This is a genomic window from Noviherbaspirillum sp., from assembly GCF_036846085.1.
GTDB lineage: Bacteria > Pseudomonadota > Gammaproteobacteria > Burkholderiales > Burkholderiaceae_D > Noviherbaspirillum.
The window spans coordinates 1-57671 of record NZ_DAIUCO010000002.1 but is presented as its reverse complement, the minus strand read 5'-3'; the positions used below and the strand labels follow the sequence as shown (position 1 = coordinate 57671).

Sequence of the window (57671 nt, the reverse complement as noted above, 5' to 3'; positions counted from 1 at the left end):
CCAACCTGAGCGCGCCGGAAGAAACCGTCACTGAAATCAAGAAATATCTTCAGCACAAATGACATTTATGCCGGACCCTGGAAACAATCCGTCGCCTGGCAGCCCGTTTGAAGAAGATATCAACGAACTGTATGAGGAGGCGCCCTGCGGATACCTGTCGACGCTCCCGGATGGAACCATCATCAAGGTCAACACGACCTTCCTCGAATGGACCGGATACAGCCGCGACACCCTGCTGGGAAAGAAACGCTTCCAGGAACTGCTGCCCGTTGCCGGCAGGGTCTTCTACGACACGCACTTCGGGCCGTTGCTGATCATGCAGGGGTTCGTCAAGGAACTGGCATTCGAGCTGCTGTGCGAAGGCGGCAAGCGCATTCCCATTCTTCTCAACTCCAAGCTCAAGCGCGACAGCGCCGGAGCACCCCGTCTCATCAGAACGACGCTGCTGGATGCACGCGGCAGGCGGACCTATGAGGAGGAATTGCGGCTGGCGAAGAAAAAAGCCGAGGATGCGGAGCTCGCGTTCAAGCGCCTGAACGAGATCCTGGAAATACGCATTGCCGAGCGTACGCTCGAACGCGACAGGATCTGGCGCACGTCCCAGGACATATTGGCGGTTGCCTCGGTGCAGGGGTATTTCCTGTCCTGCAATCCCGCTTTCACCAGCATCATGGGCTGGACCGAAGAAGACATGCAGGCAATGCCCTTCACATCGCTCGCGCATCCCGAGCAGTCAATTGAATTGGCGCAGATCATGGAACGGCTGGCGGACGGGCAGCCGATCAGCCGTTACGACATGCGCAGCCGTCACAAGGACGGCACGTACCGATGGCTGTCCTGGACCGCAACGCCGGAGGGCCAGTTGCTGTACCTGGTCGGGCGCGACGTGACGAACGAGCGCATCCAGATAGAGGCACTGCGCCAGACCGAAGAGGCATTGCGGCAGGCCCAGAAGATGGAGGCCATCGGGCAATTGACCGGCGGCATCGCGCACGACTTCAACAATCTGCTGGCGGGCATCATGGGCAACCTCGACCTGATGCGCCTGCGTATCAGCCTGAACCAGACCGCACACCTGGGACAGCACCTGGATGCGGCCATGTCGTCGACCCGGCGCGCCGCCGCACTGACGCATCGCCTTCTTGCTTTCGCCCGGCGCCAGACGCTGGTTCCCAAGCCCGTGGATGTGACCCTGCTGGTGCAATCGATGCAGGAGCTGATCCGGCGCACCGTCGGTCCGAACATCGCCGTGGAGGCCCATGTCGAGCCGGCGCTCTGGTGGACGCTGTGCGACCAGCACCAGCTCGAGAACGCCCTGCTGAACCTGTCGATCAATGCCCGCGACGCCATGCCGGACGGCGGCAAAATCACCATCAGGACGAAGAACATGCCGGCGCGGGAAGCAGAAGCCGTTCTCGGGTCGCATGTGCAGGCGGGGGATTACGTACTGCTGAGCGTGACGGATACCGGCACCGGCATGACGCCCGAGGTGATCGAACACGCATTCGAGCCGTTCTTCACCACCAAGCCCTTCGGCGAAGGCACCGGACTTGGACTATCCATGGTGCACGGCTTCATGAAACAGTCGGACGGCTATGTCACCATCGATTCCCGGATCGGCATGGGAACGACCATCAAGCTCTACCTGCCGCGGCACGCGACCGGCGAGGCAGCCGCTCCCGACATCCTGGCGGAAGCGATTCCCCGTGCAACTGACAAGCAGTTGACCGTCCTGGTGGTCGACGATGAACCCGCGCTCCGCGACCTGCTCACCGACATGCTGGAACATCTTGGGTATGCGCCGCTGGCCGCATCGAACGCACAGGAAGGGATGGCTGCAATCGAGAGCACACCGCAGATCGACCTGCTCGTCACTGATATCGGCCTGCCGGGCGGCATGAATGGCCGCCAGCTTGCCAATGCGGCGCGGCAATTCCGTCCTGATCTCAAGGTATTGTTCATCACCGGGTACGCGGAACAATCCGTCATCGGCAAGGAAGCGCTTCCGCCGAACATGGAAGTACTGGTCAAGCCATTTGCCATGGATGCATTTTTCAACACGGTCAACCGGATGACGGGCGATCTGCATAAATAGCAGTAACGCATTCATCACCATGAAGGCAGGCAGGCGGGCCTTCATTTCGTATCGGCGGGAAAAGAATCGGTATCGCTGTTAAGCTGCCGGTCCGGCTACGCACCTTGCACACACTCTCTTGAATACCCCCACCCCATCCGATTCCGTACAGAACGAACGCCTGATCCTGCTGATCCTTGCCGGCATCCAGTTCACCCACATCCTCGATTTCATGATCATGATGCCGCTCGGCCCGCAGCTGATCCGCGTGCTGGCCATCGACACCAATCAGTTCGGGCTGCTGCTGTCGTCCTATACCTTCACCGCCGCCGCATCGGGGCTGCTGGCCGCCACCTACATCGATCGCTTCGACCGCCGCAAGCTGATGCTGACCCTGTACACGCTGTTCATCATCGCGACGCTCTGCTGCGGCCTGGCACCGAACTTCACTCTGCTGCTGGTGGCGCGGGCGCTCGCCGGTGCATTTGGCGGGATTCTCGGCGCGATGGTGCAGACCATGGTGGCGGACTTGATTCCCTTCGAGCGGCGCGGCCGGGCAATGGGTACGGTGATGGCGGCCTTCGCGCTGTCGACGGTGGCCGGGGTTCCGCTCGGCCTGCTGCTGACCAACCACATGCCGATGCTCGGCTGGCGTGCGCCCTTCTTCTTCATTGTCGCGCTGTCATGCGTCATCCTGATCGTCGCTTACAGGCAGTTGCCGAACCTGACCGCGCATCTCGAACGCCCGCGGCTGGGCAATGTATTCGAGCAGATCTACGCCGTGGCGAAAGAGCCGAACCACCTGAAAGCATTCCTGTTCGTCGGGCTGATGATGATGGCGGGGTTCACCGTCATCCCGTATATCGCCCTCTACATGACGACCAATGTCGGCATGCCGGAAAGCTTTCTCACCGTGGTGTACCTGTGCGGCGGTGCCGCCACCTTTTTCACATCGCGGCTGATCGGCCGGCTGGCGGACAAGTACGGCAAACTGCGAACCTTTCGCTGGGTGGCATGCGCATCCTTCATCCCGGTGCTCGTGACGACGCACCTGGTGCCGGTGCCGTGGTGGGTGGTGCTGATCAATTCGACGGTATTTTTCATCCTCGTGCCGGGTCGCATGGTGCCGGGCATGGCGATGATCACCGGGGCTGCCGCGCCGCAGATACGGGGAACGTTCATGAGCCTGTCGGCATCGGTGCAGATGATGACGTCGGGACTGGCGACGCTGGTGGCGGGACTGATCATCCGGCAAGGCAGCGCCGGACAGGTGCTGCATTTCAACCTGGTAGGGTATCTTGCCGTTGCCTGCGGATTGCTGAGCCTGCTGGTTGCCGGGAAGCTGAAGGTGGCGGCAAGTCCGCCACCCTGAATCCGCCGGCCCTTTTCCCCGCCTTGCTACTTCGCCGGCTTGCGGCGGGTTTTTGCCGCCGGCGGTGCTTCCTCTTCCGGCCTGGCTTTCGGTGCCTCGGCTGCCTTGCCGTTGGCCGAGCCGTTGTTCTTTACGGCGGGCTTGTCGGCGGCCGTGGCGGCATTGTTCACCGCCTGTTTGAACTGGTCCTGCAGCATGTTCCACCATGCGGCCGCATTCACCAGCGGCGCCGTCAGGCTGGCGGCATCGGCCTGGTCTTTCCCGGTGGGCTGGGGTGCGGACGAGGCTTTCTGCGCCGGCTTGGCGCCCGGCGCGGACGCATCGGCGTCGGGTGTCTTGTGCTTGCCGTTCGCCTGGCCGTTCTGGGCGCCCTGCATCGACGCGCTGAGTGCATCGCCCATCGACTGCAGCGTTGCGATGGTGGCGGCCTGCACTTCCAGTGCCTGTATCGTGCCGCGCAACATGTTCATATTCAGTTCCAGCCAGGATTCGACCGCCTTCAGATCGGAAATCTTTTTCCGGATTTCTTCCACCGACAGGGTCGGCATAACCATTCCCGGCATGCTCATGCCCGGAATATTCATGCTTGAAACATTCGCCCCCGGCATGTTCATGCCGGGAATACCCATGCTGCCCCACAGGTTCTTGACGAAATCGAGCGAGTCGGTCATTGCGCCCATTCCAGGGATATTCGGCATGTCTGATTTCGGCATCGCGCTCTCCTCATAAATAATTTGCAGCGTAGCAGATAACCAGGATTAGCAAAATGGTAAAGCCGTCCGGATGAGCGCCAAACACGCAACGATAGCGGCACATCAAGGCTTTTTCCGGTCACGCCGGCAACATCGCGGCGGCATCCATTGCTACACTACCGCCATGGCAACGACGCATTTCTCCGTGGAGCAAGCGCAGGTACGCAGCCGCCGCTCCCGGCGGGCGTTCGTGCTGGTCGTCGCATCCCTGCTGCTGCACCTGATCGTCTTTCGCTGGGCCGATAGCCGCATCGGCCTGCCCGCATTCGATGTCGAGGATGCGCCCGTCATCACCACCCAGTTGCTTGCTCCCCCGGTCGCGCCACCCGCTGCCGCGACGCCACCGGAGCCCGCGCCCAAGCCCCCGGCGAAGCGCCCCAGGCCGCCGCGTCCAGCCGACGCACCCGCGCAGCCGCCTGCTGCAACGGTGTTGACGACCCAGGACGAGTCGCCCGTGACGGCGGCCGCGCCGGAGATCGCTCCGGAGATTGCCGACCAGGCGCAGGCTTCCGTGGACGAGCCGCCGCCTCTCCCCGACATCAAGCTGCCGCTCGAGCAGGAACCACGTTATGTTGTGGCGCCGCTGCCCTCCGCGGAGCTTGAGTACGATGTGGAAGCGCTGGTCAAAGGCATCACGTATTACGGCAGCGGCATGATCAAATGGCATGCGGCCGGCGATGCCTATCAGATTGCCGGAAAGGCCAAGGTGGCATTTTTCACCGTGCTGGACTTCCGCAGCGAAGGGCAACTGGATGCGTTCGGCGTCTCCCCGGTGATCTATGGCGAGAAGCCGCGCAATCGCGCGGAAACCAATACGCATTTCCACCGGGAACGCAATGAAATTACCTTTTCCGCATCGAGCGCATCCTATCCCCGCAAGGGCGGCGAACAGGACCGCGCCAGCGTGATCTGGCAATTGGCCGCCATCGGCCGGGGCGATCCCGAACGATTCGTGCCGGATTCCGAGATTTCGTTATTCGTTGCCGGTACGCGCAATGCGGAGACCTGGAAGATCCGCATACTTGGCATGGAGGAAATCCATACCGGCGTCGGGCTGGTCAAGGCATGGCACGTGACCCGCATTCCCCATCCCGGCTCGTACGAACGCAAGCTCGATATATGGCTGGCGCCGCAGCAGCAATGGTTTCCGGTGAAATTGCGTTATTCCGAGGCAAATGGAGATTATCTCGATATGTCGCTGTCTAACCTGACGCTATCCAACCCATCCGCTATAGATTGATGAACTTCATTTCCCTGCCTCACGGCATTCTTCTGTTAGTCGCAAGCACGCTCATGCACGGTGCGGTGGCACAACCTGACCCGGCGAACTACAAGGTCAGCCTCCCGCCGTCAGCGGAACTCATGTACCACATCAACGCAAAGCAACGCGGCATCACCGTTGACGGCGACGCGACGGTGCGATGGATGCACGAAGGAAAGAAATTCGCTGTTTCGAGCGAGGTCCGTGCAATGGTGGTCGGCAAGATTCTCGAATCCCGCAGCGAGGGGCAGGTTGACAACCATGGCCTGGTTCCGGAGATGTTCACCGAAAAACGCCTCCGGAAAGACAAGATCACCACATCGTTTGACCGCGACGCCGGCCTGATCCGCTTTTCCAAATCACAGGACACCCAGCCGATTGTCGGCGGCGAGCAGGACCGCACGAGCGCCGTCTGGCAACTGGTCGCGATTGCCCGCGCCGCCAACACCAGGATCAAGCCGGGCATTGAATGGCGTTTCGTGGTCGCCGGCCAGAGCGATGCCGAACCATGGACCTTCAAGGTCGTCACACAGGAAAAAATCAGCACCCAGGCTGGCGAGCTGGACACCATCCATATTTCCCGCGCGCCGCGACCGGATTCGCGCGACCAGCAGCTCGATATCTGGCTTGCACCCGCGTTGGAATGGTATCCGGTGCGCCTGCGCTTCTCCGACGACAACGGCGACTTCATCGAGCAAACGCTCAAGAAGGCCAATCGAAGCGCCTCCTGACCCGTCGCGGAGGTACCGCAACGGCAGGCGCTAAAATGCGGAAATTGGCCTTGCCGTCCGGCAGGCCCCATTTCCATTCCGACCATCATGACACTCTCCAACAAGGCCCTGGTCCTGTTCAGCGGCGGCCAGGATTCCGCTACCTGCCTCGCCTGGGCGCTGAACCGCTACGCCAGGGTGGAAACCATCGGCTTCGACTACGGCCAGCGCCACGCGATCGAACTCGCCGTCCGCCCGACGCTTCTGCAGAAGATGCGCATGCTCTCCTCCGACTGGGACAGCCGGCTGGGCGACGACCACCTGATCGATCTTTCGCTGATCGGCAAGATTTCCGACACGGCCCTGACCAGCGATGTCGCCATCGCCATGCAGGAAAACGGTTTGCCCAATACCTTCGTTCCCGGCCGCAACCTTCTGTTCCTCACCGTGGCAGCCACGGTGGCTTACCGGCGCGGGCTGGATGTGCTGGTGGGCGGCATGTGCGAAACCGATTTCTCCGGCTACCCCGATTGCCGCGACGACACGATCAAGGCGTTGCAGGTTGCGCTGAACCTCGGCATGGCAACCAGGCTGAAGCTCGAAACGCCGCTGATGTGGATCGACAAGGCGGCCACCTGGAGGCTTGCGCAAGATCTCGGCGGACAGGCGCTGATTGATCTGATCCGCGCGGAATCACACACCTGTTACCTTGGGGAACGCGGCGCCCTGCATGACTGGGGCTATGGTTGCGGCTCCTGCCCTGCCTGCGAACTGCGCGCACGCGGCTACCGCGAGTTCATCGGCGCACAAGGAAAGTGACGCGCGGGTTTGCACTTTTGCTTATGTCCGTTCATTCACCGAAGAGCAATTGGAAGTGAATCTTTTGATGCCGCGTTAGTCCCACTTCTTAAAGGAATCCGGAATGACGTCGTGCGTGATGAAAAACATTCTGATAGCAATCCTGCTGTTCGTTTTCGCCGCCCAGGGCTGCGTTGTAGCGGTCGGTGCGGGTCCGGTTGAAGTAACGAAGGCGGCATCACTCAACGAGCGGGCCGGAAATCCGGAGCCGCTCGCGGCTGATGTCGCCCAACTCGGGAAGCTCGCCCCAAGTGACACGGACGTGATTCCGTCCATTGAAGAAATGTCGGACTATGTCTCCATCCAGATTGCGGACGAAGGCGGCAAGGATGATGCAGCACCACCATTCGTCATGATTTCGCCGTACATCTCCATTGTTCTGCCCAAGGCCTTTCCCCCTCCACGCGCATAGCGTTGCACATCAGGTTGCTTCGCCTGCAGGCGCACGCCGTGCGCACTGCAGCGCATTTCCATCGCCAAAATGCTCGGACCTGCTTTACGGAGGTCGAGTACGGCAATCGTGATCCTGTGTATTTGGTCCTGTGTATTTAATCCTGTGTATCAGGAGGGAGAATGTCATGTTCAGATCAATATTGATGCCAGTCGATGGCTCAATGCAGTCCTATAAACCCATGCAGGCCGCAATTGACCTTGCAAAACTGACGTCCGGCAGGCTGATCGTCCTGTCAGTCGCCGAACCACGCCTGTTCAATGGCGCGGACGCCGACTCGGTAAAGACCGGCAGGACAGTGGAAGACATGCGCATGCATGATGCCAAAGCCCATGTACAGAAGGTGCTTGATCATGCAGAAGCCATGAACGTCCGATGCGAAGCCGTCGTATCACTGTCCCGGCTTCCGGACGAAGAAATACTTGAAGCGGTCAGAGAGTTCCAATGCGATGTCATCGTCATGGCGACTCGGGGAAAGATGGGTGTACTCGATACGCTGTTCAGCGAAAGCCTGACGCAGGAAGTCATTCGCAAGTCGATGGTTCCGGTGCTGGTGTTTCCATAAGTGCCGGCAATGCCATCTTCAAATGGTGGCGGGCATGCAACATGAAAAGGAAGGCCGGCATCAAGTCCGATGCCGGCCGCTGAACGCTTTCCGCTTCGATCTGTTCTTTCCTATGCCATGCCCGGCACTGCAAGGCGCCATGAACGGTCATCGCACATTTCCGGATTGAGCAAGGACCGGAAAAGGAGGTACGACGAGGATGTCGCAGTGAGTCTGGTCGATCGTATCGCGGGTAACGCTGCCGATGATCATCTCTTCCACGCGGGAACGCCCATGCTTGCCCATGACAATGAGATCCGGCTGCATTTTCTCCGCATAGTCACGCACCACGGCGCTGGGAACGCCAAAAATAATGACACGGGACACAAGCCTGTCGGCGGCATCGAGATCTTCAATGAAGCGATTGAGAGACAGGCGGGCATTTTCGCGCGCCTCTCGACGATAATGGTGAATGACTTCCTGAGTCACGCTCGCATAACGTATTTGCACATCGTACGCATGAAGAAAGGTAATACTGGCTTCCGGTGCAATGCAAAGCGCGACGCGCGCCGCCTGATCGGATTCCTCTGAAAAATCAACCGGCACCAGAATACGGCTATAAGGCAATGAGGGTTCGTTTTTAACGGTAAGCATAGGGCGCTTGCACAACCGGATCAGCCTGTCTGCCGTATTGCCCAGGAAAAGATCCGTGAAGAAGTTGCCGCCATGGGCGCCCAGGACAATCAGGTCAGCCGCCAGCTCTTCCCCTCTGCCGGCAATCTCCCAGGCCGGTTTTCCAAATCTGACTGAAAGGTCGAAATCGACACCGAAATTGTCCGATAACGTAGCCGACCGTTCATGCAATTCCTGCCGGGCGGCATGCGTGATGAGATCTTCCGCTGAAGCGACACTCATGTTGTTGACGAGTGCAAGCGTTTCCGGCTCCCCTGCTTCCTTTACCGTCATCAATTCGGCTTTGCTGCATTGATGCTGCTTGCAAAGCATGGCTGCGCGTTCTTCAGCGAATGCGGCACGCTCGGAAAAATCGGTGGCGATCAGAACGTTCTGAATTGGCGGCATATCATCGCTCCGGTTGGGCGCACACTATCGCGATGACGCTATGCAAAGGAAAGCGGGCGCATCAAATCGACATACCCAAGACCATCACTCGAGAAAAGCCTTTCCTGCGCGACATCAAGGCGCATGAACGATGGCCGTATTTCTGCTGCGGACCAAGTTGATCGTACACCCTTTTCGTATGCGGCAGCCATGGCAGGCAAATGATTCCTCCCGGCCGCTGTTCCGCAATGAGTCCGACTCCGGCCTCACCTCATCACTTGCGAGGAAAGCGAAATATTTCCCGGGCTGATGCATCCATGTCCTGCCGGCCGGCACGCAGATCGCGATACACCGCTGCGCGCATGATCATCATCGTCACAACCGGGGATGTCATGAACACGAATGCCGTAATAATCAACTCGTGGATCACTGGACGGGATTGCAGTACCGAAAAGTAGATCATTGAAGCAATGAGGATGCATCCTGCCCCAAGCGTGATGGTAATCGCAGGGCCGTGAATTCTTTGGTAGAAGGACGGCAGGCGCAGCAATCCAAGTGAACCGATCAGGACAATGGTGCCGCCCAGGATCAGCAGCAACGCGGCCGGGAGTGCGCCCCACATCGGAAGGCTGTCGACATCGTTCATTCTATGACCTCCCCTCGCATCAAGAACTTGGCAATCGCAATCGTCGACACAAAACCAAGTAGCGCAATCAGCATCGCGGCGTCGAAATACGCCTCGCTCCCGAGGCGTATTCCCAGAACCAGCGCCAGCAGCATCGAGCACATCCATACGGTATCGAGCGCAAGCACGCGGTCGTGTGCCGAAGGACCGATTATCAGACGCGCCGTGCAAAACAGCATCGCCAGGAGAACGCACACGAGGGCGTATCCGATCGACAGTTCGAGCAATCTATCCATGTCAGTCTTCGATCCTATTCAAAGATTTCGATCAAGGGCTTCTCATAACGCCCTTTTATCGTATCGATCCACCATTGTTCTTCATGCAGGTCAAAAACGTGCAGCGCCAGCTCATGGCTGTGCGGCAGTATCTCCACCCATACAGTGCCTGGCGTCGAGTTGATCAGGCAGGAAAGCATTGCAAGCCCATAGGGACTACGCATGTCCAGCGGAATCTTGATGAACTGAGAATTCACCCGGTCGGCCTTCCTGAACAGGATGATGCGGCTGACATTGAAACAGGAGCGCACGATCTCCACCAGCGCCATGCCCAGCAGCCGGAACAGGGCAACCGGCTTCGACAATCGCGGGTATCCAAGCGGCTGCAGATTCCGTGTCAGCCACGGTATGGCGACACCCAGGCAGGCACCGAGCAATAGATGTGCAGGTTCGATACTCTGGTTGAGCATCAGCCACACCAACAACAGGATCGCCGACATCCAGGGGTTGGGAAGAAATCGTTTCATCGTCTATCCGCCTCATGGCGTGGATTGGGAACGGTTGGCGCGGACAGCACGCGTTGCATGTATAGCGCCGGTTGATGAATTTCGACCGACGTACGCTTCAAATACGCAAAGATGGGCCCCGCTGCCACTGTCATGGCGACGCACACCAGCAGTAGCAGGCTGACCGGAGCGACTTCGGTCGCCTGCAACCGGGGTGGGATCACGACGCTGGGCACCCAGAAGGCACGGACCCCGAACCGCATCATGGAAATGATGGTGGCCAGCCCTGACACGATGATCAGCGCCAGTAGGATCCAGGTGACCGGGCCGACCGCATGCTCCGCCGACTCCGGATTGAGCAATGCATGGAACAGGCCGAACTTCGCCACAAATCCTGACAGCGGCGGCAAACCGGCAATGATCAGTGCGCAGGCAACAAAGGAAAGACCGAGAAACGCAAGTGCTGCCGGGATGCCGACGCCGACCGGCGGTTCAGGCGCATCTTCGATTGCAAACGCTTCCATTGTCACCGCCAGGACTGCGGCGCCTGGCGCACGGATGCGCTCAATCAGTTCGATCAGCAGGACGTATGCCGCTATCGCCACGGTTGATCCCAGCAGGTAATACAGGCCGGCGGTAATCAACGACGGTTGTCCATAGCCAATCACGGCAAGGAGGGTACCGGAGGAGACGATGGCGCCGTAGCCTGCCAGCCTTCCGGGCGCTTCGCTGGCGAACATGCCGGCCGCGCCAAAGACAATGGTTGCCATGCCGCCATACAGCAGGGCTTCCAGCCCAAAGCCGGCGGCTGCCCCCGCGTCACTGGGAAACACGAGCAGCCATAGCCGGAGGATGACGTACGCTCCGACCTTGGTCATCAATACCAGCATTGCCGCGACCGGGGGCGATGCCGCGGCATAGGTTGACGGAAGCCAGAAGCCCAACGGCCACATCGCGCTTTTGATCAGAAAGGCGATCGCAAGCACGGTCACCGCCAGCTTTACGAGAGCCAGATCCGTCGCGCTCATTGCCGCGATTCGCGATGCAAGATCGGCCATATTCAATGTTCCGCTACCGGCATAAATCAGTGCGACGCCAATGAGGAAGAGGAGTGATGCCACCAGGTTTACCGCGATGTATTGCATTCCGCTTCGCAGCCGGTTTGCATTGTAGCCATGGAGGAGCAGCCCGTAGGAGGCTGCCAGCATGACTTCGAAAAAGACAAAGAGGTTGAACAGGTCATGCGTCAGGAAGGCGCCGTTGAGGCCCATGATCAGGAACTGGAACAGCGGGTGAAAGTGCACCCCCACCCTGCTCCAGCGCAAACTGGAATACAGGAGCGCGGCTGCGGCAAGCAGTGCGGTAAGCAACAACATGATTGCCGCCAACCGATCAGCCAGAAGCGCGATACCAAATGGCGCCTTCCAGTTCGCGGCGAGGTATATGCCCATTCCGTCTTGCCAGTGGCCGCTGTCGGTAAGAATCACGAGCGTGCCCGCCACGGCAATCAGCCCAAGTACGGACAGCATGCTCAGCACATTTTTGAGCTCGTGCCTGGCATGCTTGATGGGAACCTGGAGTGCGCCGCACACCAGCGGGATCAGCACCGGTGCCACGATCAGATGCTCGCTCCATGCAATACTCATTGATCCGGCTCCTCGCCATCGACATGATCGGTTCCGGTCAGTCCTCGCGTGCCGATAATGACAACGAGATAAAGCGCTGTCGTGGCGAACCCGATGACGATTGCCGTGAGCACCAGCGCCTGCGGCAGGGGATCGGCGATCGCGGCAGGGTCAGGGGCACCGATGCCCGATATGATCGGCGGACGATTCACCCACAGGCGTCCCATGATGAAGATAAACAGATTGACCGCATACGACATCAGCATCAGCCCGATAAGCACCTGGAAGCTGCGGGGGCGCAGTATCAACCAGATGCCCGATCCAAACACGACGCCGATGGCAATCGAGATGACGATTTCCATTATGGAATCTCCGTTGTAGGAAGTGAGGCAGCCTTGGGGAGCCCGGCACCGGGAACGCGGCGGCTGCGGACGGACTGGTGAGCCAGTGCAACCAGAATCAGCATGGTTGACCCCACCACGACAATGAAAACTCCGAGATCAAACGCAAATGCACTGGGCACATGTAACTCACCCAGAATCGGCAGATGCACATGGGCGGTATGGCTGGTCAGGAAAGGATAACCGAACATCCATGCCCCCAGTCCGGTGACACATGCGACGAGCAAGCCGTAGGCAATCCACCGGTGTGGTCGTAGCCGGATATGTGCCTCGACCCACATCGTTCCCGCCACCATGTACTGCACGATGATCGCAGTGGCAAAGACAAGACCGGCCACGAATCCGCCTCCCGGCAAGTTATGTCCGCGCATGAAGAAGTACGTCGCGACCATGCCCATGAACGGCAGCAGGAACCGCAGATAGACCGCAGGTATCATCAAGTAGCCCGTGGTCGCATGCATCGACGGCGTCTGGCGGACCGCGGGGTCCAGGTCGTTCAGCTGCTGCACCGGATTTGCGACGCTCTCGGGGGCTGGCCGGAAGCGTCGAAGCAGCGCATACACGGTCAGTGCCACGATGGACAACACGGTGATCTCTCCCATGGTATCGAAACCGCGGAAATCGACCAGGAGCACATTGACCACGTTGGAGCCGCCTCCCTCGGGAAGCGCACGCAGAATGAAGAAATCGCCAATGCTCTTTGGCGCGGGGTGCATCAGCACGATGTAACTGACGGCCGCGAGGCCCAGCCCGCCCGTTGCCGCAATCAGCAAGTCGCGGGAGCGACGCAGCAGCACCGCGCGCGGAATACGCTCGCCCAGGCCGTCCGGCCTGAAGCGCGGCGGCAGCCAGCGCAGGCCGAGCAAGATCAACACCGTGGTAACGGTTTCCACCATCAACTGGGTCAGCGCCAGATCCGGGGCGGATAGCCATAGAAAGGTCATGCTGGTCACAACCCCCGTGCCACCCACGAGGACGAGCGCCGCCAGGCGGTGATACTTGGCTTTCCATGCGGCTGCAAGAGCGCATCCGCAACCAATCAACCACATCGCCCCGAACAACGGCTCGATTTGCGACAACCGCGATGCCGGAAAATCGGGCAGCGGATGAACCAATAGCAAGGGCACAACGATGAATGAAATCATGACCAGCAGCAGTTGCGGCTGCAGCCTGCGCGTGCCGAGATGATTCACCAGCCAGGTTGATGCCGTCGACAGGGTCAGCATGGTCGATTCATAGGCCTGCGCACCTTTCAGGCGATGCAGTACGGGTACCTCGTCCCTAAGGGACAGCGAAAAGAACCGACGCAGGATGACGTAAAACAGTATGCCCCCCATCAGGGCACTAACACTCATGAAGAGCGGCAGGTTAAACCCATGCCATATGCGCAGGTCGTACGTTGGTGTGTTGTTGCCGAGCACCGATTCCGCGGCAATCGCAAGAAACGGCCCGACAGTCATTTCAGGAAACAGCCCGACGGCAACGCACAGAATTACCAGCAGCTCGATGGGAAAACGCATCCAGCGTGGAGGCTCATGCGGCACCTTCGGAAGCTTGTTCGACAGTTCTCCAAAGAATACGCTGATAAAACGAAGGGAGTACGCGACACTGAATATGCCCATTGCGACGGCGGCGATCGACATCCACCAATTCTCGGTACCACCGACATGCACCGTCTCGGCAAAAAACATTTCCTTCGACAGGAAGCCATTCAGCAAGGGCACGCCCGCCATCGAGGCACTGGCAACGATGGCCAGCATCGCGGTGACGGGAATCGCACGGTACAGGCCCCGAAGCACTCGCATGTCACGTGTGCCGGTCTCATGATCGAGGATGCCGGCAGCCATGAACAGCGATGCCTTGAAGATTCCGTGATTCAGGGTATGGAAAATCGCCGCCACCACCGACAAGGGCGTCCCTATGCCCATCAACACCGTGATCAGGCCCAGGTGGCTGATGGTGGAATAGGCAAGCAAGCCTTTCAGGTCATGCTGGAAGATGGCGACAAAAGATCCCAGCAATAGTGTGCATACCCCGGCGCCGCCGATAATCCACGTCCATTCCGGGGTGCCCGAGAGAACAGGCCACATCCGGATCAGCAGGAAGACTCCGGCCTTTACCATGGTCGCGGAGTGCAGATACGCCGACACCGGCGTAGGTGCTGCCATGGCGTGCGGCAGCCAGAAATGGAACGGAAACTGCGCACTTTTGGTGAAGGCACCCAGCGCGACAAGGATCAGCGCCGCCGGATACCAATCATGCTGCCGGATCTCGTCGCCGGCGGAAAGCACCGCATCCAGGTCATAACTGCCGGCAATTCCGCCAAGGATCAAAACCCCGCACAGCAGGCAAAGTCCGCCTATCGTGGTGACCGTGAACGCCATGCGGGCTCCCCGCCGGGCGTCGAGGCGATGATGCCAGTATCCGATAAGCAGGAAAGACGTCAGGCTGGTCAGTTCCCAGAAGATCACCATTTGAATGAGATTGCCGGACAATACAACGCCGAGCATTGAACCCATGAACGCCAGCAAGAACGAAAAGAACCGCGGAACCGGATCTTCGGGGGACATGTAGTACCGCGCATACAGTACGACGAGTACACCAATGCCGAGCACCAGCATCGCGAAGATCCACGACAAGCCGTCCATCCGCAAAGCGAGGTTCAGCCCATGGGCGGGCAGCCATTCCACCTGGTATCGTATTACTTCACCTGTCCTGATCGGGAAGTACAGAACAATCGTTTGCACAAGCCCTGCGACTGCGACCACGCCTGCTATTCCAACCGCCCATTTGCGAGCGACTGCCGGCATGCAGGCAACGAGAATGGCGCTAATGAACGGCAATACGACAAGGCTTAATAGAATCATCGGCACTCGGCTGGATGGCATGAAGTTGCTGGCATTTTCTCAGGGAACAATACCACGAACATTCCTTGACGCAAAAACGCTTCGGCACCTCGCGACGCGCAGACGATGCATCCATGCCGCAAGCCGCGTTTCAACGTATCGACCCGCGTTACCGCTCACCGCTGGTACCTCTGAGAAGGTCCGGCGAAACTACGATATCGATCATGATCCTCGATGCCGGGCGCATACAATGCAGTCCGACGGTTCAAGTTGACCATGGTTCCGATAAGCTCGTTACATGCATGCTGCGGTGTGCCTGACACGGCCGATGGAAGTCCCTCTTGTCCGGTCATCCTGCGGTTCGACAGCTAACTTTGGCTACGCGCGCGACGCTGCCCGGAGAGTGCTGCAGAGATCCCCATTGCTTTCCGGCAGTCCTCCTGCTGGAGTCGTTTGCCGCCCACCATGCAAAACAACGTTGAAAATTAAAAATCGGCCTGTATTCCGACACCGATCGTTCTATGAAAATAGTTATAGTCGATCAAACTTTGGCCGTAGCCTGAAAACACCTGTACGTATCCCTTGAGATAGCCGGCCAGCGGAAAGGCCCAACTCAATTGGGCCGCACCTTTGTCGGTATGGAAGTTGTACCTGGCGAGCGTGGAAAACTCGTGCCCGTTATATCTGTAGACGGCTGAGACGTCGCCACGTCCCATGTAGTCCGCGATATTGGGATTATTGTCCTCCTCGCTCTTCTCGGGCAGCCGTTTCCACACGCGGGCCAGCAGCGTAAAGTCGCCGCGCTCCATGCCTACTTGCGCATATATACGATTCCAGCTTCGGGACAGCGTTGAAGTTTGCCCGTTCGACTGGTGGACCAGGCCGACATTGATAAAGCGGGCATTCATGCCAAGAAAGGAAAAATTCACCGGAACGACCGCCATCAGTTCCGGCTGATAGTTCGTTTCCCGAAAAGGACTTGATGCTTCCTGATTGTCCGCCTGCCAGTAGCTGTTCTGCGTGTAGCCGAACCATAAGTCGCCCACCTTGCCCAATACATCCTGGGCCAGCTTCATCTTGAAACCTAACTGGAATGCCAGCTCCGTATGGGATATTTCCGCAGTTGGAGATGTCAGCTGGCGAAATGGACGATAAGGCGCATCGTTGGGCCTGTGCGTATACACGGCAGTTAGGTAATTGGGACGATGGGGACGAAAGGTAAAGATGCCGCGTTTGTACCCTTGTTCGAGTTCCCAATGATCGGAAAGACTGAATCGGCCGGGATCATTCGACTGCGCTGAGCCGGACCATGATCCGGCCGTCTCCGCATGTGGTATCGGTGGAAGCCCTGGCTTTGCCGCACCGGCAGCTTGATCATTCGACGCCGCCAGCCGGTCAAAGCAGGTGAGCCGCTTGCCGTCATCGGTGATGCGTGCGCACTCCGCCAGGCTTCGTGCCTCCTCCGACGCGAAAGCAGTCAGGGCCATCAAAGGCGGGGCGATCGCAACTACGGCATGACAGGCAGCGTGCATTATTTTTTATGAAAAAAGTAGGTAAAGCAATTTCAAGGAACGTTCTATTTGCACTTCTGTGCTTCCGCAGCCTATCCGTTCGCTGAGCGCAATTGTTCAGCAATCGTTGCCGGCATGTTTGGTGCGGGTCCAATCTATCTGCCGAGAACAAGAATTTCTTCGAGGAACACCACATCCCGTGCAGCGTCTTTAGCGTGGACCGCATTGGCAAATATTCATTCCATGCGCGACGACGTGTTTTGTATGTACTCCAATAAATGGAAGCGGCACATTGAAATTTACCGGGGTCGGCTGTCGAATCTGCGCGCGCTCGAGATGCGAAGGCGGTAGACGATTGAATGTTACGCCGTGACCCAATGAGCGGCGCGAACCTACTATCCGGTGATGGGTTTGAGGAGCAGCTTGGCTGGATGAAGTACCAAACTGTTCGGCCCCTTATTGCTGAGGTACGATATCGGGACCAAGCAGGCCGTCATCGCGGACGACGAATTGCCGATGGTGCCTGGTCAGTGGGGGCGCTCGATGCAGACAAGCTCGCCTGTTACAGCAGGGAAGGCAAGACCACGATCGCGGTGTAGCGCAGGACAGGCGAATTCAGACAACTATTCGAGAAGGAGAACAATATGCTGTTCCTGGTCCGTATGGATGTAAACATCCCGCACGACATGCCGACGCACTTGGCGGACGACATCAAGGCACGCGAAAAGGCCTACGCACAAGAACTGCAGCATCAAGGCAAATGGGTTCACCTTTACCGGGTCGTCGGTGAGTATGCGAACTACAGCGTCTTCGATGTTGATTCCAACGACGAACTGCATACGCTGCTGTCGGGACTTCCGCTGTTTCCTTACATGCGGATCAAGGTCACACCGCTGGCCAGGCATCCGTCCGCGATTGCATGAAAGCCGGATCGCGCAGTCACATCAACTGCATTTTCCGGACCTGGCCTTCTGCACGCTCTCTTGTTGCCGCCGAACAGAAGTTTGTCATTCGGCCCCCATCCATTTTTCCGACAACCTGTTCCATTGCCGAAAATCATGCTGATATTCACGTTGCGCGCCGCCGGCAGGCAATATGGCGATATCAAACGGTATTGAATTCCAGCATCGCATTGGTAAAAAGTAATAGATTCTCTTCCAACTCATTTGCAGTGCCGATCGAAGAATTGCGGGGTGGGCTCACGCTACAGCAATATTTATAACTGCATCGCATGCAACACTATTCCCCGCATCTGTTCGTCGCCTTTTGACACTAAAGTTCAGAAATCCGGGCGCCATGCATTGATGGCGCCTTTATTGATACACCGGGGTTAACCAGGATCGATATAAAACAATGCCGATGGATTAAGATAGCGCTTTTGCAGTGCAACATAACAAAAGGTGTCGCTTGACGTCTCCCGCTCCTAATAATAAAAGCCGCCTGGGCACCCTCACCCTGGCCGCCATCGGCATCGTGTATGGCGACATCGGTACCAGCCCGCTCTACACGATGAAAGAAGTGTTCTCCACGGAACACGGCCTGCCTCTGACCGAAACCAACCTGCTGGGCATTGTTTCCCTGATCGTGTGGGGCCTGGTCATCATCATTTCGCTGAAGTACGTGACGCTTATCCTGCGCGCCGATAACCGCGGCGAAGGCGGCATCATGGCGCTGACCGCGCTGGCAATGTCGTCAGTGACCTCGCATTCCCGCTTCTACTTTCCGGTCATGCTGATGGGCATGGTGGGCGCCGGGCTGTTTTACGGTGATGGCGTGATCACGCCCGCTATCTCGGTGCTATCGGCGATGGAAGGCCTGGAAGTCGCGACACCGGCCTTCCAGCCCTACGTGGTGCCGCTGACGCTGACGGTGCTGGTTGCGCTGTACATGCTGCAGCACCGGGGGACGGCCGGCATCGGCAGGTGGTTCGGGCCGATCGTGCTGGTGTGGTTCATCACGCTGGCGACCATGGGCATCATCAATATCATCGCCAATCCTGCCATCCTGGCGGCACTCAATCCAATCCATGCATTCCGCTTTCTGATGCAGAACGGCTGGCTGGCTTTCTTTGCGCTTGGGGCGGTGGTGCTCGCGTTCACCGGCGCCGAGGCACTCTATGCCGACATGGGGCATTTCGGCAAACGCTCGGTCCGGCTCGCCTGGTTCAGCATCGTATTCCCGGCGCTCGGCCTCAACTACCTGGGCCAGGGCGCCCTGCTGCTGTCGACACCGGCGGCGGTATCCAATCCCTTCTTCAACCAGCTCGGGCCATGGAGCATCTATCCCCTGGTGGTGCTGTCGACCATGGCGACGGTGATCGCGTCGCAAGCCACCATCTCCGGTGCCTTCTCGGTCACCCAGCAGGCGATCTCGCTCGGATTCCTGCCGCGCATGCGTGTGGTGTACACCTCCGACCGTGAAATCGGGCAGATCTACATACCGCTGGTGAACTGGGTACAACTGCTCGTCGTGGTGCTGGCGGTGATCGGCTTCGGCTCGTCGTCCAACCTTGCCTCCGCCTATGGCATTGCCGCGACAGCGACCATGCTGACGACCACCGTGCTGACCTTCTTTGTGATCCGCTACCGCTGGAAACTCAATCTCCTGCTGTGCTTCGGGGCGACGGGCTTTTTCTTCATCATCGATGCCGCGCTGTTTTCCGCCACCAGCCTGAAGCTTCTCAGCGGCGGCTGGTTTCCGTTGTTGATCAGCGCGCTCATGGTGACCGTGATGCTGACATGGAAAAACGGACGCGACCTGGTGTTCCGGAATCTGCAGAAACACCTGATTCCTCTTGAGGATTTCCTGCAGTCGCTGTTCGTCAGCCCGCCGCAACGGGTCGAGGGAACCGCAATTTTCTTCCGCGCCGAAGGCGACGGCGTGCCGCATGCGATGCTGCACAACCTGCTGCACAACAAGGTACTGCATGAACGCACCATCTTCCTGACCGTGTATTCAACCGACATCCCGACGATACCGGCGGCGGAGCGCATCAAGGTGATCCCGCTCGGCCAGGAGTGCTATCAGGTCAATGTGTCCTACGGCTTCAAAGATGAACGCAACATCCCCCTTGCATTGGAAATGTGCGGTGCCGCCGGCCTCGAACTGAACCTGATGGAGACCTCGTTCTTCATCGCGCGACAGACAGTGATCGCCACCGTGGGCGGCGGCATGGCCTTCTGGCGGGAGGCGCTGTACGCGTCCATGGCCCGCAATGCGCGGGATGCGGCCGATTATTTCCGCATCCCGCCCAACCGGGTGATCGAAGTCGGTACGCAGATCGAGATATAGATCGCAGCCTTCAGCCGAAGCGCGACAGCAGCGACAAGGCATCCGGCACGGCGTGCCCCTCCGCGGTGTTGTCGAAGATGCACCAGACGCGCCGGTCCGATTCCAGCTTCCGTGCGATATCGGCATGCAGCCCGTCGAGGAAATCATCGGAATACGGCGAATAGTACATGCGGGGCGCCCCGTGCAGCCGTATATACACCGTACCCGCGCCGGTATCCGGAGGCGGCGCCTCGACAGGCTGCGGGTCAGCGATGACGTACGACACATTGCGCGCGGCGAGCATCGCTGCCGCCTCAGTGACAAACCAGCTTGCATGGCGCGGTTCGCAGACCACATCGACCGGCGTGAGCGTCCGCAGCAGATCGAAGAAGCGTTCCGCCGACGGTGAGTCGAATTGCAGGCTGGGCGGCAGTTGAACCAGCAGGCAGCCGAGCTTGTGCTCCAGGCAGCCGGCCTCCTCCATGAAGCGCCGCAATTCCGCATCGACCTCTTTCATGCGCAATTCATGCGTGATCCGCTTCGGCACCTTCACCGAGAAACGAAATGATTCCGGCACGCTTTCGCGCCAGCGGACATACGTTGCCGGTTTATGCGGCCGATAAAAGGAAGTGTTGATTTCGACCGCCGGAAATACCGCTGCGTAGCGCTCCAGATGGCTACCCTCGACCGGAAAGTTTTCCCCGGCGGCGCTCGGCACGCTCCATCCCGCGCAGCCGATCAGAAGCGGTATCGTTGAAGCATGGGGAACGGCGGACGATTCCTCGGGAAAAAAATTGATAGTCGATTGCACGTCGGTATCCGGCCTGGATTGGCGAATGAAATTGCAAATTTGACCTCGGTTGCCACCATCAAAGTTCCGCACCGTTTTGGCGCTTCTTCATTGTTCCGAAAGGAACTTTACCGAGTTTCAGTTATCCAATACCCACTTCGCGCCATACCAAAACGGCATCAGCCTGGCGGCGAAACTGGGCATCAAAAACGAACCCGATCGTCGCACATAACTTACAAGGAGATGCGTATGTATTTTCAAACCGACGAGGTGCGGCAACGGCTGAAGTTCATCGATCGAACCATCCGCCATGCCGCCAATGCCTGCAACAAGGACTCATCGGTACCACCTGACCTCAAATACTATGTACAGCAGTTGAGCGTGCGATCCCGCCAAGCGAAACAGGCCCTGCACTCGGAAAACAGTCATCGCATCCGGCGCAGCGTCGACAGTCTCGCGCAATTGACCGAACACGCTCAGGCTGCAATACATCCGGCGGAAGAAGTGAATTACGACGTGAAGAGTGCCGTCATCCTGACGCACATTGAAGTGTCAGCCTTGAAACACCAGCTCGACTGACCATCACGCGGCCACTGACGCCGCAAACCAACAAAAAAAGGCGGGGTTGTTCATTCAACCCCGCCTTTTGCATTGCCTGTCAAAACCGGCAACGGATCAGCGCTCAGGCCGCATGCTGTGCCGCATCCACCGTGGTGCCTGAACTCATGCCGAACTCCTTGAGCAAGGCCTGCTCCTTCTCCTTCGCCGCCTTCAGATGCCTCTCCTTTACATGCCCGAAGCCGCGGATATCGGCCGGGATGCTGGCGATGGCGACCGCTTGCGGAAGATTGCCGGCATTCAGGCGCGACAGCAATCCGGCAACGGTGTCACGATACTGCCTGATCAGCGCCCGCTCGGTCTTCCGTTCCGCCGTGTAGCCGAAGATATCGAGCGGCGTGCCACGCAGGAACTTGAGCTTCGCCAGCGTGGAAAAGGCGCCCATCATCCATGGGCCGAACTCCCGCTTGACGAGATGCCCGTCGGCGTCGCGCTTGGCCAGCAAGGGCGGCGCGAGATGAAACTTGATCTTGTAGTCGCCTTCGAACATGCCGTCGATTTTCGCCTTGAACGCGGTGTCGGCATGCAGGCGCGCCACTTCATATTCATCCTTGTACGCCATCAGCTTGAAGTAGTAATGCGCTACCGCTTCGGTCAGGCGCAGTCCCTTCTGCGAGCCCGTCAAGGCGGACTCCTTCGCGCTGACCTCCTCGACCAGCGCGCGGTATTGCTGCGCATAGCCGGCATTCTGATAAGCGGTGAGGTACTCCACGCGGCGTGCGATCACATCGTCGAGCGTCGGCGTGCGCTTGAACTCGATGACCTGGGCGGCGGTATCGTTCTGCTTCGCCAGCCGCTCCACCGCATCCCAGTCGTGCGCAGCAGTGCGTCCCCAGATGAACGACTGCTTGTTGAACTCCACCGAGACGCCGTTGAGCTCGATCGCCTTCATGATGGCCGCTTCCGACAGCGGCACCCAGCCTTTTTGCCACACATAGCCGAGCATGAACATGTTGGTGGCGATGTTGTCGCCCATCAGCGCGGTGGCCACCTTGCCGGCGTCGATGAAATCGACCCGCTCGGCACCGCAGGCATTGCGGATGTCCGCTTCCGCCGCCGCGCCCGGATACTTCCAGTCCGGGTTCTTGACGAAGGCGGCGGTCGGCGTGCCGGTGCCGTTGACGGCGGCATGGGTGCGTCCCTCGCCCATGCGGGACAGCGCATCTCGGCTGGCGGTAACAATGACGTCGCAGCCGATCACGAGGTCCGCCGCGCCGGTGCCGACACGGGTGGAGTGAATGTCTTCAGGGTGATCGGCCAGGCGCACATGCGACATCACCGGCCCGCCTTTTTGTGCGAGGCCGCTCATGTCCAGCACTGAACAGCCCTTGCCTTCCGCGTGCGCGGCCATCGCCAGGATCTGGCCGACCGTGACGACGCCGGTGCCGCCGATGCCGGTGACCAGGATGCCGAACGGCTGCTGCGTCGACGGCAGCACCGGCTGCGGCAGGTTGCTGCCCTGCAGGATGGGCAGTTTCTTCGCGCCGGCATTGTCGCTGACGGCGGCTTTCTTCGGCTTCTTCAGCTGACCGCCTTCGACAGTGACGAAGCTCGGGCAGAATCCTTTCACACAGGAGAAATCCTTGTTGCACGACGACTGGTTGATCTGCCGCTTGCGGCCGAATTCGGTTTCCATCGGCTCGACCGACAGGCAGTTCGACTGCACGCTGCAGTCGCCGCAGCCCTCGCAGACCGCTTCATTGATCACCGCCCGCTTGGCCGGGTCAGGGTATTCGTTGCGCTTCCTGCGGCGACGCTTTTCGGAGGCGCAGGTCTGGTCGTAGATGATGGCCGATACGCCGGTGATCTCGCGCATTTCCTTCTGCACGGCGTCGAGTTCGTCGCGATGGCGGATGGTGACGCCCGGCGCCCAGTTCACGCCGGCCGGATACTTGTCCGGATCGTCGGTCACCACCACGATCGGCTGCACCCCTTCCGCCGCGATCTGGCGCGAAATCATCGCCGGATCGAGCGGGCCGTCGACCATCTGGCCGCCGGTCATCGCGACCGCATCGTTGTACAGGATCTTGTAGGTCATGTTGACCTTGGCCGACACCGCGGCGCGGATCGCCAGCAGGCCGGAGTGGAAATAGGTGCCGTCGCCGAGATTGGCGAAGACATGCTTTTCATTGGTGAACGGCGCGTGACCGACCCAGGTGACGCCCTCCGCGCCCATGTGGGTGAAGGTAGACGTGCTGCGGTCCATCCACAGCACCATGTAGTGGCAGCCGATTCCGGCCAGCGCCCTGCTGCCTTCCGGCACTTTCGTCGATGTATTGTGGGGACAGCCGGAACAGAAATGCGGAATGCGGTCCTTGGTCGGATCCGGTTTGCTGCCGACCTTCAGCACGGCTTCCTTCGCCTCGAGATAGGCGATGCGCTCCCTGATCCGCTGTTCGATCGGATGGCCGGAGAAATACTTCGAGATACGCGCGGCAATCGCCCGCGCGATCTGCGCCGGGTTCAATTCATACGTCGCCGGCAGCAGCCAGTTGCCGTGGCCTTCCCGATGGTCGCCGCTCCATTCGCCGGTATCGTCGAACTTGCCCACCACGCGCGGGCGCACATCGTCGCGCCAGTTATAGAGCTCTTCCTTCAACTGGTATTCGAGGATCTGGCGCTTTTCCTCCACCACCAGGATTTCCTCGAGACCCTGCGCGAATTCACGCACGCCTTCCGCTTCGAGCGGCCAAGTCATGCCGACCTTGTACAGGCGGATGCCGATATCGCGCGCCACATGCTCGTCGATGCCCAGGTCGGCCAGCGCCTGGCGCGTATCGAGGTAGGACTTGCCGGCGGTGATGATGCCCATGCGCGCATGCGGGCTGTCCCACACGATGCGGTTGAGCTTGTTCACCCGCGCATAGGCAAGCGCCGCATACCACTTGTAATGATTCATCCGCGCTTCCTGGTCGAGCACGGTATCGGGATAGCGAATGTTCAGGCCGCCCGGCGGGAGTTCGAAGTCCGCCGGCGTGATGATCTGTACCCGCTCCGGGTCGAGATCCACCGAGGCGCCGGATTCGACGATGTCGGTCACGCATTTCATCGCCACCCACAAACCGGTGTAACGGCTCATCGCCCAGCCATGCAGGCCGTAGTCGAGATACTCCTGCACGGAGGAGGGATACAGCACCGGGATGCCGCAGGCCTTCAGGATGTGTTCGCTCTGATGCGCGGTGGTCGAGGACTTCGCCGCATGGTCGTCGCCGGCCAGCACCAGCACGCCGCCATGCCTGGCGGTGCCGGCCATGTTGGCATGCTTGAAGACGTCGCCGCAGCGGTCCACGCCCGGCCCCTTGCCGTACCACATCGAGAACACGCCGTCGTATTTGGCATCCGGGAAGAGGTTGACCTGCTGGGTGCCCCAGACGCTCGTCGCGGCGAGATCTTCGTTTATGCCTGGATGGAACTTGACGTGATGCGCCTCGAGATGCTTCTTCGCCTTCATCGCGGTCATGTCGACATTGCCGAGCGGTGACCCGCGATAGCCGGTGATGAAGCCGCCGGTGTTGAGGCCGTCAAGGACATCGCGCTGCCTCTGCATCATCGGCAGGCGGATGAGCGCCTGGGTGCCGGTGATGAACGCACGGCCGCGTTCCAGGGTGAATTTGTCGTCTAGGGAAATATCATCCAGCAGCGGACGCTGTCCGGTGGAAAGTGGTGCGTTCATTGAGTCTCCAGGCCAAAAATTGTGTCTTTGGATGCGATGATTTCGCTGTCAAACTGACATGCCTTGTGGGCGCGTCGTTTATTGTTTTGACATGCTGCACATTAGCACAAGCGCACCTTGCACTCAATGCACGGTGCAGCACAAACGCAGGATTCATGCGGTGTAACAAGCCGTAACTGCACTGGTGCAAGCCGGAACTATTTCCTACAGTCGGTCGTTCACCGAAGCAAGCGGAGCAAGTATGCAATTCACCATTTCGTTCACGCTCATGAGCATTTTGCTCGCGGGCGGCATTGCGATTGCGCAGGCGCCTTCCGAACCAAAGCACGACATCAAGCCGTTGAAGTACGTGCCGAAATTCAGTGAACTCTTCCATAATGCCGACCGGGATGGCGACGGCGCACTTACCAGGACGGAAGCGGGCGAAGCGAACATGGGCCGCACCGTCGAATATTTCAATTACATCGATACCAACCACGACGGCAAGGTCACGCTGGACGAGATGCGCGCCCTGATCCGCAACCGCATTACCAGTTAAGCAATCGATGCGTCCGGCCGGTTCGGGCCGATGTCCGTTTCCCCCGCAAGCAGACTGTCGGCGGGCAACGGCGCCAGGGTTTTCAGTTTTGCGTACAGCGGCGTGAAGTCCGGCGCGGTGTCGTTGAAAAGCTGCTCGAAGTCGCGGATGACGAAATAGGTTTCCTGGAACGAATCGATCTTGTACTGGGTGCGCATGACGCGCTCCACGTCGAAGGCGATGCGGCGTGGCGCCGGGCTGGTCAGGCAATGCTCGATCTCCGCGCCCGAAGACAAAATGCCGGCGCCGTACACCCGCAAGCCTTGTGGACTTTGCATCAATCCAAATTCAATCGTGTACCAGTAAAGCCGGGCAAGATAGCTCAGGCCATCCAGCTTCAGCGCCTTCAGTCCGCCCTTGCCGTATTCCTGCAGATGGTCGGCAAAAATCGGATTGAACAGCAGCGGCACGTGGCCGAAGAAATCGTGGAATGCGTCCGGCTCGACGATGTAGTCGAATTCATGCGGCTCCCGCAGCCAGACGGTGACCGGAAAGCGCCGGTTCGCCAGGTGCTCGAAGAAGGTCAGGTCGGGCACCAGGCCGGGCACGGCAACCAGTTGCCATCCGGTGGCCTTGTACAACGCGTCCGTCGTCCGGTCGAACTGCGGAATCCCGTCGGCGGCATCCATCTTCGCCAGGCTGTCGATGAACACATCGCAGGCGCGGCCGGGCAGAAGGCGCGCCTGGCGTTGATACAACCGCCGCCACAACGCATGCTGCTCCGGCGTGTAGGCGTTCCAGTCCTGCGCAACGACATACCGCTCATCGGCCTGCGAATAATCGCCGCGCAGCTTGCCGCCGTCGGACTTGTCTTCCATTGTCTTAAAGAAATCGGCCTGGTCTACTGTGGTGTTCATACTCTGTCTCCGTATGGCATCTCTCCCCTGCCGGACGATCCGGCGAGAGGACGAGATGCCTGTGTTGTGTCAGGCCGAAACGTCTTCGTCCTTCAATACACCGCGCCGGATCTGATCCAGTTCGATCGACTCGAACAAGGCGCGGAAGTTGCCCTCGCCGAAGCCCTGATCGCCCTTGCGCTGGATGATCTCGAAGAAGATCGGGCCGATGACGGTCTGGGTGAAGATTTGCAGCAGCAGTTCGCGCGTGGAGGAATTGCTGTTGCCGTCGATCAGAATGCGCAGGCGCTTCAAGTCTTCCAGCCGCTCGCCATGATCCGGCAATCGCTTGTCGACCAGGTCGTAATAGGTTTCGATCGTGTCCTGGAACACTACCTTGGCGTTTTTCATGCCCTCGACGGTGGCGTAGATATTATCGGTACCGAGCGCGATATGCTGGATGCCCTCGCCGTGGTACTCGTCCAGGTATTCGGCGATCTGCGACTTGTCATCCGACGATTCATTGATCGGAATGCGGATCTTGCCGCAGGGAGAGGTCATGGCTTTCGACTTCAGGCCGGTGAGTTTGCCTTCGATGTCGAAGTAGCGGACTTCGCGGAAGTTGAACAGGTGCTCGTAAAACTCCGCCCATTCCTTCATGCGGCCGCGGTGGACATTGTGCGTGAGGTGATCGATATAGGTAAGGCCGTGTCCGACGGGATCGGCTTGCGCACCGGGAATCGCAACGAAGTCGACGTCATAGATGCTGATGTCGCCGATGCCGCCCGACGTGCCGTTCTTGCCGCGCCAGCGATCGACGAAATAAATCAGCGAATCGCCGATGCCCTTGATGGCGGGAATGTTTAATTCCATCGGACCGGTCTTGTTGTCGAAACCCCATGCGCCGAGTTCCAGCGCCCGCTTGTAGGCTGCGGCCGCGTCCTTGACGCGGAAAGCGATGGCACAAATGGACGGGCCATGCTTGCGTGCAAAACGTTGAGCGAAGGAATCCTGTTCCGCGTTGATGATGAAGTTGATGCCGCCTTGGCGGTAGAGCGTCACATCCTTGTGACGATGCCGGGCAATGGCCGTGAAGCCCATTTGCTCGAACAGCGCGCCGAGTGCTTTGGGGTCGGGTGCCGCATATTCGATGAACTCGAATCCATCAGTGCCCATCGGGTTTTCCCAGGGTTGGAAATCCATGTCTGTCTCCTGTTTGGGCACGTCGGCTGGTCGCGATACGGCCCGGCTGAAAAGGTTGATATCGATTTCAGTATAGACAAGTCATTGAAGTATAAAATTGCGAATTTTGGCTTCATTCAAGCATTCTGCGCAATAATATTGCTCTTTATTTTTTATTGTGAGCAAATTATGCCAAAGATAGAGATCGACAAGACCGACCGCAAGATTCTTTCGATACTGCAAGCCGATGGCCGCCTGACGAACCAGGAAGTGGCCGAGCGGGTTAATTTGTCGCCGTCGCCCTGCCTGCGACGCATCAAGAACTTGGAAGAGAGCGGCATCATCCGCCAGTACGTGGCGCTTCTTGATCCGGACAAGATCGGCCTGGGATTGCTGGCGTATATCAATGTCCGGCTTGAAAAGCACAGCGATGCGCCGGCGGCCGGCTCCCGCTCGCCGCGCGCCGGCTTTGCGGCATCCGTGGCCAACTGGCCGGAAGTCGTGGCCTGTTATGCAATGACCGGCGAAATGGACTATCTGCTACGGGTCCATGTGGAGGACATGGAACATTTCTCGCGCTTCATGATGGAGACGCTGCTGCGCCATCCGGCGGTACTGGATGTGAAATCCAGCTTTGCCCTGCAGCGTCTCAAGGATACGACCGCCTTGCCACTGCTGTAAGCAGCATAGTCGATGCCGCAACGTCAGCGGACAAACCGCCCGTCCTTGCCTATCATCGTCAGTTCCACATACTCGCTGCCGGTGTGATCATCCGGACCGTAGGTCACCATCAGGCCACCGAAGTCGACGCGCTGCATCGATTCCATGGCCTTGATAAAACTTTCACGGGTAGGATTCTTGCCTGCGCGGCGCAATGCTTCGACGAGAACCTTCGCGTTGACGAAACCTTCCATCGACGGATAGGAGATCGTCGCACCGGTCGCTTTTGCCGCTGCATTGAATTCCTGTCCCAGCCGGGTCGACAGCATGTGAGGCGCCGGTGTCGTCTGCGTCACGATCACGCCCTGTCCCGCCGGGCCGAGATCCTTCACGAAGGCTTGCGACGAATTATTGGATAGCGTCAGTATTTGCATCCGCCCGCCCTGTGCACGAATCGCCTTGATCACTTCGACGGTATTTTTCGCGGAACTGATGATGAGCAGGGCGCCCGGCTGTGCAGAGATGACTTCCGTCGCGGTTGCCGCATAGTCCGGGTTGACGCGCGCAAACTTCGAAATAGCGACCGGCGCGAGTTTGTGCGCCGCCATCGCTTTGTTGAATCCTTCCAGCCCGTCTTTTCCGAACGCATCGTCAACATGCAGCAGGCTGATCTTTTTCACGCCGGTTGTCGTGAGGTGCTCGATCACCTTGCCGATTTCATCATGGTACTTGGCGCGGATGTTGAACAACTGGCGGCTGATCGGTTCGTGGAATACCGTCGCGCCCGTGCTGGGTGCCACGAGCGGAACATTGTTCTCCGCCAGCAGCGGCAGCAAGCCCTGCGTATGCGGCGTGCCGCGTCCCTGGAACAATGCGAACACACGCTCTTTCCTGATCAGCGTTTCCGCGTTCGCCAACGTCAGTGCGGGATCGAACTTGTCGTCGAGAGTCAGCAGCTTGATCTTGCGTCCGTGCACACCGCCCTGCTTGTTGACCAGCGCGAAATAGGCTTCCGCGCCTTCATTCATTTCCTTCACCGGCGCGGCGACGGTTCCTGTCACACCGACAGTTTGGCCAATCAGGATCGTGTCGACGGTTACTCCATCTTCGGCGAGCGCTTCGGATGTCGAAGCATTGAATAATACAAACAGCATGATGCAGGACAGAAAGCGGATCATGGCAAGTTTCCTTTGAATAACGAAGAAGGCTGGCGCATTGTTCGCTCTTTGTCACATGCGGGACAATTGTGGGTATTACGTAACACGCTGCGCGGCAATTTGCATGCACAGCCATTGAGTTGTCGCAAAACGGTGGCATTTAAGGACTACGAACCCGACAGGATTTTTTACATCGCCTACAATGCCTTTGTGCGTTGCAACAAATACGCGATACCTGCTGAGGCCGCATGAACCCGACCAATTTGTACACTATGTCATCCGAAACAAATCTTGTTAGTGCAAAGCAGCAGCATGGTGGCGACAAGCCTGTCGTGCGCGTAAAGGAGTTATCCGAACGCGACCGGCGGCGCATGCTGATGCATTTTCTGGCACTCGACGAAAATGACCGCCTGTTGCGTTTTGGCTCCGTCCTTCCGGACGAATTGATTACCCGTTATGTGCAGCGACTGGACTTTACGCGTGATGCCGTGTTTGGCGTATACGACAACAATCTTGCGCTGCTGGGCGTCGGCCATCTCGCCTTCGCGCCACGCGAAGCATTTCCGGTCATGAGTAGCGCAACCCTCAAGGAACGCGTTGCCGAGTTCGGCGTGTCGGTCTCCGCGTCCGCGCGCGGCCTGGGCGTGGGCTCGAAGCTGTTCGAGCGAGCGGCCATCCACTGCCGCAATGAAGATGTCGATACGCTCTACATGCATTGCCTGTCGTCGAACCAGACGATGATGCATATCGCGAGGAAGGCGGGCATGAAGATCCACCGGGAGCATGGCGAAGCCGATGCCTACCTGAAGCTGGAGCCCGCGGACCCTTTGAGCGTATTGCGGGAAGCGATGGATGAACAGGTCGCCACCTTCGACTATTCGCTCAAGGCCAATACCAAGGCGGCGTTCAAATGGTGGAACAGGCTGCCGCGTTTCAAGACCAAATAACGGAAGCACCCGAACAATGCGGCCGGCCATGTCGACATGGCCGGCCGCATTGTTGTTTGGCGATCAGATATGCAGCTTCGACATCGCGTACCGCACGAACTGCTCCGCGGGCACCGGCTGGCTTAGCAGGTAGCCCTGCAATATGTCGCAGGATTGCTGCCGCAGGAACTGCAGCTGCGCCTCGGTTTCCACGCCTTCCGCCACCACTTCCAGCCGCAAGCTGTGTGCGAGCGCGATGATGCCGGTGACTATCGATGCATCATCGGCATCGTGCGAAACATCCCTGACAAAGGAACGGTCGATCTTGATGATGTCGACCGGAAAACGCTTCAGGTAGGACAGCGACGAATACCCGGTACCGAAATCATCGATCGACAACCGCAGGCCGAGGCCCCGCAGGCGATGCAATGCCTGCAGCGTGTCCTGCGCGTTTTCCATCAGGGTGCTTTCGGTGATTTCCAGTTCCAGCAAGTCCGGCGGCAAGCCGGTGTCCGCCAGCGCCTGTTCCACCGTGGCGGTGAAATCTTTCTGCAGCAGTTGCTTGACCGATAGATTTACCGCAACGCGTATGGGCGGCATGCCGGCCTCGATCCATTTCTGCAACTGCGCGCAGGCAGTGCGCAGCACCCATTCTCCAAGGCGGGTAATCAGGCCGGTCTCTTCGGCCAGCGGGATGAAATCGGCCGGCGACACCATGCCGCGCACCGGATGCTTCCAGCGCACCAGCGCTTCCATGCCGACCAGGCGCCCGTCGCTCACGCGAGCCTGCGGCTGGTAAAACACTTCGAATTCCTTGCGGTCGAGGGCGCGCCGCAAGTCGTTTTCCAGTTGCACGTGGTCGGAGATCGATTGCTCCATCGACGCTTCGAAAAACTGGAAGCCGCTGTGATTTTTCTTGGCGCGGTACATCGCGGTATCCGCATGCTTGAGCAGCGTGCCGACATCGGCACCATCATGCGGATACAGCGAGATGCCGACGCTGGCGGTCACGAAAATATCGTTACCGTCGATCTGGAATGGCGTACCGAGTGCGCGGCAAATGTTCTGGGCTGCGGCCACCGCCGCATTCGGGCCGACGACATCGGTCAGGACCACGGTGAATTCATCACCGCCGAGGCGGGCAACGCAATCGGCATTGCGCACGCTGCGGCGCAGGCGCTGCGCCACCGCCACCAGCAGACGATCGCCGACATCGTGTCCGAGCGTGTCGTTGACATTCTTGAAGCGGTCGAGATCGAGGAACAGCAACGCGACCGATTCGCCGGCCTGCCGAGCATGTTCGATGCGGTGTCCGAGCTGATCGATGAACAGGGAACGATTCGGAAGACCGGTCAGCGAGTCGTTGTACGCCAGGTGCCGGATGCGTTTCTCCGCCTGGTTGGCATCGATGATGCGGCGGACACGCTGCGACAGCACGGCGAAATGGATCGGCTTTGGAATGTAGTCGCTGGCGCCGGCGGCGAACGCCCGCTCCACCGACACGTTGTCTTCCAGCGCCGTGATCATCAAGACCGGGATCGCCCGGCCATGCGGCAGTTCCTGCACGCGTGAGCAGGCGGTGAAGCCGTCCATTACCGGCATGACCGCATCCATCAGGATGACGTCCGGATGCAGGCGCTTGAGCATTTGCAGTGCCTGCGCGCCGTCGGCCGCTTCCTCGACCCGGAATCCGTCGCGCTGCAAAGTGTGGCGCAACGAGTTGCGCGTGCTGCGGTCGTCATCCACCACCAGCACCTGCGGCGCCTCATCGTCCTGGCGCGCACTCAGCCGGCCCTCGATATAGACTTCCGTACCCAGCACGACGGCCACCGCGTTGTACGCTTGGCGCAAACGGCCCAGCAGCGGCCGGATCTCCACCACGCGCTGCTCGAGCGCGAGTTCCTCGATTTCCTTGGCGATCTGCGCCAATGCGGTTGCGCCCAGATTGCCGGCGCTTCCCTTGATCGAGTGTGCCATTGCGCGCGCGGTATCGGCGTCCGCCGCCTCGACCGCCTGGTCCAGCTTGTCGAGGTAGGAAGGCGTGTCTTCCAGGAAGGGGCTGATGGACTGCTGGAGCGACGGCCCGAGTATTTCCCGCAGTTTTTCGAACACCGCCTGGTCAAGCGGACTGGCGTCGGTTTCGGCGAAATCCAGTTCAGGCAAATCCGCGCGCGCCGCGCCGCGACGGGGAAGCCAGCGTTCCAGCTTGTGCCGCAGTTCGACCAGGGTGATCGGCTTGGCGAGATAGTCATCCATGCCGGAGGAAAGGCATTTTTCCAGGTCGCCCTGCTGCGTGTTGGCGGTCATCGCCACGATCGGCGTGCGCCTGCCGAGAGGTTCCTCGAAATTGCGGATATGGGCAGTGGCTTCATAACCGTCCATTTCCGGCATGTTGCAATCCATCAGGACGAGATCGAAGCGTCCGCGCCGAACCGCCTCCATCGCTTCCCGGCCATTGGCGGCAAATTCGCAATGACAGCCGTTCATTGCCAGCATCCCCGCCGCCACCATCTGGTTGGTGCGATTGTCTTCCACCACAAGCACGCGGTACTCCGTCGTGGTCGGCGCGATGTGGCCGATCTGCGGCGTTACGCAAGACTCGCCATCGTTGCCGCCCGACATGAGGCGGCGGATGGTTTCCAGCAGCCTGCCGAGCCGCAACGGCTTGCCGAGATGCGCTTCGCCGTTGAGCGGCGCGGCATCGACCGAGGGATGATACCGGTCCAGTATCAACAAGCGCGGCGGCGATACGCCGGCGTCCGCCCGTATGCGGCGCGCCAGGTCGGCACCGCGCTCATCGCTGGCGTTGATATCGGCAATGATCAGCTCATACGGCGCGCCGATGCGCTCGGCACGTCCCATTTCGGCCAGCGCTTCGCGGCCATTGTGAACCGCATGGCAGCGCATGCCGCGGTTGGCCAGGTTCTCTTCAAGGAAATCACGCACGATCTCGCTTTCTTCCACGATCAGCACGCGCATGCCGAGAAAGGCATGATCCTCCACATCCGTCGGCGCCACCTTGCCCGGGCTGCAGGCGATGGTGAACCAGAAGCTGCTGCCTTTCCCGCGTTCGCTGTCGACACCGATGCGGCCGTCCATGAGTTCGACGAGTTGCTTGGAGATCGCCAGTCCGAGTCCGGTACCGCCGTATTTGCGCGTGGTGTTACGGTCGGCCTGAACGAAGGACTGGAAGATATTCTGCACCGCGTTGTCGTCCATGCCGATGCCGGTATCGCTCACTTCGAAGCGCAGCATCAGGTTGTCGCCGTCGCCGATGCTCGCGATGCGTATCGCCACCTCGCCCCGCTCGGTGAACTTGACCGCATTGCCGATCAGGTTGAGCAACACCTGTCGCAGACGCAGGGCATCGCCGTTGACGCGGTCCGGTACGCCGGGCGCCAACAGGTATCCGATCTCGATGCCCTTCTGCTGCACTTGCTTGGCCAGCAGCTCGATCACCTCCTCGACCAGCTTGCGCAGGTCGAAATCGACTTTTTCCAGTTCCAGCTTGCCGGCTTCGATCTTGGAGAAATCGAGGATGTCGTTGATCAGTTCGATCAGTGCACGCGACGAATTCCATGCCACATCCACGCATTCCTGCTGGCGCTTGGTGAGCCGCATTTCCTTCAGCATGTCGAGCATGCCGACGATGCCATTCAGGGGCGTGCGCACTTCATGGCTTACGGTTGCGGCGAACTGCGCCTTCGTCAAGGCAGTGCGCAGCGCCTCGTCGCGGGATTGCTTCAGCTCGGCCTCGCGTTCTTCCAGCACCGCCATCATCTTGTTGAACGCATGCGCCATCTCGACGATGTCGCGCGGACCTTCCGGTGTCGCGCGCATGCCGGATTCGCCCGATTCCGCACGCCCCATCAATTGCGACAATGCGTTCAGCGGCTGCACCATGTGATGCGCCAGCAGGCGCATCACCGCCAGCAGCATCGCCGCAAACGACAGCGTGATTGCAAGGTTACCGAACAACAGGGAAGCGACAAGGCGATGCAACGTACCCTTGCCGATCACGACTTCCACATAACCAAGGAGTTGCGGCTGCCGCTCCTGCACATCGAATGGCGACGGATCGGACTGCCCGCCGTAGACGGGCGCACTGAATCGCCATTGATCGCTGGACTGCGACACCAGCATTGCCTGGGAGACCGGAGTGCGGGCGATTTCCGGCGGCCGCGGCGTGACATTCGCGCCCGCCTTGGCTTCGGACAGCAGCACCTGTTGCGTGGCGTTGCGCAGCTCGACATGCAGCACGTCCGGAAAGGCAAGCGTCGTCGCGACGCCTTCGCGTACGTTGTCGCCGGAGTGGTAAAGCAGGGCGAGCACACTCTGCCGGGCGAGATTTTCCGCGATGCGCACGCCCTGCTCCACCAGGTAGCCTTCCATCCGTCGGCTTGCCTCCCATGAGTTCATCAGGGATGAGAACAGAGCGAGTCCTAGGATGGCTGTGCTGACAGTGATCGTCAGCTGACGGCGGAAACGGGTTTTGCGAAGATAATTGCGAAGCATGCGGCAGGAACTACATTGAATGTGCGGCCTTGGCCACACGGTATTGAATTGAAGAGTCGCTTGTCGATCGAAACATCATGGCTCCGGAAAGATGTAGTCGAAACTGCGCTGCTGCTGGTAGCCGATGTTCAGGCCGATGTGGCTGGCGGTACGAACATTGACCGCCGTATTCACTTCGCGGAGAGGCAGCACGCCGCGCTTGCGCGGGTCGCCGGACAGGACACCAAAAGCTGAGTTGGCCAACGTACGGCCCATTTCGACGTTGTTCGGATATAGCGCGAACAGAACACCCTTCTTGACATGCAAAAAGCTGCTGGAGAACACCGGCACGTTGCGGTTCCACGATTCCTTGAGGATCATGGGCAGGACTGCGCCCTCATCCACCGTCGTACCGTCTTGCGGCAGCCAGATCGCATCGCGCCTGCCGTCGATACCGGCAAAGGCAGTTTCGTACATCCTTGCCGCCGAAGACAGATCACGCGCCTCGTAGGTCACCAGCTCCAGGCCGTGTACCTTGGCCGCCTCGCGTGCCAGCCGGATAAGCCACTCGTTCTGCTGAGGATTGTATATAACAATCACCCGCCGCATACCTGGCAGCAAGTTTTTGAGGCGCGAAAACAACAACGCGGGATCGGGCGTCAGGCTGATCGCGAGCAGGTTCCGGCTGTCGGCTTCGGGGACCGACAACACCCCGCCGGCGACCACCGCAATATCCTTGTCCAGTCCTGACATGACCTTCAAACCCTGGCGCCCCAGCGTGATGGCGACCTTGACGCCATTGCGCTTGAGCTGCGCACGCAGTTCCGACGGGTCGACATTGGGACCGATCGCATACTGCCGCACCGGCGCTCCCGCCGCGTCCTCGATGCCCTCGATGATCTGGGCGAAGACGCTTCTGTAAGGCTCGCCAAGATCGGGATAGACGACGGCAATCGAGGCGGCGGACGAGGGTTCCACCCGTTTGGGCTCGGTCGCGTCGGCCAGGCTGACAAGCACCGGCTCATAACGAAACGGACGAAACAGCGCCCCCGCGCCCGACATGAGCGGCATGGGCAACCTGTCCGCTGCGTCGTAGCGCGGGAGTTCCGGGCCTGCGCTCGCGTCGAGGGCGACCGTCCAGGCACAAGCGAGAAGCCATAGCCGGACAAGCGCGACGGATGGTTTCAGTCGACGAGTCATCCTGACACCACATGCCGGAAGAACCTGCCGTTCAGCACAGCCATGCCGCGATGCGGACCGACGAGCCGACTAGAAACTGTGCTGCAATTGGACATAGAGAGCACGGCCCGGAAGCGGGAGATCGTAGGGAATGTTGCCCGGTGCCAGACTTGGCTCCCTGGCATCACGGTTGAATACGTTCAGGACGGTCGCGCGGAAATCCCAGTTGCCCGCGATTTTTTCACGGCGAAGCGTGAGATCGACCGTGGTGTAATCCGCGACGGGTGGCCGTGCATCGCCGGGTTGCCGTTTCCGGTCGGCGACATGATTGATGGTGGTGCCGAGCTGCCAGAGTGGCGCGAAACGCCAGTCCGCTCGCACGAACAAGCGCTTGTGCGGCGCCAGCCCGGCGTCTTCGCCTGTCACGTCATCAGTGGATCGCTGGTACGACCAGCTGCCCGTCAAACGAAGCGTCCGGGTGGCGTCCCAGGTGGTTTCGAACTCGAAGCCGTGTCCGGACTGGCTGCCGCTGTTCTGCGCTGTCGAGCCGGTCGTCGGGTCCGCATTCGGGACGAAGCGGATGATCTCCCGCATCTGGTAATTGAACAGGCTCAGATTGGTCTGCAGGTTGGAAGCCGCCTGCCACGAGAGCGCAAGCTCATTGGTGGCAATCGTCTCTGGCCGCAATCGCGGATTGCCGATGGTGACCGGATTGTTGATGCTGTACAGCTCGGTGAAACTCGGCGCGCGGAAAGCCCGGCCATGCAGCGCCTTGACGACGACGTTATAGGCCGCGTCCCAGACCAGCGCCAGCCGCGGATTCGTCGTGCTGCCGAAGTCGGAATAACGGTCATGACGCACACCGGCGGTCAGGGTCCAGTCCTTCGCCATATTCCACTCATCCTGGGCGAACACATAAGCCAGATTGCGCTTGTGCGGCTGCATATACACCAGCGGCGTGCCGGTCACATCGATGAGCCCCGGCAGCGGGGTGAATACCGGACCGACGCCGGGGACGGTGACGATGTTGTAGTTCTTCGTCTCCGTCGCCGAATACAAATCTTCGAGTCGCAGACCGGCGCCAGCTCTAACGCGATGTTTTTCAAATCCTGTGTAAAACGCAGAAAAGCTCATATGCGCATGACGTTCCGAATGCGCTGGATTTCCTATCACTCCATTCGGAAAAACACCGCCGAAAGCTCCCCGCGGAAAGAGCGTGAACGGAGGATTGCCGGCCTTCTCCTTGATGTCGTAGTATCCCAGGACGCCTGATATATCCCAGTTCGGCATCCAATTGTTGTTGTGATAGTTGAGATCGAGATACAGCCTGGACTCAGGCATCTTATCTTCAGGGGAAAGGCTTTCGGCCAGGCCCGCACCGATACCGACCTCGCGCTTTTGGTAACCCATTCGAAAACGCCATGCGTCCAGAGAGAGATCCGCTCTCACATCCAGCGCATTGCGGGAAGCATTGACCGGACCGGGTGCCAGCGAGGCGCGAGTGCCGAAGATACGGTCCAACGCAGACTGCGCATCCTGTTGAATAATCCCATCCTGGCCGTCGGTATGTCCTACACGGAGGAACAGCGCAGCCTCGACCGGACCAAGATTGCCTCCATGCTGAAGCCAAGCATCACGGGTGTTGAAACTGCCAATGCGGGCGCCGAACTCGGTCCCTTTAATTTCCTTTGCCGTTTTCGTAATGATGTTGATGACACCCGAAAAAGCATCCGCGCCATACAGGGCGGAGCCTGGGCCTCGTATGACTTCAATGCGCGCGACATTCTCGAGTGGCATCCCGCCCCATGCCAGGCTTCGGTTCCCGACAAACACATTGGTGATCGGCAGCCCATTCACCAGCATCAACACCTGGGGATTATATGTAGTACTTATTCCGCGAAAGCTGTAGATCGGGTTTGAGGTAAGGGATGACATGGATACATGCAGACCGGGTACGCTTTCAAGCACCTGATTCAGATCGATCGCACCCATTGCCTGAATGTCCTGCGCGGTAATCACCGACGCCACGGCCGGTGCCCGGGACAGTGATTGCTGGCTTCCGGTCGCAATACTGACAGATGCCTTGTCTCCATAGGACAGCGCCAGTTCTTCTTCGTCGCTTTGCTGCGCTTTCACGCTGCCCATGGTCGCTAGCAAAGCAGCGCCGCACAGAATACGGGATGGCCAATGTAACTTCATTTGAATTCCCTTGCTCGGTCTCTTCTTATCGTCATTGCGAATCGCTCCAACGACGTTTCGCCGGACCCGCATAATGGACTTGTGAACACTTGAGAGCGAATGTTGCGCCTTCAGGCCGCTCCGCGGCCTCCAGATAGCATGGGGGCATTCCTGCTTGAAATGAAGGCAAGACGAAAAGGTAGCACTCGCGTGGTGAAAATCCCATGTCGAGCGGGATGGCGACTGTCACGGCAGCATAGTTAATGGGAAGCTTTCGTCCCATTTGAAACAATGTCCGCTCGATCTCAAAAGCCAGTCGAAGATACGGCCCTTGCTCGAGATTCTCCCGCTCCATGAGGGCGAGCACCGCGGGAATCCGTTCGTCAATTTTCGATGTGGCCACCGGTCGACCATATCCGAGAATATATCGGTGCCGTTCCAACTCCAGCGTCAAAATGTCTTGCAGGGACTGACCGGCGATGACGCATTCGTGTGCGCGCACGAGAAAATCGGCTGCCGCGAGTTCCGGCTGCCACCCATATATGGCCGCCTCGGAAACGGCGATGGCGGCAGCAACACCGAGTGCGCCCGTACTTCGGGCACTGCCGGCCAAGGCAGCTACGCGATTGTTCCAAAGTCTCGCATCCGGATAACTCGTGTAGGTCCAGAGCGCATGCAACAGCTTGACTTGCGCCGGTAGAAATCGCTTCCCCGTGATACCCAAGGTATACAACTCAACCCAGTCCAGTTCCTTCAAATCGGCATGCAGGTCATGGCCACGGAAAACGGCTCGCTCACCAGGAAAGCAACCGCCCATTTTCGTCCGCAACGGCCCTTCGTAGTCTTGTAACGGATGCTTACTTTTCACGCTACATCCTTCGCTGTGCTGCCCTTCGGATCATTCTCGATATCCAATGCGAAGAATGGAAAATTCCGGAAGCCTTGCCTGCCCTGTTCCAACGCGTGCGCGGCCGCGCCTGGAAGGCGCAGAAGCAAGGTCAACATTTCGCCCTCGCCAGGTGAAAAGCGCAGATCCATAAACCCCGCCGCCGCCGCACCAATCATTGCCAGCGGCCGCTCCGCGGCACGCTCAAGCGCTATCCGTTCGCCGAGCAACCATGATGCGTGCCCGCCAGGAGCAATGTTTGCAAGCGTCGTGAGTGTCTGGATTGCCGGTTTGGCACATTCACGTCCATACGGCTCGAATCCCGGAGGGTGTTCCGGATGCGGCCAAACCTGCATGCGCGTAGGTTGCGCCGGATCGCTCAGGCCGGAAATCCACGCCTGAAGATCGTTGCCCCGTTCATGCCATGCTTCAAGAACCAGAAACATTTCTCGTCCGCCACCAAAGGAGCCTGCCCCAGCGGCCAATGCAGCCATCAGAGCAGACGCCGCTGTCGATCCTCCGACGCCCGCCGCCATCGCGGCATGGACGGAAGGATCACGTGGCCCCGGATTTGCCAACGCCACCGCCAGAGCATTCAGCAGCGCAAGTGCCTGTGCATCAGGACGTTCGCCTTTGAACAGCAAATAAAGATATTCGAGATAGCCTGCCTTGCCGAGCACATCACCATACACATCATAGCCCCGGCAATAACAAGCTTCCGCGGAGTAGGGATTGTCGGGCTGGGCCTCTTCTTCCCACAATTCGGTGCGGATCACCTGACCGATTAATTCACTCATGATGATTAAATCAACCTTTACTTAAAGCAGACTCATGCCGCCATCAATCACGAGCTCGTCGCCGACGATGTAAGACGATTCGTCCGTGGCGAGGAACAGCGCTGCCTTGGCGACTTCCGTAGGCGTGCCGAATCGCTTGATGGGGGATTTCCGTTCGATTTCGCCCTTGATGCCCTGGACCATGTCGTCCGGAAGGCCGAAGCGATCGAACATCGGGGTCGAGATGGGCCCGGGGCTGATCGCGTTGATGCGGATGCCCTTTGCAATCAGCTCGAGCCCCAGGGTTTGCACGAGTGACCGTAATGCCGCCTTGCTTGCGCTGTACACACTGAAGTTCGGTGAACCCATCTGGTTGGCGATGGAGGTGGTCACGATGATCGAGCCGCCGTGGGTAAACAGAGGCAGCGCCTTCTGGATCGTGAAGAATACGCCCTTGAGATTGATGCCGACAGTTTCATCGAACTGCTCTTCGGTGACGAATACGAATGGCGCCGGTTTGGCAATCGCGGCATTGACGAACAGCACATCGAGGCGGCCGAACCGCTCTTTAACCTGCCCGATCAACGATTCGATCTCGCTTAACTTTCCCGCATCGCTTCGAGCGACGAGGACATCGTTCCCGAATTCTTCCTGCGCGCGCGAGAGACTGTCGCGATCCCGTCCGGTTACGGCGAGACGGGCGCCCTGCTCGTGAAACAGGCGGGCCGTTGCCAGGCCGATTCCACTGACACCGCCGGTGATCAAGGCGATTTTTCCATTCAGCCGTTCCATTGATACTCCTTTTTTATTAATGTTGTTAGACGACGGTCCCCAATGTCCGCATCCGCAGGCTCATTGGCGGCACCTCTTCCGAATCGATATGCACATCGAGCAGGGTCGGCCCCTTGCGCTTGCAGATCGCATCCATATCAAGCGCCGCAAAATCCTCCGGCGTGCGAATGGTGCAGGCATGCGCACCCATTGCGCGCGCCATGGCCGCGAAATCCGTGGCCGGCAGCTTGAATGCGATCCGCTCCGCGCGCGCGAGCTGCTGGCCGTGCTTCACCATGCCGAGCGCGGCATCGTTCAGGACGACGAAGATGACGGTCAACTCTTCCGCCAGGGCCGCGGAAAGTTCCTGTCCGTTCATCAGCATGCTGCCGTCGCCGGTGATGCACACCACGGGGACGTCGCGATTGCCGGCGGCGGTGCCGACCGCGCCGCCGATTGCCCATCCCATCGGCGCGAAATCCACCGTGACGCGCAGCCAGCCGCCTTCGCTTTTGCGCCGTCCGGGAGCGGGTTCCCTGCCGCCGATGCGGCGCTCACTTCGCCTGCGATCCCAGAGGTGAAGGTAATGCACGGCCCAGGCCATGCTGTTGCCGGCGTCCGCCAGAAAGCGGGTGCTTTCCGGGAACAGTTGTCCGAGTTCCCGCATCAGTCGCTGCGGCTTGATCGGCAGGGCATCGCTGGCGCATTTTTCCCCTTCCGCCAGGACGAGATGGCGATTGACCTCCTGAAACGACGGCTTTGTATGAGCGCGCGCGGGGTTGCCCATGTCTTCGCGCATGAGTTCCGCGAGCCGGCCGAATACGGACAGGATGCGGCCCCTGACATGCAGTCTTGCTATGGGACTGCGGGCCAGGTGGTCTTCCGATTCATCGATGTGCACGAGCTTTTTGTTGAGAAGCGACTCGCTCCATCCGCTGCTGGTCCATTCGCCCATGCTGGTGCCGATGGCAATGATCAGGTCGACAGCTTCAACGCGCAGCGCGGCATCGGCGGATACATGCCCGGCAAAGCCGAAAACGCCCCGGTACAAAGGGTGATCGGGATTGATGAAGCCCTTGCCGTCCGGCGTGGTGACGAAGGTGGCGCCGATGAGTTCGGCGAATTGCAGAATGACGCCGGCCGCTTCGCCGCACCAGCCCCCAATCACTATGACGACGTTGTTCGACTCCTTCACCAGCCTCGCCAGCGACTCGGTCGCGTTCTCGTCCAGCATGGCAGGCGGCTGCAACAGGGTCCGCAAATCATAGGCGGCCGTTTTCGACGGACTTCGGAAGACATCGACGGGAAACGACAAATGCACCGGACCGCGCGGTGTGCGGGTGGCGCGCATGAGCGCAGTGATGAGCTTTTGTTCGAGTTGTTCCGGATGCGAGACTAGCGAGTTGTAATGCGTGCAATGACTAAGCATGCCAAGCGTATCGATGCCTGTGCAGGAGGATTCCTGCAATGCCCGTTTGCCGAATGCAGGCAACGCCGGCTGGCCGGTGATCACGAGAAGCGGAATGCTGTTGTCGTACGCGCATGCGACGCCGGTAATGAGATTGGTTGCACCCGGACCGGAGGTCGCGCAGCAGACGCCGAGCTTGCCGGTCTCGCGCGCATAGCCATCCGCCATGAACGCCGCACCGGACTCGTGGCGGGCAAGCATGGGACGCGTGCCGCCCCGCCGCTCACTTCTCGCAAGCGCATTGTAAAGCGGCTCGATCGCCCCCCCGGGAACGCCGAAGATATATTCGACACCGATCTGCTCGAGATATGCGATCAGCAGGTCGGCGACTTCAAATGGGATGTCGTTGGAGGTATTTAGTTTGTTGACGGCACCGGCATGGTTCCGGTTATGTTCGTCCGGCGCGAGCGCGGTATTAGTCGGCATGGGGATTCTCGCTATGGCATTGCACAACGCTTTGTGAGCGCCGCAGACATGGACACAGCCATCGTGATGTAGAGCCGAAGGCCGGCGATTACTCGCAGGCAATGTTACCGTAATTCACACGAGGAGTACGACTGGTTTTTGCCTTGTTACAGCTTTTTACGAAAAGATGTGGCTAACAAAATGCGAGAGATACAAGCTTGGCAATACTATGAAAAGCCGTCGCACCACTGTCATATTTGTTAGTAATGTCGTGAATGCATGATGAAATGACCATGCCGTGCGGCGTGGCGTTTTATGCCGGAGGCAGGGTGAAATTAGTTATTGCGCCTGCAGGAAGCAACGAATTCTGACACTGATGCAACGCGTGCGGCGTGGACGGCTTGCGCAATGAGCTGCGGTTTGTCGACGCAATGTTTGGCGACTTCGCCTGCATTGACTGCCTGGGCGGCAGACAGTGCGGCGCGAAGATAAGGCGCTTGCGGAAACGGACGGTCCGTGAATCCGGCGCGTCCGCGATGATCACATTCGGATGCCTGCAGCATGTCGATGAAACGTTGCGGCTTGCGAAATGCGTCGCAGCGCTCGAACAATTTGACAATGGTGTCGGGACGCAACTCCAGCGCACGGCCGACGTTGCCATGCTCGCGTGCAGTCATGCGCGCCAGGTCGCGGCAGTCGTTGGGTATCTTGAGTCGCTGGCACACCTGGTCCACCAATGCAACACTGCGGCCTTCATGACCGTGATGACGCGGCCATTCGGATTCCGGCGTGGTCCCTTTACCCAGATCGTGCATCAGCGCTGCGCAGCGGACTGGAAGATTGCACCGTTGTTGTGCAGCGTAGTCGATGACCATCATGACATGGACACCTGTGTCGATTTCTGGATGATGTTTTTCCGGTTGCGGCACGCCCCACAGCGCATCGAGCTCCGGCAGTATGCGTCCCAGCGCGCCGCAGTCACGCAGCACGTCGAACATGCGCGACGGTTTTGCTTCCATCAGGCCGCGCGACAATTCCTGCCACACACGCTCCGGCACCAGCGCATCCACCTCCCCCTGTTCCACCATGTGCCGCATCAGCGCGGTGGTTTCGGGTGCGACGGTGAATTCAATGAAGCGCGCTGCGAAGCGTGCGACGCGCAGGATGCGCACCGGGTCCTCGGCAAACGCAGGCGACACGTGGCGGAAGATGCGCTGCTCGATGTCGCTGCGGCCATTGAACGGATCGATCAGCGCTCCGTCCTCGGCCTTGGCGATGGCATTGATGGTCAGGTCGCGCCGGATCAGGTCCTGTTCGAGAGTGACGTCGGATGCGGCGTGGAAGACAAATCCCTTGTAGCCGGGCGCGGTCTTGCGCTCGGTGCGGGCCAGCGCATATTCCTCGTGTGTTTCCGGATGCAGAAAGACGGGAAAATCCTTGCCGACCGGCGTATAACCCAGCGCGACCAGGCTCTCGGGCGTAGCACCCACCACGACATGATCATGATCCTGAACCGGCAGGCCGAGCAATTCATCTCTTACCGCGCCGCCGACAACATAGGTTTTCATCGTGTTACGACGTCTGATCCGGATAGCTTTCGTACTTTTCGAGGCGTTCTGTTTCGGCCAGGGCCTCGCGCATCCACTGCGACACTGCGGGATGATCAGCGACGCGATCGGCATAGGCCTGGAGAGCCGGCGCCAGCGAAACATCGTAGGTGCGAAAACGCATGACGATCGGAGCGAAATACGCGTCGGCGATGGAGAAATCGCCGAAAAGAAATTTATGCGGACCGGATCGCGTCAGGCAGTTTTCCCAGATTTCACAAATGCGTCCGATATCGGCCTGTGCTTCCGGCGTACGGCCCTTGCCGGGAAAGCGGGCGCGGATGTTCATGAACATTGCCGTCCGCAAGCCGGTGAACCCGGAATGCATTTCCGCGCAGATCGAACGGGCATGCGCCCGCGCCGCCACATCGAGCGGCCACATGGCTTTTTCCCGAAACTGTTCCGCCACGTATTCGCATATCGCGAGCGAATCCCATACCGTGATTTCGCCTGCGACCAGCACCGGAACCCGGCCGGCGGATGAGTATTGCGCAATGTGTGCCGACGTCTCCGGGCGGCCAAGGCTGAGGCGGACCTCTTCGAAGGGAATGCCGAATGCCGTCATCGCGACCCAGGGGCGCATCGACCATGATGAATAATTCTTGTTGGCGATCACCAGCTTGAGGCCGGCATTTCCTGCGGCATCGAGGGTTCGTGACAGGGTGGGATCAAGTTCGGTGGTTTGCATAACGACTGCCTGAAAGGCTCGGTTGTCCGGACCATGAGGATAAGGGTTTTGCGCTGTTTTGCCAAACAGTCATCTTTGCCGGCTGTTTTCCGGGCATGAAAGAATGCCGTTGAATATCCCTTCAGGACCTCCCGCAATTCGCTTTTCCGCCAGGCAGCATCGGCGGAAAGCGACTTGCGGGAGGTCTTGCAGGGAGTTGTTAGGGCAATTCGCTCGGCACGAATTCCTTGGGCCCGACCATACCCAGCCGCGCCTTCAGCGATTGCGGCTTGCCTTCGAACAGGGCAGCGTAGTAGGTGGCGTTGGACAGCACCTTCTTGACATAGTCGCGGGTTTCACTGAACGGGATCGACTCGGCGAAGACGGCACCCTCCACCGTGCTCGGCAAGGTTGAGCGCCATGCGCGAGGGCGTCCCGGGCCGGCGTTATAAGCTGCTGTCGCCATCGCCTGCGATCCGTCGAGTTCGCCGAGCACCATGTTCAGGTAGTTCGTGCCGAGCAGAATATTGGTGTTGATATCATTTACTTCGGCTTGCGTGAAGTTGTTCATGCCGATCTTGCGCGCAACCCACTTCGCCGTCGCCGGCATCAGTTGCATCAATCCGGAAGCACCGACATGCGAACGGGCATTGAGGATGAAACGCGATTCCTGGCGTATCAAGCCATACACCCACGCCATGTCGAGACCAAGATTCTGCGTCGCGGTTTGCATTACATCCCGGAACGGCGAGGGGAAGCGCTGTGTGAAATCCACTTCCACCTTGGTGCGGTCGGATGTATTGACCATGCGGTCAAGCGCGCTTTTTTGCCGCGCATACTCGGCAGCAGCGAGAAGCTGACGCTCGTTCATCCTGCGCAACTGCCAGTTCCATTCACGATAACCTTCAAACCGCATGTTCAGGTCGATCAGCTTGAAGGCATCGCGGAAGCCCTGATTTTCCGCCATCGGCGCAATCTCCTCCGGCGTGACAGGCTGGGGTCGCGCCGGCGCAATGATTTTCTGGCCGAGTTCTTCCATTGCAAGCTGACCATAGAAATTGGTCTGGCTGACAATCGTCAGGAACTGCGCCGTCGCGTCGTCCTGCTTTCCTTCCGCCTTGTAAGCGCGGCCCAGCCAGTAAACCCACGTAGGGTCGTTCTTCACATAGGTCGGCATAGCCTCGATCGCCGACCTGACCAGTTTCCAGTCACCCGCGCGCAACGCGGCCCGCACCTTCCAGTGGTGCCCTTCGGGCGAGAGCGGCGCACCCGCGGTTCGATGCCAATAGACAGGGGCATCCGGCGCGAGCTTGAGAGAGGATTGGAGCGCGATCTGCGACCAAGCGATCGCCAGTTCCGGCTTGCTCAGTTTGTCATCCGATTCCAGCAACGCACTGACTGCCTGGGAAGGATTGGCCTTGGCAAGGCGGCCAAGGGCGACGAGGAATGTTTCGCGGGCGGCCCGGCCGCTTCCGGCACCGCGCGCGACCACCGCGGCGGGTTTCTCGATCGCCTGCATGAGGGTCGACTCGCTCGCATCGGTCAATCCGACCAGCCGGCGGATGGTGGACACTGAGCCGCTGTCGGCGGCCATTCGGATCTGCATCCAGACGTCGCCGGCGCTGAACTGACCATTGCCTACCAGGGTAGAAATCAACGCCGGACAGGCCTCGCCGTAATTGTTCGGCGATACCAGGACGCCGCGCGCTTCCTCCGCAACACTTTTGCCCCTTAAAGCCCTGGACATCAAGGCATAGCATTTGACCTGGGTATCGTCATTGAGCTCGAATTGCGGATATTGCTCGTCGAAGAGCGCCCAATTCCGTGAACGCCCCAATTCGAGCAGCCAGTCATTGCGCAATCGGTCGGCGATGGCCGTGCCTGCATATCGATTGAGATAGTCGCGGATTTCCTGTTCCGGGGTCGCAAGAAAACGCGCTTTCAGGCGGTAGTAATCAACATAGGAGGGAATGGAATAACCGGAAAGGCGGGCGGCGAGTTCTTCCGCCTTGGCCGCATCGCCGCTGCGGGACGCATCGCGCAATGCGAGGAATGCAGCATCGTCGTTGGCATAATTCACTACGCGCTTTTGCGCATGAGCACCGGGCGCTGACAGTACAACCGCGACTGTCGCAAACGCAATGGCAAACCTGTTCAATCGAAACATCAATCTAACGCCTTTAGATACTGAAATTGCTGGATAAAAGAATTCTAGAATAGCATGCAGGATCGCCCACCTGCGGCAAACACTGCGTCATGCACCATGCCATATGATGACTAAAACGCTCATGGACAAAACCGACCTGCGCCGCATACTGCTTGCCGCTAGACAATCGATTCCTCCGGAAGTTCGCCGGCGGCAGGACGAATCCATCGGAGACCGCATTATTGAATGGTGGCACACATGCCGGCCGCATACGCTTGGCGTGTATCTGCCCATACGGGGAGAACCCGAGCTGCACGCGGCCTATGCAAAGCTTGATGCGCTTGGTGTGCGGCTCGCCCTGCCGATGGTACGGGATAAAGGCGCACCATTGATGTTCATGGCATGGCGACCGGGCGATCCGCTCGCCGTTGATGCGATGGGAATTCCGGGTCCGGTCGCGACGGCGGGCGAGGTGCAACCCGATGCCTTGCTCATACCCTGCGTCGGTTTCAATGACGCCGGTTTTCGGCTCGGCTATGGCGGAGGATACTACGACCGGACATTGGCCGGCACGTCGCGACCGGCGACGGTCGGCGTCGCATACCGCTGCCTGAAGGCGGATTTCCTGCCGGCCCCGTACGACGTGCCGATGGACGTCATCGTCACCGAATGACAAAAATCGTTCGGCATCAATGAAAAAGCCGGCTTGCGCCGGCTTTCTGCTGCACGCATCGGATCAGGGGAATCTTCAGCTCTTGTAGATACCGCATGCCACGACCAGATCACCAACGCGTTCGAAATACGATGACTTCACCTTGATTTCGTTCGTCACCGGGTGTGCCCATTTGTATTCCATCCAGCCATGGCCGGTTGTTCGCGCAATCTTTGCCATTTCGACCACAAAAAACTTGCCATCGACATCCTTGCTGACAGGACCGGCGCCCAGCGTCCGGGGATTATTGCCGTGCGCGACGAATACCGCGTCGTTGAGGCCGAACGCCATCAGATACAGATCGCGATCGACGAATTGCCCCTTGCCCAGCTTGTTGATCTCGGCGAGCAATGCGTCCTTGCCGTGCATTTTGTAATACTCTGCGCCGCGCTGCACCAGCTCGGCTGCCTCTTCCGCATTTCCGTATTCCCGATCGCCCAGGTTGAATCCGGCGACCGATTTCAGCAAGGCCACGGCCTGCTCGTTCAGGCTCGCCGCCGTCCGGGTCGCGTCTTCCACCAGTTTGGCGTTCTGCTGGGTCATGCCGTCGATCTGGGTAATCGCGTTATTGACCGAATCGATCCCGGCGCTTTGCTCCCGGCTGGCGCCGCTGATTTCCTTGATGATTGACGCGACGCGCTTGACCGAAGAGACGATCTCTTCCATCGCCTTGCCCGCATCATCGACCAGCTTGCTGCCGGCATCCACCTTCTCTACCGAATCGCCGATCAGTGTCTTAATTTCCTTCGCCGCGCTTGCAGAGCGCTGCGCCAGTGTACGCACTTCCGCCGCGACAACCGCGAATCCCCTGCCCTGCTCGCCCGCGCGCGCCGCTTCCACGGCAGCATTCAACGCCAGGATGTTGGTCTGGAATGCGATGCCGTCGATGACGCTGATGATGTCGACGATCTTGCGCGAACTATCCTTGATGGACCCCATGGTATGCACCACCTGGCCGACCACCTCGCCGCCCTTGACCGCATATTCGGATGCGGAGAGCACGAGCGTATTCGCCTGATGCGCATTGTCGGCGTTCTGCTTGACGGTCGATGTCAGCTCTTCCATCGAAGCGGCCGTCTCTTCCACCGAGCTTGCCTGGTTTTCGGTCCGCTCCGACAACGCGGTGTTGTCACGATTAATTTGCGAAGAGGTGCTGGCGACGGTCGTCGTTCCGGTACGCACCTCGCTGACGATGTGGAACAGGCGCTCATTCATTGCCTGCAGTACCTGCATCAGCTTGCCGATTTCATCCCGGCGCGTAACATCGATGGTTCCTGTCAGGTCGCCGGACGTGATGCGCTCGGCCGCCTGCAATGCCTCATGCAACGGCTTGGTGATGGTGCGGATCAACCACCACGCGCCGACGGCGGTGACCGCCATCGCAGCCAGTCCGCAACCGATGATCCATTGCGCTGCGCCACCCGCTGCATTCCCTGCGCCAACGGCGGTCAACCCTCCCAGCGCCAGCAAGACCACGCCGAATATGGAATACAGCCGGACACTGATTGTCCAGTTCGCGAAAGTCATGGGTTGTCTCCTCGTTGTACGGCAGGATCGATTCGTCCTGCGTCATCTTTTTTATCTTTTTGATACTGTGTTCGTCGTTGCAATAACATGTGCCAGCCCGCAGAAAGTTGCCTCACAATAATAAAGCGATTTCAAACGGTCTGTCCGTCTTCGTACGAACGATCGTGTTTTACTACTAATGTTCGTAGGAATTCCGCGACACTCTGGGTCATGTCCGTAGCATTATTTCTTGCAGGCGCAACTTTCTATCGGCATGCGTACCGAAAACTTGATACGCATGCCAGAAAAGTAAGGAAGACGCGCAGGCCTCAGATGGAGGATTGGCCGAGGCGACGGCAGATTTCGAGCGTTGCGTTCGCCTGGTTGAGGGTATAAAAGTGCAATCCGGGAGCGCCTCCTGCAAGCAGGCGCTCGGACAATCCTGTCACGACATCGAGGCCGAAGGCGCGAATCGAGTCAGTATCGTCGCCAAAACTGGCGAGCTTGAGACGTATCCAGCGAGGCACCTCGGCGCCGCACATGTCGGAAAAGCGCATCAGCTGCGAGTAATTCATGATCGGCATGATGCCCGCCGCGATCGGCACATCCACCCCGGCCTTGCGGGCATCGTCGACGAACCGGAAATAGGCATCCGCGTTATAGAAATACTGGGTGACTGCCCCGTTCGCCCCGGCTTTCACTTTCCGCACGAAGTTCTGCAGATCGTCTTGCGGTGACTTGGCCTGCGGATGCACCTCCGGATAGGCTGCCACTTCGATGTGAAACCAGTTGCCGGTTTCCGCGCGGATGAATTCAATCAGTTCATTCGCGTAGCGAAACTGGTTGGCCGACAAATCGACCGTGCCGTAACCGCTTGGCAGATCGCCACGCAATGCCACCAGACGCCGGATGCCCTGCGCCTGGTACTGCGTCAGCAACGACCTCAATTCTTCCCTGCTGCTGCCCATGCAGGAGATATGCGGCGCCGCTTCATACCCCTCGTTTTTTATTTCCAGCACAGTCTCGAGCGTCCCCTTCTGGGTCGACCCGCCGGCGCCGAACGTGACGGAGAAATAATGCGGCCGGAGCTGCGCAAGCCGCGCGCGGGTCGCACGCAGTTTTTCGGTTCCCTCCGCCGTTTTCGGCGGGAAGAATTCAATGCTGAAAAGAGATGTCGTCATATTATTTTTTGAGTAGCAATGCGGACAGGCCCCAGGAAATCAGGGTGTACAGCAGCGCACCGCCAAGCGCGGACCAGAACCCGGCGACCTGGAAACCGCTCACGAAACTCGCCACGGCCCAGAACAGCAACCCGTTGATCACCAGGATGAACAAACCAAGCGTGAGCACCGTCACCGGCAATGTCAGCAGTACGAGCACGGGTCGGATCAGCGTATTGACCAGTCCCAGCACCAGTGCCGCAATCAGTGCAGTGAGAAAGTTATCGACCCGGATCGATTGCATCAGGTACGGTAATGCGAACAAGGCTGCAGCATTGATAAGCCAGGCAAGTAACAAGCGCATATGTCCCCTTAGAGATAGCCAAAACGAACCTGAAAACTGGAACCCAACAAGCATTCTTCGGATGCGCTCCTTCCCCTATCCCGGGAGAAGGAGCGATCCCGCCGCCTTTCCGGGAAGGCTTAGTAGCGGTAATGCTCCGGCTTGTACGGCCCGGTCGGTTTCACGCCGATGTACGCTGCCTGCTCCTCGGTCAATTGCGTGAGTTGCGCATTCAGCTTTTTCAGTTGGAGGCGCGCCACCTTTTCATCCAGGTGTTTCGGTAACGTGTACACGCCGACCGGATACGCCTTGGTGTTGGTGAACAGTTCGATCTGCGCGATGGTCTGGTTGGCGAATGACGAACTCATCACGTAGGACGGATGGCCTGTGCCGCAACCGAGATTCACCAGGCGGCCTTCCGCCAGCAGGATGATGCGCTTGCCGTCGGGGAAGATCACATGATCGACCTGCGGTTTGATGTTTTCCCAGGTGTACTGCTTGAGCGCGGCGACTTCGATTTCGTTGTCGAAGTGACCGATGTTGCAGACGATCGCCTGGTCTTTCATCTTCTTCATGTGCTCATGGGTGATCACATGGTAATTGCCGGTAGCGGTGACGAAGATGTCCGCATGTTCCGCCGCGTAATCCATGGTGACGACGCGATAGCCTTCCATTGCAGCCTGCAGTGCGCAGATCGGGTCGATCTCGGTCACCCATACCTGTGCCGACAAGGCACGCAGCGCCTGTGCGGATCCCTTGCCGACATCACCATAACCGGCGACGACCGCGACCTTGCCGGCGATCATCACGTCGGTGGCGCGCTTGATGCCGTCGACCAGCGATTCGCGGCAACCGTACAGATTGTCGAATTTGGACTTGGTGACGGAGTCGTTGACATTGATCGCCGGGAAAGCCAGCTTGCCTTCCTTGTGCATCTGGTACAGGCGATGCACGCCGGTCGTCGTCTCTTCGGTGACGCCCTTGATCTGCGCCAGGCGGGTCGAATACCAGGTCGGATCGGCGGCCAGCTTTTTCTTGATCGAATTGAACAGGCAGACCGCCTCGTCCGAATCCGGATTGTTGAGCACGCTCGCATCCTTTTCGGCGCGGGTGCCGAGATGCAGCAGCAGCGTGGCGTCGCCGCCGTCATCAAGGATCATGTTGGAGTACCCGCCGTCTTTCCATTCGAAGATGCGGTGGGTGAAGTCCCAGTACTCGTCCAGGGATTCGCCCTTGAACGCGAACACGGGCGTACCGGCAGCGGCGATCGCGGCGGCGGCATGATCCTGGGTCGAATAAATATTGCACGATGCCCAGCGAACCTGGGCGCCCAGCGCTTCCAGCGTCTGGATCAGCACTGCGGTCTGGATCGTCATGTGAAGCGAGCCGGTGATACGCGCGCCCTTCAGCGGCTGGGCAGCGGCGAATTCCTCGCGGATCGCCATAAGGCCCGGCATTTCAGTTTCGGCGATCTTGATTTCCTTGCGGCCCCAGTCCGCGAGGCTCAGGTCGGCGACGAAATAGTCCTGCGCGGAAGAATTCGTGGAATTGCTGGATGTCGAGATAACGGCGCTCATCACGCCCTCCTTTCGTTAAGAAAAAAAGTAACGTGAGCGCGGTTGCGGTGATGCGGGTGCCAAGCCTGACAAGACAATGAAATCATCTTGCTGCAACGCTCCTTGGAGGCGAAATTATACCGTAGCTTTCTCAGCGCGTGGCCGTTGCCGGCCTGGAGTCGGGCTTCTCCGCCTTGGCGGAGGTGCGCTGCAGTGTGGCCGCCTGCTGTGCATTTTCCTGCGCCACATTTTTCTCTATCCAGTTCAGCATGTCCTGCCAGATCCGCCGCGACTCGGCGACCGGCGGCATGTCCACCGCGTTGGGCAGTTCGATGGTCACGACCGGCACTTTCTTGTGCATTCCACCATAGTTGCCGAGCGACCCGGGATAGATACCGACACGATTGAACATCAGGCGGCCGAAATTGCGCGGCGGCTGTGCCGGGCCGTCGAAATCCAGAACACCGAACGGCGCGTGAACCGAAATGATGACATCCGGCTTGAAGCGTGCAATTTCATCATTGACCCATTTGCTCTCCGGTTCGGACAGCGGGGCCTTGCCCGGAAAACGGCGCGGGTCCTTGCCGGTCTTCTTTGCCCAGTAGGCCGGCGCATCCTGCTGCCAGCCCGGCGTCGGGAAATTGCGGTTGAGGTCGACGCCGTTCGCATTCACCCGTTGCGGTCTCGGCGCAAGCAATCCGTCGGGATTCAGGACCGGCACCACATGCCAGTGGAATTGTTGCGCCTGTGAGGAATTGATCCATTGCAGCCACTGGAAGACGATGGCCGATGCGGTCAGTTCGTCCCCGTGTATGCAGCCGAGCAGCAGCACACGCACCGGCTGCACGCCGGCTGCCTTTCGGGCGGGGATCCGTTTGACGAGAATGGGGAAACCCATCAATGATGCAGTGCCGGTCGGTACCAATGCGGCCTTTTCGCACATCGCCATCGATACACCAGGCAATCGCGGCGTCAACCGCTTGCACCATTCATCCTGGGACATCGGGCGTGCGACTTCAGCCTGCGCCTCGGCACTGATAACGAGAGCGGCCAGCACAGCAGTGCGAAGGAGCGATTGCACGATGCCCTACCTTTTGTCTAATTGGAAATGACGGCAAAGCGGACCACACAAGGTTGAACCTTATGTGGTCTATGCCTCTTTAGATCGATAGGAGATTGTGAGGTACGGCAACTTAATTTACAAGCCTGCGGCAGCTCGCAAAGCGTCGGCCTTATCAGTACGCTCCCAGCTGAATTCCGGTTCTTCGCGACCGAAGTGTCCGTATGCCGCCGTCTTTGCATAAATCGGACGCAGAAGATCGAGCATCTGCACGATGCCCTTCGGGCGCAGATCAAACAGTTCCTGCACCAGCATCGCCAGCTTGTCGTCGCTGATTTTACCTGTCCCGAACGTAGTGACCATGACCGATGTCGGCTTGGCAATGCCGATCGCATACGAGACCTGAATCTGGCAGCGTGATGCCAGGCCAGCAGCGACGATGTTCTTGGCCACATAGCGTCCCGCGTATGCGGCGGAGCGATCGACTTTCGATGGATCCTTGCCGGAGAAGGCGCCGCCGCCATGCGGCGCCGCGCCGCCGTAGGTGTCGACAATGATTTTGCGGCCTGTCAGTCCGCAGTCGCCTTGCGGACCGCCGATGACGAAACGGCCGGTCGGGTTGATCAAATACCGTGTGTTCTTCAGCCACTCCTTCGGCACCACAGGCTTGATAATTTCCTCGATGGCGGCTTCTTCAATCGCCTTGTGCTGCATGTCCGGGCTATGTTGCGTGGACAACACGATGGTATCGATGGCCACCGGACGGCCATCCACATATTTCAATGTCACCTGGGACTTCGCGTCCGGCCTCAGCCACGGCAGGCGGCCGTCCTTGCGGAGCTGTGACTGGCGCTCGACGATGCGGTGCGCATAGTAGATCGCCGCAGGCATCAGCTCTGGCGTTTCATCACAGGCGTAGCCGAACATCAGGCCCTGGTCGCCGGCCCCCTGGTCGAGGTCGATGCCCTTGCCTTCATCAACGCCCTGTGCGATATCCGGGGATTGCTTGTCATAGCAGACCATGACGGCGCAGCTTTTGTAATCGATGCCGTAGTCGGCATTGTCGTAACCGATGCGCTTGATGGTCTCGCGTGCGACACCGATGTAGTCGATGTTTGCATGCGTGGTGATTTCACCGGCGAGCACGACAAGGCCGGTGTTGCAGAGTGTTTCAGCGGCGACGCGCGCCTTGGGATCCTGAGTGAAGATGGCATCCAGAATCGCGTCGGAAATCTGATCCGCGACCTTGTCGGGATGTCCTTCGGAAACGGATTCGGAGGTGAAGAGGTAATCGTTTGACATCGCAGGTTCCTGTTAAGTTATTGACCATGTCGCGGCCAACCACACGAGCCTGCGACGCTTTAGCGAAATTTGTAGGCCGCCTCGCAAGTTGTCTATTAACTCGGCGGATGTAGCAACGTAACACGTGTGCTATTTTACGCGTCTTGAAAAAAATCACAATTCCGTCCCGCGGCGTCCATGCTCCTTCTCCTGTTCAGGTTGTTATCAAAATTGCCCTTGCCTGCCTTGCATGCACTCGGCGCGGCGCTCGGCAGGATGGCATGGTGGGGATCGGCCTCGTACCGCACCAGGTTGCGTGACAACATCGGCCGCGCGGGATTTTCCGACCAGTTGACGCTTGCGATTCGGGAAGCCGGCAAGAGCGTCCTCGAATTGCCTTTCATCTGGTGCGCGAGGCAGGAACGCGTGGTTGCCAGTGCAACCATGGAGGATTGGGAACTGGTGCAATCCACGCTGGATGCAAAACGCGGCGTGATATTCCTGACACCCCATCTCGGATGCTTCGAAATCCTGGCGCAGGTTGTTTCCCTGAGGCTACCCTTGACGGTACTCTACCGCCCGCCTCGCAAGGCGGCACTCAAACCCCTGATCGAAGGCGCGCGGGCCCGCAGCAGTCTCGCCCTGGCGCCTGCCAATCTTTCCGGCGTGCGCATGCTGCTCAAAGCTGTGAAGCAAGGCGGCGCGATCGGCCTGTTGCCCGACCAGGTACCGCAACAGGGCGAAGGCGTCTGGGCGGAATTCTTCGGCAAGCCGGCGTACACCATGACGTTGCCGGCAAAACTGCAGCAGATGACGGGCGCTCCTATTCTTCTCGCCTATGCAGAAAGACTTCCGCAGGGAAAAGGATTCGTGCTGCGATTCGTGCCTTTCACGCAGACGATGGGAGATACGCCTGCCCAACAGGCACGCGCCATCAATGCCGCGATGGAAGAACTGATCGCGCGCTGCCCGGCACAGTATTTCTGGAGCTACAACCGCTACAAGACGCCGGCCGGCGTTACCTCCCCATCGACGCAGGAAAAATCGACATGAGGGCGCTACTCGGCGTGATGTGGGTCCTGCACTGGCTCCCTCTTCCCTTGCTCGGCAGGCTGGGCAATCTTGTGGGATCGCTGCTGTTTCTGTTAGTGCGTTCACGGCGCAACATTACCCTGATCAACTTGCGGCTTTGCATGCCGGAACTGCCGGAAACCCGGCGGCGCAGGCTGGCCAGACAGCATTTTCAGGCGTATGCACGCAGTGTGCTGGAGCGCGGGGTGCTGTGGTGGGGATCGGAGAGGCGACTCCAGCGCCTGATTGTCGTCGACCCGCAGGTGCCGCTGGAAGCAATTGCGGCCCGGCCGACCATCCTGTTGTGCCCGCACTTCGTTTGCCTCGATGTCGCCGGCGTCGCCGTCATGCTGGAGTCGTCGCTATGCTCGATTTATACACGGCAGCGCAACCCGGTTTTCGACGAAGCCCTGCGCAAGGGCCGTACCCGCTTCCGTCCCATCAAGCTGCTGTCACGCGCAGAGGGAGTGAAGCCCATCATTCGTTCGATGCGCGAAGGCTTGCCGTTCTTCATGCTGCCCGACATGGATTTCGGCGCCAAGGATGCCGAGTTCGTGCCCTTTTTCGGCACCCCGGCTGCGACACTCACCGCGCCGGCACGGATCGCCGCCGCGACCGGTGCCCAGGTGATTCCGGTGGTTGCGACTTTCCTGCCGAATTTCCGTGGCTGGAAAGTCACTTTCTATCCCGCATGGGAGAACTATCCGGGCGGTGACATCATTGCTGCCACGCGGCAAATGAATGCGTTTATCGAAGCCCGTGTGCGGGAGGCGCCATCCGAGTATTTCTGGGCGCACAAGCGCTTCAAAACCCGTCCGCCGGGCCTACCCGGCGTTTATGACAAGAGCGGGAAGTGATCAACACACCACCGGGCTGCCGAATGCCTGAATCGATGCGGTCTATAATCGCGCCATGAAACTCAAATTCACGAAAATGCACGGCGCAGGCAACGACTTCGTTGTCATCGACGCCATCAATCAGCGCGTCGACCTGACTCCTGCCCAATGGCAATTGCTGGCCGATCGACGGTTCGGCGTCGGTGCCGACCAGATGCTGGTGGTGGAGAAAACATCATCGCCGCAAGTGGATTTCCGTTATCGGATCTATAACGCGGATGGCGGCGAGGTGGAGCAATGCGGCAATGGTGCACGCGCCTTTGTCCGTTTCGTCACCGAAAAGGGGCTGACCGACAAGCGCGCCATCAAGGTTGAAACCATGTCCGGCGTGATCGAGCCGACGCTTGAGAGCGACGGCAGCATCACCGTGGACATGGGCGCACCGGTCCTCGACCCGGAGGATGTACCGTTCGATGCGACCGGATTGCAGGGAAAACCCGAAGGCGACGACACGCTTTGGCCGCTGGATGTCGGCGGCCGCACCTGCTGGATATCGGCGGTATCCATGGGCAACCCGCATGCGGTGCAGGTGGTCGATGATGTCGCGACGGCGCGGGTGGAAACCGATGGGCCCGTGATCGAGCGCCACGTGCGCTTCCCGAAACGCGTCAACGCCGGTTTCATGCAGATCGCGGATCGCCATCAAATCCATTTGCGCGTGTACGAACGCGGCGTGGGCGAGACCCTTGCCTGCGGCACGGGCGCCTGCGCGGCGGTGGTCGCCGGCATCCGGCGCGGCCTGCTCGCATCGCCGGTCACGGTCAACACCCGGGGCGGCGTTCTGTCGATCGCGTGGCAAGGCGGCAATTCTCCGGTCATGATGAGCGGGCCGGCGGTCAGCGTGTTCGACGGCGAGATCGAACTCTGACGAAATCCGCTCGCCGGCCGGCCATTGCGCCCCAATGGATGTCGGTTAAAATCACGGCTCCCCGATTTCGCCACCCTTACTG

49 protein-coding genes and 1 riboswitch (1 of these 50 running past the window's edge) are annotated in these 57671 nt (G+C 59.3%); of the genes, 19 read left to right on the top strand and 30 right to left on the bottom strand.

What is annotated here, in order from left to right; all coding sequences use genetic code 11:
- From V7080_RS00550 to V7080_RS00540, 3 genes are all read left to right on the top strand, one after another.
- Window positions 1–62, top strand: partial view of an alpha/beta fold hydrolase gene (locus V7080_RS00550; protein ID WP_334186444.1) — the 3' end only. It extends 754 nt beyond the left edge of the window; the window shows 62 of its 816 coding nt (coding positions 755–816); its start codon lies beyond the left edge, outside the window; the stop codon is at window positions 60–62.
- The gene (locus tag V7080_RS00545) at window positions 59–2095 is read left to right on the top strand and encodes a hybrid sensor histidine kinase/response regulator (protein WP_334186443.1); all 2037 of its coding nucleotides are present in this window, start codon (window positions 59–61) and stop codon (window positions 2093–2095) included. The genes V7080_RS00550 and V7080_RS00545 overlap by 4 nt, the downstream gene beginning before the upstream one ends.
- Window positions 2096–2213: 118 nt before the next feature.
- A complete protein-coding gene (locus V7080_RS00540) occupies window positions 2214–3446 on the top strand; it encodes an MFS transporter (protein WP_334186442.1) in 1233 nt (410 codons plus the stop codon).
- Window positions 3447–3472: 26 nt separating this feature from the next.
- Here the strand turns inward: V7080_RS00540 and V7080_RS00535 are convergent, their stop codons facing one another.
- Window positions 3473–4159 carry a PhaM family polyhydroxyalkanoate granule multifunctional regulatory protein gene (locus tag V7080_RS00535; RefSeq protein ID WP_334186441.1) on the bottom strand — a complete coding sequence of 229 codons (687 nt, stop codon included), beginning with the start codon at window positions 4157–4159 and terminating at the stop codon, window positions 3473–3475.
- 163 nt (window positions 4160–4322) lie between these two features.
- On the opposite strand from V7080_RS00535, the gene V7080_RS00530 reads away from it, so the two are divergent.
- The 5 genes from V7080_RS00530 to V7080_RS00510 all read left to right on the top strand — a co-directional run bounded on the left by V7080_RS00530 (window position 4323) and on the right by V7080_RS00510 (window position 8043).
- Window positions 4323–5438, top strand: coding sequence for a DUF3108 domain-containing protein (locus V7080_RS00530; protein WP_334186440.1), 1116 nt, complete (start codon window positions 4323–4325; stop codon window positions 5436–5438).
- Window positions 5438–6190, top strand: coding sequence for a DUF3108 domain-containing protein (locus V7080_RS00525; protein WP_334186439.1), 753 nt, complete (start codon window positions 5438–5440; stop codon window positions 6188–6190). Before V7080_RS00530 ends, V7080_RS00525 begins: the two co-directional genes overlap by 1 nt.
- Window positions 6191–6277: 87 nt before the next feature.
- Window positions 6278–6988 carry a 7-cyano-7-deazaguanine synthase QueC gene (queC, locus tag V7080_RS00520; RefSeq protein WP_334186438.1) on the top strand — a complete coding sequence of 237 codons (711 nt, stop codon included), beginning with the start codon at window positions 6278–6280 and terminating at the stop codon, window positions 6986–6988.
- A 118-nt stretch (window positions 6989–7106) separates the two neighbouring features.
- Window positions 7107–7439, top strand: coding sequence for a hypothetical protein (locus tag V7080_RS00515; RefSeq protein ID WP_334186437.1), 333 nt, complete (start codon window positions 7107–7109; stop codon window positions 7437–7439).
- A gap of 166 nt (window positions 7440–7605) precedes the next feature.
- Window positions 7606–8043 (top strand): universal stress protein, encoded by a 438-nt coding sequence (locus tag V7080_RS00510; RefSeq protein ID WP_334186436.1) that lies wholly within the window; start codon window positions 7606–7608, stop codon window positions 8041–8043.
- Window positions 8044–8190: 147 nt separating this feature from the next.
- Here the strand turns inward: V7080_RS00510 and V7080_RS00505 are convergent, their stop codons facing one another.
- The 8 genes from V7080_RS00505 to V7080_RS00470 form a co-directional block, all read right to left on the bottom strand.
- Window positions 8191–9102, bottom strand: a complete 912-nt coding sequence (locus V7080_RS00505; RefSeq protein WP_334186435.1) for a universal stress protein — start codon at window positions 9100–9102, stop codon at window positions 8191–8193.
- 253 nt (window positions 9103–9355) lie between these two features.
- Entirely contained in the window at window positions 9356–9727 is a 372-nt protein-coding gene (mnhG, locus tag V7080_RS00500; RefSeq protein ID WP_334186434.1) for a monovalent cation/H(+) antiporter subunit G, read from the bottom strand.
- Window positions 9724–10002 (bottom strand): K+/H+ antiporter subunit F, encoded by a 279-nt coding sequence (locus tag V7080_RS00495; protein WP_334186433.1) that lies wholly within the window; start codon window positions 10000–10002, stop codon window positions 9724–9726. Before V7080_RS00495 ends, mnhG begins: the two co-directional genes overlap by 4 nt.
- 14 nt (window positions 10003–10016) lie before the next feature.
- Window positions 10017–10508 carry a Na+/H+ antiporter subunit E gene (locus tag V7080_RS00490; protein WP_334186432.1) on the bottom strand — a complete coding sequence of 164 codons (492 nt, stop codon included), beginning with the start codon at window positions 10506–10508 and terminating at the stop codon, window positions 10017–10019.
- Window positions 10505–12133, bottom strand: coding sequence for a monovalent cation/H+ antiporter subunit D (locus V7080_RS00485; RefSeq protein WP_334186431.1), 1629 nt, complete (start codon window positions 12131–12133; stop codon window positions 10505–10507). Before V7080_RS00485 ends, V7080_RS00490 begins: the two co-directional genes overlap by 4 nt.
- Complete coding sequence (locus V7080_RS00480) at window positions 12130–12474, bottom strand: Na+/H+ antiporter subunit C (protein WP_334186430.1); 345 nt, start codon at window positions 12472–12474, stop codon at window positions 12130–12132. The genes V7080_RS00485 and V7080_RS00480 overlap by 4 nt, the downstream gene beginning before the upstream one ends.
- Window positions 12474–15380 carry a monovalent cation/H+ antiporter subunit A gene (locus V7080_RS00475; protein WP_334186429.1) on the bottom strand — a complete coding sequence of 969 codons (2907 nt, stop codon included), beginning with the start codon at window positions 15378–15380 and terminating at the stop codon, window positions 12474–12476. Before V7080_RS00475 ends, V7080_RS00480 begins: the two co-directional genes overlap by 1 nt.
- 464 nt (window positions 15381–15844) lie before the next feature.
- A complete protein-coding gene (locus V7080_RS00470) occupies window positions 15845–16846 on the bottom strand; it encodes a phospholipase A (RefSeq protein WP_334186428.1) in 1002 nt (333 codons plus the stop codon).
- A 668-nt stretch (window positions 16847–17514) separates the two neighbouring features.
- On the opposite strand from V7080_RS00470, the gene catC reads away from it, so the two are divergent.
- Window positions 17515–17793 carry a muconolactone Delta-isomerase gene (gene catC, locus V7080_RS00465; protein ID WP_334186427.1) on the top strand — a complete coding sequence of 93 codons (279 nt, stop codon included), beginning with the start codon at window positions 17515–17517 and terminating at the stop codon, window positions 17791–17793.
- A gap of 484 nt (window positions 17794–18277) precedes the next feature.
- Window positions 18278–20161: a potassium transporter Kup gene (locus tag V7080_RS00460; protein ID WP_334186426.1), complete on the top strand. Its 1884-nt coding sequence runs from the start codon at window positions 18278–18280 to the stop codon at window positions 20159–20161.
- Window positions 20162–20171: 10 nt separating this feature from the next.
- On the opposite strand, the gene V7080_RS00455 is transcribed toward V7080_RS00460, so the two are convergent.
- Window positions 20172–20951, bottom strand: coding sequence for a DUF72 domain-containing protein (locus V7080_RS00455; protein WP_334186425.1), 780 nt, complete (start codon window positions 20949–20951; stop codon window positions 20172–20174).
- A 228-nt stretch (window positions 20952–21179) separates the two neighbouring features.
- Here V7080_RS00455 and V7080_RS00450 point away from each other — a divergent pair, with 228 nt between their 5' ends.
- On the top strand, window positions 21180–21509 hold the full coding sequence (locus V7080_RS00450) for a hypothetical protein (RefSeq protein WP_334186424.1): 330 nt from the start codon (window positions 21180–21182) through the stop codon (window positions 21507–21509).
- A gap of 103 nt (window positions 21510–21612) precedes the next feature.
- Here the strand turns inward: V7080_RS00450 and V7080_RS00445 are convergent, their stop codons facing one another.
- On the bottom strand, window positions 21613–25221 hold the full coding sequence (locus tag V7080_RS00445; protein WP_334186423.1) for an indolepyruvate ferredoxin oxidoreductase family protein: 3609 nt from the start codon (window positions 25219–25221) through the stop codon (window positions 21613–21615).
- A gap of 241 nt (window positions 25222–25462) precedes the next feature.
- On the opposite strand from V7080_RS00445, the gene V7080_RS00440 reads away from it, so the two are divergent.
- Window positions 25463–25759: an EF-hand domain-containing protein gene (locus tag V7080_RS00440; RefSeq protein WP_334186422.1), complete on the top strand. Its 297-nt coding sequence runs from the start codon at window positions 25463–25465 to the stop codon at window positions 25757–25759.
- On the opposite strand, the gene phhA is transcribed toward V7080_RS00440, so the two are convergent.
- Both phhA and hppD read right to left on the bottom strand, forming a co-directional pair.
- Entirely contained in the window at window positions 25756–26655 is a 900-nt protein-coding gene (phhA, locus tag V7080_RS00435) for a phenylalanine 4-monooxygenase (RefSeq protein WP_334186421.1), read from the bottom strand. The genes V7080_RS00440 and phhA overlap by 4 nt on opposite strands.
- Before the next feature lie 69 nt (window positions 26656–26724).
- Window positions 26725–27837 (bottom strand): 4-hydroxyphenylpyruvate dioxygenase, encoded by a 1113-nt coding sequence (gene hppD / locus V7080_RS00430; RefSeq protein ID WP_334186420.1) that lies wholly within the window; start codon window positions 27835–27837, stop codon window positions 26725–26727.
- A gap of 168 nt (window positions 27838–28005) precedes the next feature.
- Here hppD and V7080_RS00425 point away from each other — a divergent pair, with 168 nt between their 5' ends.
- Window positions 28006–28497 carry an Lrp/AsnC family transcriptional regulator gene (locus tag V7080_RS00425; RefSeq protein WP_334186419.1) on the top strand — a complete coding sequence of 164 codons (492 nt, stop codon included), beginning with the start codon at window positions 28006–28008 and terminating at the stop codon, window positions 28495–28497.
- A 23-nt stretch (window positions 28498–28520) separates the two neighbouring features.
- Here the strand turns inward: V7080_RS00425 and V7080_RS00420 are convergent, their stop codons facing one another.
- Window positions 28521–29654 carry an ABC transporter substrate-binding protein gene (locus V7080_RS00420; protein ID WP_334186418.1) on the bottom strand — a complete coding sequence of 378 codons (1134 nt, stop codon included), beginning with the start codon at window positions 29652–29654 and terminating at the stop codon, window positions 28521–28523.
- Window positions 29655–29666: 12 nt separating this feature from the next.
- Here V7080_RS00420 and V7080_RS00415 point away from each other — a divergent pair, with 12 nt between their 5' ends.
- A complete protein-coding gene (locus V7080_RS00415) occupies window positions 29667–29885 on the top strand; it encodes a hypothetical protein (protein ID WP_334186417.1) in 219 nt (72 codons plus the stop codon).
- Between the two features lie 20 nt (window positions 29886–29905).
- On the top strand, window positions 29906–30580 hold the full coding sequence (locus tag V7080_RS00410; protein WP_334186416.1) for a GNAT family N-acetyltransferase: 675 nt from the start codon (window positions 29906–29908) through the stop codon (window positions 30578–30580).
- Window positions 30581–30643: 63 nt separating this feature from the next.
- On the opposite strand, the gene V7080_RS00405 is transcribed toward V7080_RS00410, so the two are convergent.
- The 10 genes from V7080_RS00405 to V7080_RS00360 form a co-directional block, all read right to left on the bottom strand.
- On the bottom strand, window positions 30644–34978 hold the full coding sequence (locus V7080_RS00405; protein ID WP_334186415.1) for an EAL domain-containing protein: 4335 nt from the start codon (window positions 34976–34978) through the stop codon (window positions 30644–30646).
- A 171-nt stretch (window positions 34979–35149) separates the two neighbouring features.
- Window positions 35150–36253, bottom strand: coding sequence for an ABC transporter substrate-binding protein (locus tag V7080_RS00400; protein ID WP_334186414.1), 1104 nt, complete (start codon window positions 36251–36253; stop codon window positions 35150–35152).
- A 69-nt stretch (window positions 36254–36322) separates the two neighbouring features.
- Window positions 36323–38431 carry a TonB-dependent receptor plug domain-containing protein gene (locus V7080_RS00395; RefSeq protein ID WP_334186413.1) on the bottom strand — a complete coding sequence of 703 codons (2109 nt, stop codon included), beginning with the start codon at window positions 38429–38431 and terminating at the stop codon, window positions 36323–36325.
- Window positions 38432–38462: 31 nt separating this feature from the next.
- Window positions 38463–39278 (bottom strand): hypothetical protein, encoded by an 816-nt coding sequence (locus V7080_RS00390; RefSeq protein ID WP_334186412.1) that lies wholly within the window; start codon window positions 39276–39278, stop codon window positions 38463–38465.
- Window positions 39275–40093 carry a citryl-CoA lyase gene (locus V7080_RS00385; RefSeq protein ID WP_334186411.1) on the bottom strand — a complete coding sequence of 273 codons (819 nt, stop codon included), beginning with the start codon at window positions 40091–40093 and terminating at the stop codon, window positions 39275–39277. Before V7080_RS00385 ends, V7080_RS00390 begins: the two co-directional genes overlap by 4 nt.
- 21 nt (window positions 40094–40114) lie before the next feature.
- On the bottom strand, window positions 40115–40864 hold the full coding sequence (locus tag V7080_RS00380; RefSeq protein WP_334186410.1) for an SDR family oxidoreductase: 750 nt from the start codon (window positions 40862–40864) through the stop codon (window positions 40115–40117).
- Between the two features lie 25 nt (window positions 40865–40889).
- A complete protein-coding gene (locus V7080_RS00375) occupies window positions 40890–42737 on the bottom strand; it encodes a thiamine pyrophosphate-binding protein (RefSeq protein WP_334186409.1) in 1848 nt (615 codons plus the stop codon).
- Between the two features lie 314 nt (window positions 42738–43051).
- Window positions 43052–44284 (bottom strand): multifunctional CCA addition/repair protein, encoded by a 1233-nt coding sequence (locus V7080_RS00370; RefSeq protein WP_334186408.1) that lies wholly within the window; start codon window positions 44282–44284, stop codon window positions 43052–43054.
- 4 nt (window positions 44285–44288) lie between these two features.
- Window positions 44289–45011 (bottom strand): glutathione S-transferase family protein, encoded by a 723-nt coding sequence (locus V7080_RS00365; RefSeq protein WP_334186407.1) that lies wholly within the window; start codon window positions 45009–45011, stop codon window positions 44289–44291.
- 199 nt (window positions 45012–45210) lie between these two features.
- Window positions 45211–47157, bottom strand: coding sequence for a lytic transglycosylase domain-containing protein (locus V7080_RS00360; protein WP_334186406.1), 1947 nt, complete (start codon window positions 47155–47157; stop codon window positions 45211–45213).
- Window positions 47158–47278: 121 nt separating this feature from the next.
- On the opposite strand from V7080_RS00360, the gene V7080_RS00355 reads away from it, so the two are divergent.
- Complete coding sequence (locus V7080_RS00355; protein ID WP_334186405.1) at window positions 47279–47809, top strand: 5-formyltetrahydrofolate cyclo-ligase; 531 nt, start codon at window positions 47279–47281, stop codon at window positions 47807–47809.
- Between the two features lie 75 nt (window positions 47810–47884).
- On the opposite strand, the gene V7080_RS00350 is transcribed toward V7080_RS00355, so the two are convergent.
- From V7080_RS00350 to metK, 6 genes are all read right to left on the bottom strand, one after another.
- Window positions 47885–49375: a methyl-accepting chemotaxis protein gene (locus V7080_RS00350; RefSeq protein WP_334186404.1), complete on the bottom strand. Its 1491-nt coding sequence runs from the start codon at window positions 49373–49375 to the stop codon at window positions 47885–47887.
- Between the two features lie 308 nt (window positions 49376–49683).
- Window positions 49684–50535: a methylenetetrahydrofolate reductase [NAD(P)H] gene (gene metF, locus V7080_RS00345; RefSeq protein ID WP_334186403.1), complete on the bottom strand. Its 852-nt coding sequence runs from the start codon at window positions 50533–50535 to the stop codon at window positions 49684–49686.
- A 1-nt stretch (window position 50536) separates the two neighbouring features.
- Window positions 50537–50878, bottom strand: coding sequence for a phage holin family protein (locus V7080_RS00340; protein WP_334186402.1), 342 nt, complete (start codon window positions 50876–50878; stop codon window positions 50537–50539).
- Between the two features lie 119 nt (window positions 50879–50997).
- Complete coding sequence (gene ahcY, locus V7080_RS00335; RefSeq protein WP_334186401.1) at window positions 50998–52434, bottom strand: adenosylhomocysteinase; 1437 nt, start codon at window positions 52432–52434, stop codon at window positions 50998–51000.
- A 27-nt stretch (window positions 52435–52461) separates the two neighbouring features.
- Window positions 52462–52544: riboswitch (S-adenosyl-L-homocysteine riboswitch) on the bottom strand.
- 20 nt (window positions 52545–52564) lie between these two features.
- A complete protein-coding gene (locus V7080_RS00330) occupies window positions 52565–53494 on the bottom strand; it encodes a M14 family zinc carboxypeptidase (RefSeq protein WP_334186400.1) in 930 nt (309 codons plus the stop codon).
- 117 nt (window positions 53495–53611) lie between these two features.
- The gene (metK, locus tag V7080_RS00325; protein ID WP_334186399.1) at window positions 53612–54775 is read right to left on the bottom strand and encodes a methionine adenosyltransferase; all 1164 of its coding nucleotides are present in this window, start codon (window positions 54773–54775) and stop codon (window positions 53612–53614) included.
- 177 nt (window positions 54776–54952) lie between these two features.
- Here metK and V7080_RS00320 point away from each other — a divergent pair, with 177 nt between their 5' ends.
- Genes V7080_RS00320 through dapF form a run of 3 tightly spaced genes read left to right on the top strand, consistent with a single transcriptional unit; the run spans window position 54953 to window position 57589 of the window.
- A complete protein-coding gene (locus V7080_RS00320) occupies window positions 54953–55807 on the top strand; it encodes a lysophospholipid acyltransferase family protein (protein ID WP_334186398.1) in 855 nt (284 codons plus the stop codon).
- Window positions 55804–56682, top strand: a complete 879-nt coding sequence (locus V7080_RS00315; protein ID WP_334186397.1) for an LpxL/LpxP family acyltransferase — start codon at window positions 55804–55806, stop codon at window positions 56680–56682. Before V7080_RS00320 ends, V7080_RS00315 begins: the two co-directional genes overlap by 4 nt.
- A gap of 55 nt (window positions 56683–56737) precedes the next feature.
- The gene (dapF, locus tag V7080_RS00310) at window positions 56738–57589 is read left to right on the top strand and encodes a diaminopimelate epimerase (RefSeq protein ID WP_334186396.1); all 852 of its coding nucleotides are present in this window, start codon (window positions 56738–56740) and stop codon (window positions 57587–57589) included.
- The last annotated feature ends 82 nt before the right edge of the window (window positions 57590–57671 follow it).

What these genes read in the sequence shown, in the direction of transcription:
- V7080_RS00545 (WP_334186443.1), top strand. Translation starts at nt 59, where the DNA reads ATGACATTTATGCCGGACCCTGGAAACAATCCGTCGCCTGGCAGCCCG.
- V7080_RS00535 (WP_334186441.1), bottom strand. Translation starts at nt 4,159, where the DNA reads ATGCCGAAATCAGACATGCCGAATATCCCTGGAATGGGCGCAATGACC.
- V7080_RS00530 (WP_334186440.1), top strand. Translation starts at nt 4,323, where the DNA reads ATGGCAACGACGCATTTCTCCGTGGAGCAAGCGCAGGTACGCAGCCGC.
- V7080_RS00525 (WP_334186439.1), top strand. Translation starts at nt 5,438, where the DNA reads ATGAACTTCATTTCCCTGCCTCACGGCATTCTTCTGTTAGTCGCAAGC.
- queC (WP_334186438.1), top strand. Translation starts at nt 6,278, where the DNA reads ATGACACTCTCCAACAAGGCCCTGGTCCTGTTCAGCGGCGGCCAGGAT.
- V7080_RS00515 (WP_334186437.1), top strand. Translation starts at nt 7,107, where the DNA reads ATGAAAAACATTCTGATAGCAATCCTGCTGTTCGTTTTCGCCGCCCAG.
- V7080_RS00510 (WP_334186436.1), top strand. Translation starts at nt 7,606, where the DNA reads ATGTTCAGATCAATATTGATGCCAGTCGATGGCTCAATGCAGTCCTAT.
- V7080_RS00505 (WP_334186435.1), bottom strand. Translation starts at nt 9,102, where the DNA reads ATGCCGCCAATTCAGAACGTTCTGATCGCCACCGATTTTTCCGAGCGT.
- mnhG (WP_334186434.1), bottom strand. Translation starts at nt 9,727, where the DNA reads ATGAACGATGTCGACAGCCTTCCGATGTGGGGCGCACTCCCGGCCGCG.
- V7080_RS00495 (WP_334186433.1), bottom strand. Translation starts at nt 10,002, where the DNA reads ATGGATAGATTGCTCGAACTGTCGATCGGATACGCCCTCGTGTGCGTT.
- V7080_RS00490 (WP_334186432.1), bottom strand. Translation starts at nt 10,508, where the DNA reads ATGAAACGATTTCTTCCCAACCCCTGGATGTCGGCGATCCTGTTGTTG.
- V7080_RS00485 (WP_334186431.1), bottom strand. Translation starts at nt 12,133, where the DNA reads ATGAGTATTGCATGGAGCGAGCATCTGATCGTGGCACCGGTGCTGATC.
- V7080_RS00480 (WP_334186430.1), bottom strand. Translation starts at nt 12,474, where the DNA reads ATGGAAATCGTCATCTCGATTGCCATCGGCGTCGTGTTTGGATCGGGC.
- V7080_RS00475 (WP_334186429.1), bottom strand. Translation starts at nt 15,380, where the DNA reads ATGATTCTATTAAGCCTTGTCGTATTGCCGTTCATTAGCGCCATTCTC.
- V7080_RS00470 (WP_334186428.1), bottom strand. Translation starts at nt 16,846, where the DNA reads ATGGCCCTGACTGCTTTCGCGTCGGAGGAGGCACGAAGCCTGGCGGAG.
- catC (WP_334186427.1), top strand. Translation starts at nt 17,515, where the DNA reads ATGCTGTTCCTGGTCCGTATGGATGTAAACATCCCGCACGACATGCCG.
- V7080_RS00450 (WP_334186424.1), top strand. Translation starts at nt 21,180, where the DNA reads ATGTATTTTCAAACCGACGAGGTGCGGCAACGGCTGAAGTTCATCGAT.
- V7080_RS00445 (WP_334186423.1), bottom strand. Translation starts at nt 25,221, where the DNA reads ATGAACGCACCACTTTCCACCGGACAGCGTCCGCTGCTGGATGATATT.
- V7080_RS00440 (WP_334186422.1), top strand. Translation starts at nt 25,463, where the DNA reads ATGCAATTCACCATTTCGTTCACGCTCATGAGCATTTTGCTCGCGGGC.
- phhA (WP_334186421.1), bottom strand. Translation starts at nt 26,655, where the DNA reads ATGAACACCACAGTAGACCAGGCCGATTTCTTTAAGACAATGGAAGAC.
- hppD (WP_334186420.1), bottom strand. Translation starts at nt 27,837, where the DNA reads ATGGATTTCCAACCCTGGGAAAACCCGATGGGCACTGATGGATTCGAG.
- V7080_RS00425 (WP_334186419.1), top strand. Translation starts at nt 28,006, where the DNA reads ATGCCAAAGATAGAGATCGACAAGACCGACCGCAAGATTCTTTCGATA.
- V7080_RS00420 (WP_334186418.1), bottom strand. Translation starts at nt 29,654, where the DNA reads ATGATCCGCTTTCTGTCCTGCATCATGCTGTTTGTATTATTCAATGCT.
- V7080_RS00410 (WP_334186416.1), top strand. Translation starts at nt 29,906, where the DNA reads ATGTCATCCGAAACAAATCTTGTTAGTGCAAAGCAGCAGCATGGTGGC.
- V7080_RS00405 (WP_334186415.1), bottom strand. Translation starts at nt 34,978, where the DNA reads ATGAACTCATGGGAGGCAAGCCGACGGATGGAAGGCTACCTGGTGGAG.
- V7080_RS00400 (WP_334186414.1), bottom strand. Translation starts at nt 36,253, where the DNA reads ATGACTCGTCGACTGAAACCATCCGTCGCGCTTGTCCGGCTATGGCTT.
- V7080_RS00395 (WP_334186413.1), bottom strand. Translation starts at nt 38,431, where the DNA reads ATGAAGTTACATTGGCCATCCCGTATTCTGTGCGGCGCTGCTTTGCTA.
- V7080_RS00385 (WP_334186411.1), bottom strand. Translation starts at nt 40,093, where the DNA reads ATGAGTGAATTAATCGGTCAGGTGATCCGCACCGAATTGTGGGAAGAA.
- V7080_RS00380 (WP_334186410.1), bottom strand. Translation starts at nt 40,864, where the DNA reads ATGGAACGGCTGAATGGAAAAATCGCCTTGATCACCGGCGGTGTCAGT.
- V7080_RS00375 (WP_334186409.1), bottom strand. Translation starts at nt 42,737, where the DNA reads ATGCCGACTAATACCGCGCTCGCGCCGGACGAACATAACCGGAACCAT.
- V7080_RS00370 (WP_334186408.1), bottom strand. Translation starts at nt 44,284, where the DNA reads ATGAAAACCTATGTTGTCGGCGGCGCGGTAAGAGATGAATTGCTCGGC.
- V7080_RS00365 (WP_334186407.1), bottom strand. Translation starts at nt 45,011, where the DNA reads ATGCAAACCACCGAACTTGATCCCACCCTGTCACGAACCCTCGATGCC.
- V7080_RS00360 (WP_334186406.1), bottom strand. Translation starts at nt 47,157, where the DNA reads ATGTTTCGATTGAACAGGTTTGCCATTGCGTTTGCGACAGTCGCGGTT.
- V7080_RS00355 (WP_334186405.1), top strand. Translation starts at nt 47,279, where the DNA reads ATGGACAAAACCGACCTGCGCCGCATACTGCTTGCCGCTAGACAATCG.
- V7080_RS00350 (WP_334186404.1), bottom strand. Translation starts at nt 49,375, where the DNA reads ATGACTTTCGCGAACTGGACAATCAGTGTCCGGCTGTATTCCATATTC.
- metF (WP_334186403.1), bottom strand. Translation starts at nt 50,535, where the DNA reads ATGACGACATCTCTTTTCAGCATTGAATTCTTCCCGCCGAAAACGGCG.
- V7080_RS00340 (WP_334186402.1), bottom strand. Translation starts at nt 50,878, where the DNA reads ATGCGCTTGTTACTTGCCTGGCTTATCAATGCTGCAGCCTTGTTCGCA.
- ahcY (WP_334186401.1), bottom strand. Translation starts at nt 52,434, where the DNA reads ATGAGCGCCGTTATCTCGACATCCAGCAATTCCACGAATTCTTCCGCG.
- metK (WP_334186399.1), bottom strand. Translation starts at nt 54,775, where the DNA reads ATGTCAAACGATTACCTCTTCACCTCCGAATCCGTTTCCGAAGGACAT.
- V7080_RS00320 (WP_334186398.1), top strand. Translation starts at nt 54,953, where the DNA reads ATGCTCCTTCTCCTGTTCAGGTTGTTATCAAAATTGCCCTTGCCTGCC.
- V7080_RS00315 (WP_334186397.1), top strand. Translation starts at nt 55,804, where the DNA reads ATGAGGGCGCTACTCGGCGTGATGTGGGTCCTGCACTGGCTCCCTCTT.
- dapF (WP_334186396.1), top strand. Translation starts at nt 56,738, where the DNA reads ATGAAACTCAAATTCACGAAAATGCACGGCGCAGGCAACGACTTCGTT.